Annotated in this window: 54 protein-coding genes (1 of these 54 only partly in view); 36 read left to right on the top strand and 18 right to left on the bottom strand. The window is 70.0% G+C overall.

Translation table 11 applies throughout. From position 1 onward, the window contains the following. Positions 1-165, top strand: partial view of an ADP-ribosylglycohydrolase family protein gene (locus ACWCOV_RS29210; protein WP_449832528.1) — the end only. The gene continues 969 nt to the left of window position 1, outside the view; 165 of the gene's 1134 nt are visible here — the last part of the coding sequence; its start codon lies off the left edge, out of view; the stop codon is at positions 163-165. Between the two features lie 3 nt (positions 166-168). Here ACWCOV_RS29210 and ACWCOV_RS29205 read toward each other — a convergent pair whose 3' ends face one another. Then, positions 169-978 (bottom strand): galactose-binding domain-containing protein, encoded by an 810-nt coding sequence (locus ACWCOV_RS29205; RefSeq protein WP_449832527.1) that lies wholly within the window; start codon positions 976-978, stop codon positions 169-171. A gap of 12 nt (positions 979-990) precedes the next feature. Beyond that, entirely contained in the window at positions 991-2553 is a 1563-nt protein-coding gene (locus ACWCOV_RS29200; RefSeq protein ID WP_449832526.1) for an alkaline phosphatase D family protein, read from the bottom strand. 79 nt (positions 2554-2632) lie between these two features. Here ACWCOV_RS29200 and ACWCOV_RS29195 point away from each other — a divergent pair, with 79 nt between their 5' ends. From ACWCOV_RS29195 to ACWCOV_RS29165, 7 genes are all read left to right on the top strand, one after another. After that, positions 2633-3925, top strand: a complete 1293-nt coding sequence (locus ACWCOV_RS29195; RefSeq protein ID WP_449832525.1) for an ADP-ribosylglycohydrolase family protein — start codon at positions 2633-2635, stop codon at positions 3923-3925. Then, on the top strand, positions 3915-4817 hold the full coding sequence (locus ACWCOV_RS29190; RefSeq protein ID WP_449832524.1) for a ribokinase: 903 nt from the start codon (positions 3915-3917) through the stop codon (positions 4815-4817). The genes ACWCOV_RS29195 and ACWCOV_RS29190 overlap by 11 nt, the downstream gene beginning before the upstream one ends. Beyond that, positions 4814-6802, top strand: coding sequence for an SUMF1/EgtB/PvdO family nonheme iron enzyme (locus ACWCOV_RS29185; protein WP_449832523.1), 1989 nt, complete (start codon positions 4814-4816; stop codon positions 6800-6802). Before ACWCOV_RS29190 ends, ACWCOV_RS29185 begins: the two co-directional genes overlap by 4 nt. Beyond that, positions 6799-7986 carry a CaiB/BaiF CoA transferase family protein gene (locus tag ACWCOV_RS29180; protein ID WP_449832522.1) on the top strand — a complete coding sequence of 396 codons (1188 nt, stop codon included), beginning with the start codon at positions 6799-6801 and terminating at the stop codon, positions 7984-7986. Before ACWCOV_RS29185 ends, ACWCOV_RS29180 begins: the two co-directional genes overlap by 4 nt. Next, positions 7987-8814, top strand: coding sequence for an HpcH/HpaI aldolase/citrate lyase family protein (locus ACWCOV_RS29175; protein ID WP_449832521.1), 828 nt, complete (start codon positions 7987-7989; stop codon positions 8812-8814). It begins immediately after the preceding gene. A gap of 10 nt (positions 8815-8824) precedes the next feature. Further along, entirely contained in the window at positions 8825-10417 is a 1593-nt protein-coding gene (locus ACWCOV_RS29170; RefSeq protein WP_449832520.1) for a phytoene desaturase family protein, read from the top strand. Between the two features lie 138 nt (positions 10418-10555). Further along, complete coding sequence (locus ACWCOV_RS29165; protein WP_449832519.1) at positions 10556-10963, top strand: TIGR03668 family PPOX class F420-dependent oxidoreductase; 408 nt, start codon at positions 10556-10558, stop codon at positions 10961-10963. Here the strand turns inward: ACWCOV_RS29165 and ACWCOV_RS29160 are convergent. Beyond that, a complete protein-coding gene (locus tag ACWCOV_RS29160) occupies positions 10954-12723 on the bottom strand; it encodes an ABC transporter ATP-binding protein (protein ID WP_449832518.1) in 1770 nt (589 codons plus the stop codon). The genes ACWCOV_RS29165 and ACWCOV_RS29160 overlap by 10 nt on opposite strands. Before the next feature lie 50 nt (positions 12724-12773). On the opposite strand from ACWCOV_RS29160, the gene ACWCOV_RS29155 reads away from it, so the two are divergent. Continuing rightward, positions 12774-13382: a TetR/AcrR family transcriptional regulator gene (locus tag ACWCOV_RS29155; protein WP_449832517.1), complete on the top strand. Its 609-nt coding sequence runs from the start codon at positions 12774-12776 to the stop codon at positions 13380-13382. A 1-nt stretch (position 13383) separates the two neighbouring features. Then, entirely contained in the window at positions 13384-14634 is a 1251-nt protein-coding gene (locus ACWCOV_RS29150; RefSeq protein WP_449832516.1) for an RNA polymerase sigma factor, read from the top strand. A gap of 8 nt (positions 14635-14642) precedes the next feature. Here ACWCOV_RS29150 and ACWCOV_RS29145 read toward each other — a convergent pair whose 3' ends face one another. Continuing rightward, the gene (locus ACWCOV_RS29145) at positions 14643-16121 is read right to left on the bottom strand and encodes an MFS transporter (RefSeq protein ID WP_449832515.1); all 1479 of its coding nucleotides are present in this window, start codon (positions 16119-16121) and stop codon (positions 14643-14645) included. Next, a complete protein-coding gene (locus ACWCOV_RS29140) occupies positions 16118-16534 on the bottom strand; it encodes an alpha/beta hydrolase (RefSeq protein WP_449832514.1) in 417 nt (138 codons plus the stop codon). Before ACWCOV_RS29140 ends, ACWCOV_RS29145 begins: the two co-directional genes overlap by 4 nt. Before the next feature lie 110 nt (positions 16535-16644). Here ACWCOV_RS29140 and ACWCOV_RS29135 point away from each other — a divergent pair, with 110 nt between their 5' ends. Beyond that, entirely contained in the window at positions 16645-17886 is a 1242-nt protein-coding gene (locus ACWCOV_RS29135) for an alpha/beta hydrolase fold domain-containing protein (protein ID WP_449832513.1), read from the top strand. On the opposite strand, the gene ACWCOV_RS29130 is transcribed toward ACWCOV_RS29135, so the two are convergent. Beyond that, positions 17822-18895 carry a methyltransferase domain-containing protein gene (locus ACWCOV_RS29130; protein ID WP_449832512.1) on the bottom strand — a complete coding sequence of 358 codons (1074 nt, stop codon included), beginning with the start codon at positions 18893-18895 and terminating at the stop codon, positions 17822-17824. The two genes, ACWCOV_RS29135 and ACWCOV_RS29130, sit on opposite strands and share 65 nt — an antisense overlap. A gap of 63 nt (positions 18896-18958) precedes the next feature. On the opposite strand from ACWCOV_RS29130, the gene ACWCOV_RS29125 reads away from it, so the two are divergent. From ACWCOV_RS29125 to ACWCOV_RS29085, 9 genes are all read left to right on the top strand, one after another. Then, on the top strand, positions 18959-20260 hold the full coding sequence (locus ACWCOV_RS29125) for an acyl-CoA dehydrogenase family protein (protein ID WP_449832511.1): 1302 nt from the start codon (positions 18959-18961) through the stop codon (positions 20258-20260). Further along, the gene (locus ACWCOV_RS29120; protein WP_449832510.1) at positions 20260-21468 is read left to right on the top strand and encodes an acyl-CoA dehydrogenase family protein; all 1209 of its coding nucleotides are present in this window, start codon (positions 20260-20262) and stop codon (positions 21466-21468) included. The genes ACWCOV_RS29125 and ACWCOV_RS29120 overlap by 1 nt, the downstream gene beginning before the upstream one ends. 125 nt (positions 21469-21593) lie before the next feature. Continuing rightward, the gene (locus tag ACWCOV_RS29115) at positions 21594-22328 is read left to right on the top strand and encodes a GAF and ANTAR domain-containing protein (RefSeq protein ID WP_449832509.1); all 735 of its coding nucleotides are present in this window, start codon (positions 21594-21596) and stop codon (positions 22326-22328) included. A gap of 131 nt (positions 22329-22459) precedes the next feature. Continuing rightward, entirely contained in the window at positions 22460-23191 is a 732-nt protein-coding gene (locus tag ACWCOV_RS29110; protein WP_449832508.1) for a GAF and ANTAR domain-containing protein, read from the top strand. 48 nt (positions 23192-23239) lie between these two features. Then, positions 23240-23959, top strand: coding sequence for a GAF and ANTAR domain-containing protein (locus ACWCOV_RS29105; RefSeq protein ID WP_449832507.1), 720 nt, complete (start codon positions 23240-23242; stop codon positions 23957-23959). Positions 23960-24126: 167 nt separating this feature from the next. Continuing rightward, complete coding sequence (locus tag ACWCOV_RS29100) at positions 24127-24405, top strand: hypothetical protein (RefSeq protein ID WP_449832506.1); 279 nt, start codon at positions 24127-24129, stop codon at positions 24403-24405. Between the two features lie 89 nt (positions 24406-24494). Beyond that, positions 24495-24692: a hypothetical protein gene (locus ACWCOV_RS29095; protein ID WP_449832505.1), complete on the top strand. Its 198-nt coding sequence runs from the start codon at positions 24495-24497 to the stop codon at positions 24690-24692. A 76-nt stretch (positions 24693-24768) separates the two neighbouring features. Next, positions 24769-24990: a DUF7218 family protein gene (locus tag ACWCOV_RS29090; RefSeq protein ID WP_449832504.1), complete on the top strand. Its 222-nt coding sequence runs from the start codon at positions 24769-24771 to the stop codon at positions 24988-24990. A 56-nt stretch (positions 24991-25046) separates the two neighbouring features. Further along, positions 25047-26141 (top strand): carboxylate-amine ligase, encoded by a 1095-nt coding sequence (locus ACWCOV_RS29085; protein ID WP_449832503.1) that lies wholly within the window; start codon positions 25047-25049, stop codon positions 26139-26141. On the opposite strand, the gene ACWCOV_RS29080 is transcribed toward ACWCOV_RS29085, so the two are convergent. Further along, positions 26131-26352 carry a CDGSH iron-sulfur domain-containing protein gene (locus ACWCOV_RS29080; RefSeq protein ID WP_449832502.1) on the bottom strand — a complete coding sequence of 74 codons (222 nt, stop codon included), beginning with the start codon at positions 26350-26352 and terminating at the stop codon, positions 26131-26133. The two genes, ACWCOV_RS29085 and ACWCOV_RS29080, sit on opposite strands and share 11 nt — an antisense overlap. Positions 26353-26391: 39 nt before the next feature. Here ACWCOV_RS29080 and ACWCOV_RS29075 point away from each other — a divergent pair, with 39 nt between their 5' ends. Next, on the top strand, positions 26392-27366 hold the full coding sequence (locus ACWCOV_RS29075; RefSeq protein ID WP_449832501.1) for an iron-containing redox enzyme family protein: 975 nt from the start codon (positions 26392-26394) through the stop codon (positions 27364-27366). Positions 27367-27372: 6 nt separating this feature from the next. Here ACWCOV_RS29075 and ACWCOV_RS29070 read toward each other — a convergent pair whose 3' ends face one another. From ACWCOV_RS29070 to ACWCOV_RS29055, 4 genes are all read right to left on the bottom strand, one after another. After that, a complete protein-coding gene (locus tag ACWCOV_RS29070) occupies positions 27373-27555 on the bottom strand; it encodes a hypothetical protein (RefSeq protein ID WP_449832500.1) in 183 nt (60 codons plus the stop codon). Position 27556: 1 nt separating this feature from the next. Then, positions 27557-29242: a glycoside hydrolase family 13 protein gene (locus ACWCOV_RS29065; RefSeq protein WP_449832499.1), complete on the bottom strand. Its 1686-nt coding sequence runs from the start codon at positions 29240-29242 to the stop codon at positions 27557-27559. A gap of 117 nt (positions 29243-29359) precedes the next feature. Further along, complete coding sequence (locus ACWCOV_RS29060) at positions 29360-30010, bottom strand: response regulator (protein ID WP_449832498.1); 651 nt, start codon at positions 30008-30010, stop codon at positions 29360-29362. Further along, positions 30007-30381, bottom strand: a complete 375-nt coding sequence (locus tag ACWCOV_RS29055; protein ID WP_449832497.1) for a response regulator — start codon at positions 30379-30381, stop codon at positions 30007-30009. Before ACWCOV_RS29055 ends, ACWCOV_RS29060 begins: the two co-directional genes overlap by 4 nt. Positions 30382-30535: 154 nt before the next feature. Here ACWCOV_RS29055 and ACWCOV_RS29050 point away from each other — a divergent pair, with 154 nt between their 5' ends. The 3 genes from ACWCOV_RS29050 (at position 30536) to ACWCOV_RS29040 (ending at position 33652) form a co-directional block, all read left to right on the top strand. After that, a complete protein-coding gene (locus ACWCOV_RS29050; RefSeq protein ID WP_449832496.1) occupies positions 30536-31729 on the top strand; it encodes an FIST signal transduction protein in 1194 nt (397 codons plus the stop codon). Between the two features lies 1 nt (position 31730). Then, positions 31731-33293 carry a GAF domain-containing sensor histidine kinase gene (locus ACWCOV_RS29045; RefSeq protein ID WP_449832495.1) on the top strand — a complete coding sequence of 521 codons (1563 nt, stop codon included), beginning with the start codon at positions 31731-31733 and terminating at the stop codon, positions 33291-33293. 119 nt (positions 33294-33412) lie between these two features. Beyond that, complete coding sequence (locus tag ACWCOV_RS29040) at positions 33413-33652, top strand: hypothetical protein (protein WP_449832494.1); 240 nt, start codon at positions 33413-33415, stop codon at positions 33650-33652. Here the strand turns inward: ACWCOV_RS29040 and ACWCOV_RS29035 are convergent. The 3 genes from ACWCOV_RS29035 to ACWCOV_RS29025 all read right to left on the bottom strand — a co-directional run bounded on the left by ACWCOV_RS29035 (position 33642) and on the right by ACWCOV_RS29025 (position 37208). Beyond that, the gene (locus ACWCOV_RS29035; protein WP_449832493.1) at positions 33642-34952 is read right to left on the bottom strand and encodes a glycoside hydrolase family 32 protein; all 1311 of its coding nucleotides are present in this window, start codon (positions 34950-34952) and stop codon (positions 33642-33644) included. The two genes, ACWCOV_RS29040 and ACWCOV_RS29035, sit on opposite strands and share 11 nt — an antisense overlap. Positions 34953-34965: 13 nt before the next feature. Next, positions 34966-36066, bottom strand: coding sequence for a glycoside hydrolase family 172 protein (locus tag ACWCOV_RS29030; protein ID WP_449832492.1), 1101 nt, complete (start codon positions 36064-36066; stop codon positions 34966-34968). Between the two features lie 113 nt (positions 36067-36179). After that, complete coding sequence (locus tag ACWCOV_RS29025; RefSeq protein WP_449832491.1) at positions 36180-37208, bottom strand: LacI family DNA-binding transcriptional regulator; 1029 nt, start codon at positions 37206-37208, stop codon at positions 36180-36182. Positions 37209-37274: 66 nt separating this feature from the next. Between ACWCOV_RS29025 and ACWCOV_RS29020 the strand changes: the two genes are divergently transcribed. Both ACWCOV_RS29020 and ACWCOV_RS29015 read left to right on the top strand, forming a co-directional pair. Then, positions 37275-37520 (top strand): hypothetical protein, encoded by a 246-nt coding sequence (locus ACWCOV_RS29020; RefSeq protein ID WP_449832490.1) that lies wholly within the window; start codon positions 37275-37277, stop codon positions 37518-37520. A 205-nt stretch (positions 37521-37725) separates the two neighbouring features. After that, entirely contained in the window at positions 37726-39402 is a 1677-nt protein-coding gene (locus tag ACWCOV_RS29015) for an ABC-F family ATP-binding cassette domain-containing protein (protein WP_449832489.1), read from the top strand. On the opposite strand, the gene ACWCOV_RS29010 is transcribed toward ACWCOV_RS29015, so the two are convergent. Together ACWCOV_RS29010 and ACWCOV_RS29005 are read right to left on the bottom strand one after the other, a co-directional pair. After that, complete coding sequence (locus tag ACWCOV_RS29010; protein ID WP_449832488.1) at positions 39349-39924, bottom strand: GNAT family N-acetyltransferase; 576 nt, start codon at positions 39922-39924, stop codon at positions 39349-39351. The two genes, ACWCOV_RS29015 and ACWCOV_RS29010, sit on opposite strands and share 54 nt — an antisense overlap. Positions 39925-40042: 118 nt before the next feature. Continuing rightward, entirely contained in the window at positions 40043-41182 is a 1140-nt protein-coding gene (locus tag ACWCOV_RS29005) for a mandelate racemase/muconate lactonizing enzyme family protein (RefSeq protein ID WP_449832487.1), read from the bottom strand. A gap of 170 nt (positions 41183-41352) precedes the next feature. Between ACWCOV_RS29005 and ACWCOV_RS29000 the strand changes: the two genes are divergently transcribed. From ACWCOV_RS29000 to ACWCOV_RS28970, 7 genes are all read left to right on the top strand, one after another. After that, positions 41353-42333: a LacI family DNA-binding transcriptional regulator gene (locus ACWCOV_RS29000; RefSeq protein WP_449832486.1), complete on the top strand. Its 981-nt coding sequence runs from the start codon at positions 41353-41355 to the stop codon at positions 42331-42333. Between the two features lie 137 nt (positions 42334-42470). Beyond that, the gene (locus ACWCOV_RS28995; RefSeq protein ID WP_449832485.1) at positions 42471-43862 is read left to right on the top strand and encodes an ABC transporter substrate-binding protein; all 1392 of its coding nucleotides are present in this window, start codon (positions 42471-42473) and stop codon (positions 43860-43862) included. Further along, positions 43859-44800, top strand: coding sequence for a carbohydrate ABC transporter permease (locus ACWCOV_RS28990; protein WP_449832484.1), 942 nt, complete (start codon positions 43859-43861; stop codon positions 44798-44800). The genes ACWCOV_RS28995 and ACWCOV_RS28990 overlap by 4 nt, the downstream gene beginning before the upstream one ends. Continuing rightward, entirely contained in the window at positions 44797-45663 is an 867-nt protein-coding gene (locus tag ACWCOV_RS28985; protein ID WP_449832483.1) for a carbohydrate ABC transporter permease, read from the top strand. Before ACWCOV_RS28990 ends, ACWCOV_RS28985 begins: the two co-directional genes overlap by 4 nt. A 6-nt stretch (positions 45664-45669) precedes the next feature. Beyond that, a complete protein-coding gene (locus ACWCOV_RS28980; protein ID WP_449832482.1) occupies positions 45670-48021 on the top strand; it encodes a hypothetical protein in 2352 nt (783 codons plus the stop codon). Beyond that, positions 48018-50330 (top strand): hypothetical protein, encoded by a 2313-nt coding sequence (locus ACWCOV_RS28975; protein WP_449832481.1) that lies wholly within the window; start codon positions 48018-48020, stop codon positions 50328-50330. Before ACWCOV_RS28980 ends, ACWCOV_RS28975 begins: the two co-directional genes overlap by 4 nt. Beyond that, complete coding sequence (locus tag ACWCOV_RS28970) at positions 50327-51169, top strand: NAD-dependent epimerase/dehydratase family protein (RefSeq protein ID WP_449832480.1); 843 nt, start codon at positions 50327-50329, stop codon at positions 51167-51169. Before ACWCOV_RS28975 ends, ACWCOV_RS28970 begins: the two co-directional genes overlap by 4 nt. Here the strand turns inward: ACWCOV_RS28970 and ACWCOV_RS28965 are convergent. Beyond that, positions 51138-51374 (bottom strand): hypothetical protein, encoded by a 237-nt coding sequence (locus tag ACWCOV_RS28965; RefSeq protein WP_449832479.1) that lies wholly within the window; start codon positions 51372-51374, stop codon positions 51138-51140. The genes ACWCOV_RS28970 and ACWCOV_RS28965 overlap by 32 nt on opposite strands. A 134-nt stretch (positions 51375-51508) precedes the next feature. Further along, positions 51509-53020, bottom strand: coding sequence for a sulfatase family protein (locus ACWCOV_RS28960; protein WP_449832478.1), 1512 nt, complete (start codon positions 53018-53020; stop codon positions 51509-51511). 60 nt (positions 53021-53080) lie between these two features. Here ACWCOV_RS28960 and ACWCOV_RS28955 point away from each other — a divergent pair, with 60 nt between their 5' ends. The 3 genes from ACWCOV_RS28955 to ACWCOV_RS28945 all read left to right on the top strand — a co-directional run bounded on the left by ACWCOV_RS28955 (position 53081) and on the right by ACWCOV_RS28945 (position 55585). Continuing rightward, the gene (locus ACWCOV_RS28955) at positions 53081-54094 is read left to right on the top strand and encodes an acetylxylan esterase (RefSeq protein ID WP_449832477.1); all 1014 of its coding nucleotides are present in this window, start codon (positions 53081-53083) and stop codon (positions 54092-54094) included. Between the two features lie 100 nt (positions 54095-54194). Beyond that, entirely contained in the window at positions 54195-54620 is a 426-nt protein-coding gene (locus ACWCOV_RS28950; RefSeq protein WP_449832476.1) for a VOC family protein, read from the top strand. After that, positions 54617-55585 carry an RNA polymerase subunit sigma-70 gene (locus ACWCOV_RS28945; RefSeq protein WP_449832475.1) on the top strand — a complete coding sequence of 323 codons (969 nt, stop codon included), beginning with the start codon at positions 54617-54619 and terminating at the stop codon, positions 55583-55585. The genes ACWCOV_RS28950 and ACWCOV_RS28945 overlap by 4 nt, the downstream gene beginning before the upstream one ends. The last annotated feature ends 5 nt before the right edge of the window (positions 55586-55590 follow it).

Below are 55590 nucleotides of genomic sequence, written 5' to 3'. Positions count from 1 at the left end.
GGTCTGGCCGGCGTGCCGGCGGACTGGGCGACCGAGGTCGCCGAGGCGAGCAAGACGGACCTGGAGCGGCCCGGCCGGGTGATGGCTTCGGTGGCGGATGACATCCGCGCGGCCGACGCCAAGCGCTGGGCCCGGCGCACGGCCGTGTTGGACGCACTGGTCTGAATGTCAGTTGGCAGAGGCCTCCAGCTCCACGATCCGCGAGTAGCCGTGGTCGTTGGAGTCGTGGCTGACGAGTTGGACGGCGTCGACCGCTTGCGGCGGAAAGGTCACCGTGACGCGGCCCTGCACGTTGCCGCGCACCTCGCCGACGGTGGTCCAGGCACCTGCAGTGCGGACCCGGATGTCGAAGTCGCGGATGCCCATCGCGGCAGCGGGATAGCGGGTCGAGTCAAGGGTCTGCAGGACGACTCGGCCGACGGTCGCGGGTTGGACGAAGTCGACGCCGTACGTGTCGGGGAAGACGCCCTTGGTGGCGTCGTGCCAGCCGCTGGCGCCCCACTGCTCGGAGTCGGCGTTGCCGTCGACGCCGCCGCACAGCCGCATGTTGCCGTGCGTGGACGAGGCGACTGCCTGCTCACCGAGCAGCAGGTTGTCGCGCGGCGGTACCCCCTGGACGGTGACGGGGACGCGCAGGTGTTCGCGGCCGACGCTGAGATTGACGTCGTACGTCGCGGGCGCGGTGCCGCGCGGGATGGTGATCTCGAGCGGCGCCTTGACCAGTTGGTCGACCGGCAGGTAGCTGGAGAACTGGTGGCGGGACAGCGTCAGCTCCGGATCGCTGCTGATCCGCATGTCGGCGATGGTCGGCTTGCGGCCGGTGTTGGTCATGCCGAGGGTGAGCTTGCCGGACGGGAAGCACGGCAGCGGCACCACCTCGACGGGTTGTGGTGTGGCGCTGATCTCGACGCCGTTGTTGTTGCTGACGGCAACTGCGGCTGCCGGGACCAGGAGAAGGAGCAGGGCGGCGCGGTTCATGACGGGGTCCGTTCAGGCCAGGTGGGTTCCGGGACGGCCGTCCTCGACGACCAGGGTGGCTCGGGTGGACGCGGTGCCGCCGGGGGTGGTGACCCGGTCGACGATGCGGAACTCCGACGTCCACTGGTTGCGGTCCAGCCGGCAGCTCAGGTAGCCGCGCTGGACGTTCTGGAACTTGACGTGCGGGTTCTCGGCGAGCAGCGCGCGGCCGGTGGCGTCGGCGTCGGCACCGTCCTTGCCGGACGAGATCGACGTGGTGACGAACTCACTGCCGACCGCGGGGCTCGCCGGGTCGGCGAAGTTCACGCGGAGGTCGGACGCGACGCTGCGATGCAGGTCTCCGGTCAGGACGACGAAGTTGCGCACCCGCCGGTCGCGGACGCCGGACAGCACCCGGTCGCGGGAGGCGGCGTACCCGCTCCAGGTGTCCATCGGCAGTTCGAGGTCCGGCCCGGTCTTGCGGTCGAGCTGAGCCATCGCGACCTGCTGGGCGACGACGTTCCATCGGCTGCTGGACCGACCGAGCGTGTCGAGCAGCCAGTGTTCCTGCGCGTCGCCGGTGATCGTCCGGGACGGATCCGTGGACACGTCGTCCGGCGGCAGCCAGCCGCCGGTTCCGGTCTGGTCGTCGCGGAACTGCCGCGTGTCCAGGACGCTCAGGTCCGCGGTGCGGCCGTAGCGGAGGTGGCGGTGCAGGCGGATGGACGGTCCGTCGGCGGACTGGTCGAGGCGCAGCGGCATGTGTTCCCAGTACGCGCGGAAGCCGTTGGCGCGCCGTACCAGGAACTCGTCGTGCGGCAGGCCGTCCTCGGAGACGTAGTCGGCCCAGTTGCCCTCGACCTCGTGGTCGTCGAGCGTCACCACCCAGGGCGCCGCGGCGTGCGCGGCCTGCAGGTCGGGGTCGGTGCGGTGCAGCGCGTAGCGCGCCCGGTACTCGTCCAGCGTGAAGATCTCACCGGCGAAGTCGACCGGCACAGCCTGGTTGCGGACGCCGGCCGTCGGGCCGACACCGACCTCGTAGATGTAGTCCCCGAGGAACAGCACCACGTCGTGGTCCCGCCGTACGACGTCCTGGTACGCCGTGTAGTAGCCGTCGTAGAAGGCCTGGCACGACGCGACCGCCATCGTCACCGCGGGCTGGTCCTGCGGCGCGGGCGCGGTCCGGGTACGACCGACCGGACTGAGTTGACCCTTGGCGCGGAAGCGGTAGAAGTAGTGCCGCCACGGACGCAGACCGCGTACGTCGACATGCACGGTGTGGGCGTACTCCGGCCGAGCGTGCGCGGTGCCGCGTCGTACCACTCTGCGGAACGTCTCGTCCTCGGCGACCTCCCAGTCGACGTTCACCGTGCGGTCGTCCATCCCGCCGAACGGCTCCAGCGGGCCCGGTGCGAGGCGTGTCCAGATCACCACGGCGTCCGGCAGCGGGTCGCCCGACGCGACGCCCAGGGTGAACAGCGGGCGATTGTCGGTGCGGTGCGGTATTCCTACTGGACCGAGGCCGGGGAGGTCACCGGTGAGGGCAAGTGCGGCGGCCGCGCCGGTCGCGGTCAGAAAGCTACGGCGGGTGGGCATGTGACGGAGTATCAGGCAGTTCTGAGACGGCGAACCAGTGCGCGTTTCGCCTGCTGCAACAGGGGAAGGAAGTAGCCCGATGAGACTGACCTGGGTGCAGCCCGAAGACCTGCTGCCGCATCAACTGGTCCAATCGCGATCCGAGGGGGTCGACGTCACCGACGTCGAAGAGCGCTGGCTCGCCGCGGGCGGTACGACGCACGCCCCGGCCTCGGGTGCGTCGGACGAACCGGCGTCGCCGGAGCTCCGGTCGCTGGCCCGTGAGCTGATGGACGAGCTCGACCGCCGGTGGACCGGCTGGCCCGAGCCGGACATCCCCGACCTGCCCGTGCTCGGCACGCCGGACGAGTCGCGGGTCCTGAACGCGTGGCTCGGCCGCGCCGCCGGGAACCTGCTCGGCAAGGTGGTGGAGAAGATCCCGCGGGAGGGGATCCGGGAGATCCTCGAGACGTCGGGCCAGTGGCCGCTCACGCAGTACATCACCGCGATCGGCGTGCCGGACGAGGTGCAGCGGCGCTGGCCGTGGAACAAGCGGTCGACGCCGACCAGCCTGCGCGAGAACATCGACGGGATGCCCGAGGACGACGACCTGAACTTCGCCATCCTCGCGCTGCAGCTGCTGGAGCGGCACGGCTCCGCGCTGACCACGGAGGACGTCGCGCTGGCCTGGCTGAACGACCTGCCCGCGGGCCGGGTGTTCACCGCCGAGCGCGTTGCCTACCGCAACCTTCTCGAAGGGGTCGAGCCCGCCCGGGCCGCGGTGGTCGGCAACCCGTTCCGGGAGTGGATCGGCGCCCAGATCCGGACCGACGCCTACGGCTGGGCGCACCCCGGCGACCGGACGGCGGCCGCCCGGCTCGCGCTCGTGGACGCCCGGCTGAGCCACACCGGCGCAGGCGTCGACGGCGCGCTGTGGGTCGCCGCGATGTCGGCCGCCGCGGTGGTCCTGGACGATCCACGCGAGGTGGCCGTCGCCGGCCTCGACGTCGTGGCCAAGGACGGCGCAATCGCACAAGCTGTCCGCTTCGGGCTGGAGCTTGCGGACACGGGCCTGGACGAGGCGCTCGACGCTCTGCACGCCGAGTACGGCGACCTGCACTGGGTGCACGCGGTCAACAACACGGCGCTGACGGCGTACGCCCTGACCGCCGCCGACTTCGGCGACGCGGTCGGTCGCGCGGTGATGGGTGGTTGGGACACCGACTCGGTCGGCGCCACGGTCGGGGCGGTGTTTGGCGCTGTCCGCGGCGTTCCGGCAGAGTGGTCTGCACCACTGGACAACCGGGTGGCCACAAGCCTGCCGGGGATGAACCAGATCGCGATCGACGAGCTGGCTGCGAGGACTGTGGAGGTGGCACGGGGTGGAGCCTGACGTTGTCGTCGTAGGCAGTGCGAACGTGGATCTGGTGCTCCCGGTCCAGCGGATCCCACGCCCCGGTGAAACCGTCCTCGCGGGGGAGATGACCCGTGGCCCGGGCGGCAAGGGGGCGAACCAGGCGGTCGCGTCGGCGCGGGCGGGTGCACGAACTGCAATCGTTGCCTCACTCGGTGTCGATGACTCCGGCGAGCTCCTCCGCGAGGCGCTGTCCGGCGCCGGTGTCGACCTGTCGCTGATCACGCCGTCGAGCACGGCCCCGACCGGGACGGCGATCATCACGGTCGACGACTCCGGGGAGAACTCGATCGTGGTCGCGCCGGGCGCGAACGGCGAGCTGACCCTGTCCGAGGACGCGAGCCGGGCCGTGGGCAGGGCGAAAATCGTGCTTTCCCAACTGGAGATCCCGTTCCCGACCGTCCAGGCGGCGGCCGCGGCGAGCTCGTACTTCATCCTCAACGCCGCCCCGGCGGCCGAGCTGTCCGACGAGCTGCTCGCCGGCGTCGACCTGCTGGTGGTGAACGAGACCGAGGCCGAGCTGATCGCCGGCTCCGACCGGTCCGCGCTGCTCAAGCGGGTGCCGGCCGCGGTGGTCACGCTCGGCGGCGCCGGCGCGCTGATCCTGACCCGCGGCGCCGACGAGATCGCCGTCCCCGGGGTGCCGGTCGACGTGGTCGACACCACGGCCGCGGGGGACACGTTCTGCGGTGTGCTGGCGGCAGCATTGGCTGCCGTGTCAACCACCGAGGCGATCACGGCAAGCGACCTGACGAATGCTGTCCGACGCGCTAACGTTGCTGCTTCACTGAGTGTTCAGGCCGCGGGGGCGATTCCCTCGGTGCCGCACGGGGATGCAATCGACGCGCGTTATGCGGAGGTGTACCTGTGAATCCGCTCGAGCCGCGGCCCATCGATCTGCCCGCCAGGGTCGATCTGGGGCTCCGGGCCGACCTGGCCTACCTCGACGACGCCAAGATCCTCGGCGCGCCGGAGGACCCGGCCGACCTGCCGCGGTGGCGCGGCAAGCTCGCCGAGTGGTTGATCGGCGCGTACGACCGGACGCCGTACGACGGCACCCACTACGAGGTGCCCGGTCGGGAATGGACCCAGACGGCGTACTCGGTGGCGCTCGTCTGGCTCTGGGACGACCAGCTGTACGACGTCCGGACCGGGAGGTTCACCCCGGAGAAGTTCGTCCAGCACGGTGTCGACGACTTCGGCGGGTACGACGCGATCGTGCTGTGGCACGCCTACCCGGTGATCGGGATCGACTCGCGCAACCAGTTCGACTTCTACCGCGACGTGCCGAAGCTGCGCGAGCTGGTCGACGACCTGCACCGGCTCGGGCTGAAGGTGTTCTTCGACTACAACCCGTGGGACGTCGGCACCCGCCGGGCCGCGCGCTCCGACGCCGACGAGTTCGCCGCGCTGGTCACCGAGTACGCCGTCGACGGCGTCTTCCTGGACACGCTGAAGGAGGGCGACCCGACGCTCACCCGCGCGCTGCGCAAGGCGAACCCGTCGATCGCCCTGGAAGGCGAGTCGCGGTTGCCGATGGCAAGGATCGGCGACCACGCGCTGTCCTGGGCGCAGTGGTTCGCCGACACCCGGGCGCCCGGCGTGCTGCGGGCGCACCTGTTCGAGCGCCGGCACATGATGCACCACACCCGCCGCTGGAACCGCGACCACAGCGACGAGCTGCAGTCCGCCTGGGTGAACGGCGTCGGCATGCTGGTCTGGGAGTCGGTGTTCTCGGCCTGGGTCGGCTGGAACGCGCGCGACCGGGCGACCCTGCGCCGGATGGTCGCCGCGCAGCGGGCGTTCGCGCCGGTGCTGCTGAACGGCGACTGGATCCAGCTGACGCCCGAGGTCCCGGACAAGGCGCGTGAACACGGCGTCTACGGTTCCCGCTGGGATCTGGCCGACATCACCTTCTGGACGCTGATCAACCGCGACGAGGAGGACTTCGAGGGCATCGTGCTGCGCTCGGAGGACCAGGTCGGCGACTGGTACGACGTGACCTCCGGGGTCCCGATCACCGCCGACGACGACGGGGTCCACCTGGTTGTGCCGGGGCGTGGTGTCACCGGCATCGTCCGGGTCGGCGCGACCGCGGGACCGAACTGCCGGGCCACGGCCCGACGGCTCGGCACGTTGCCGCGGCCGCACGTCAAGGACTCCGCGTTCCCGATGGCGCCGGCCGTGCGTCAGCCGGTCCCGGAGATCTCCGGCGACGCGGATCTCGGCCCGGTGGTCGTCGTACCGGCGGGGGAGCGGGAGCTTGTCGTCCGGCATCGGCGCCGGGAGACCGGCCTGTACGACCAAGCGCCGTACGTGGAGGAGTGGAAGCCGCTGCCGCCACGGCTGCACGACATCCAGACTGTGAGCCGCTCGGTGTCGCTGAGCGGGATCTCGGTCGCGGTGTCCGAGGTGACCAACGGTGACTTCGCCGAGTTCCTGGCCGCTACCGGCTACCGGCCGCGGATCCCGAACCGCTTCCTGAAGCACTGGGTGGACGGCGCGCCGGCGCCCGGGACCGAGGACCAGCCGGTGACGTACGTCGACCTGCCGGACGCCCGCGCCTACGCGGACTGGCGGGGTGGGCGGTTGCCGACCGAGGACGAGTGGCAGGTCGCCGCCGGGCTGGACGGGTTCACCCGGGCCGAGCCATTGGTGTGGAACCTGACCGAGAGCGAGCACCGGGACGGCCGCAGCCGCTTCTGCATCCTCAAGGGCGGGTCGCACTATGTTGCTGAGGGCTCCGACTGGTACGCCGACGGCGGGCCGCAGGAACCCGAGGTGAGCTTCAAGCTGGTGCTGACCGGTGGTGGTCTCGATCGCTCCGAGACCATCGGTTTCAGGATCGCAGGATGAGGACTGTTCCACTCGACGGTGTGAAGGTGCTGGAGGCGGCGACGCTGTTCGCGGGGCCGCTGGCAGCGACGTTCCTGGGTGACTTCGGGGCCGACGTCACGAAGATCGAGCACCCGGCGCGGCCGGATGCGGCGCGGACGCACGGCGCCTCGAAGGACGGCGTCGGGCTGTGGTTCAAGACGCTCGGCCGGAACAAGCGGCTGGCGACACTCGACCTGTCCCGCGGCCGCGACGTGTTCCTCGACCTGGTGCGGGAGAACGACGTACTGATCGAGAACTTCCGGCCCGGGACGCTGGAGCGCTGGGGGCTGGGCCCTGACGTGCTGTTGGCGGCGAACCCGCGGCTGGTGATCGCGCGGGTGACGGCGTTCGGGCAGGTCGGGCCGTGGTCGACCCGGCCCGGGTTCGGGTCGCTGGCCGAGGCGATGAGCGGGTTCGCGGCGGTGACCGGTGAGCCGGACGGGCCGCCGACGCTGCCGCCGTTCGGGCTCGCGGACGGGATCACCGCGCTGGCGACGGCGTACGCGGTCATGGTTGCGCTGCGCGAGCGGGACCGGTCCGGTCAGGGGCAGGTGATCGACATGGCGATCATCGAGCCGATCCTGATGATGCTCGGCGGCGGGATCACGGCGTACCAGCAGACCGGGTACGTTCAGCCGCGGCTGGGGAACCGGTCGTCGAACAACGCGCCGCGCAACGTCTACCGGACCGCGGACGGCCGGTGGGTCGCGGTGTCGACCAGTTCGCAGAGCATCGCCGAGCGGGTGGTGACGCTGGTCGGGCGGCCGGATCTGGTGGCGCAGCCCTGGTTCGCCACCGGGCGGGAGCGCGCGCAGCACGCGGACGAGCTGGACGAGGCGGTCGGGTCGTGGATCGCCGAGCGGCCGCTGGACGAGGTGATGGCGGAGTTCGAGAAGGCCGAGGCCGCGGTCGGGCCGGTGCACGACATCCGCGGCATCATGACCGATCCGCAGTACGCCGCGTTGCGGACGATCGTGGCCGTGGACGACGAGGAACTGGGGGGACCGGTGCAGATGCAGAACGTGTTGTTCCGGCTGTCGGAGTCGCCGGGGTCGATCAGGTGGGCCGGGCGGCCGCACGGCGCGAACACCGACGAGGTGCTCGCCGAGATCGGCGTGACGCCCGAGCAGCTCGCGGCGCTGCGCGAAGCCGGCGTGGTCTAGGTGCTCACTGCGCTGTACGTCCCGGCAAACCGCCCCGATCGGTTCGCGAAGGCGGTTGCCGCGGGCCCCGATGTGGTGGTGTTCGACCTCGAGGACGCGGTGCCGGTCGACGACAAGGCGGACGCCCGCGGCTGGGCGGTGGCCTGGATCGCCGCGAACGCCTCGGGTCCGGTGGAGGTCCGGGTCAACGCGCCGGGCACGCCGTGGATCGAGGACGACCTGGCCGCGGTGGCCGCCCTACCGCGGATCCGGATCCGGCTGCCGAAGGTGGAGAGCGCGGCCGATGTGCACGCCGTGCTGGAACAGGTGCCGTCGGCAAGGATCACCGCGCTGATCGAGTCACCGCTCGGACTGGAGAAGGCGTTCGAGATCGCGTCGGCCGACTCGCGGGTGGCCGCGATCGCGCTCGGCGAGGCGGATCTGCAGAGCTCGCTCGGCGTGGACGGTCCGGCCGGTCTGGCCTGGGCGCGCGGGCGGCTGGTCGCCGCCTCCCGGGCCGCCGGGCTCGGAGCGCCGATGATGTCGGTGTACCCGCACGTGAACGACCTCGACGGGCTGCGGGAGACGTCGCTGGAAGGCCGGGCGCTCGGGTTCGTCGGGCGTACGGCGATCCACCCGCGGCAGCTCGCGACGATCGTCGAGTGCTTCACGCCCACCGCCGTCCAGGTGGCCGAGGCCGAGGCCCTGCTCGCCGCCGTCGAGAAGGCCGGCGTGTCGGCCGGCGGCGTGATCGTCCTCCCCGACGGCCGGATGGTCGACCCGGCCATGGTGGGGCGCGCCCGCGAAGTGAGCACCCTGATGCGAGAGATCGAGTCGCGGCAGAGCTAAGGTCGTAGGCATGCTGCCGCGCAGTGTTGACGCCGTGGTGATCGGGTCCGGGCCGAATGGGCTGGTGAGCGCGATCGCCCTCGCCGACGCGGGCTGGGACGTGCTCGTGCTGGAGGCCGAGGAGACCTTCGGCGGCGCGGTCCGGTCGACGGAGAGCGACGGCTGGGTCAGTGATCGTTTCAGCTCGAACTACCCACTGGGCGTGGCCTCGCCGGTGCTGCGCGCGCTGGAGCTGGAGAAGCACGGCCTGCGCTGGGCGCACGCGCCGCTGCCCCTCGTGCACCTGCTCGACGAGGAAGGCGCCTCGGTCGCGATCCACCCGGACCCCGAGGACACCGCGAAGTCGATCGGTGCCGACCACCCGGGCGACGGAGACGCGTGGCTGCGGCTCTACCAGCAGTACGTCACCATCCGCGAGCCGCTGCTGAAGTCCCTGCTCACCACCTGGCCGCCGGTCGTGCCGGGAATCAAGCTGGCCCGCAAGCTCGGGTCGGTGGGGGAGTTGCTGCGGTTCGCGCGGTTCATGGCGATGCCGATGCACCGGATGGGCCAGGAACTGTTCGAGGGACCGCGCGGTCCGGCGCTGATCGCGGGCAACTCGCTGCACGCCGACGCACCGCTGTCCGGCGCCGTCAGCGGCACGATGGGCTGGCTGCTCGTCATGCTCGCGCAGGACGTCGGCTACCCGGTCGCGGCCGGCGGATCGAGCTCGCTGTCCGGCGCTCTGGTCCGGCGGGCCGAACGGGCCGGTGCGTTGCTCGTCCGTGGAACGCCGGTTTCGGCGATCGAGGTGTCGTCCGGACGGGTGACCGGCGTACGGACGGCCGCCGGGGAGACCGTGGTCGTCAACCGGGCGGTGATCGCGGACACCTCCGCGCCGACGCTCTACGACTCGTTGTTGCCGAGTGCAACGATCCCGGCCGGGTTGCGGCGGGACCTGGACGAGCGGTTCGAGTGGGACTACCCGACGGTGAAGCTGAACTTCCGGCTGAGCGGGCCGATCCCGTGGCGCTCGCCCGAGGCGCGGTCCGCGGGCGTGGTGCACCTCGGCGGCACCGCCGACGACCTCGTCCACCTGTCCGCCGACCTCGACACCGGCCGGCTGCCGTCGACGCCGTTCCTGCTGATCGGGCAGACCACCAAGTCGGACCCGACCCGGTCGCCGGAGGGCACCGAGGCGGTCTGGGCCTACGCGCACCTGCCGCGCGGGGTGGCCGACGACGAGTCGGCGGCGAAGTTGGCGAACCGGATGGAGCGGGCGATGGAGCGGTTCGCGCCCGGGTTCGGCGAGCTGATCATCGACCGGGACGTGCAGATCCCGAGCGCTCTCGAAGCCGGTAACGCCGCGCTCGGGCTCGGCGCGGTGGGTGGCGGCACCATGCAACTCCAGCAGCAGCTGATCTTCCGTCCCACCATCGGGCTGGGAAGTCCGCGGACGTTCGTCTCCGGGCTCTACCTGGGCAGCTCCGCGGTGCACCCCGGTGGCGGCGTCCACGGCGCCTGCGGTCACCTGGCGGCCCGGACCGCCCTCCGCGACGCCTCCGTGCTCGGCCCGCTCACCCGCACCCTCCCGACGGCCGCGCTCCGCCGACTCCAACGCTGAGCGCGACCACAACCTGCTGCCTCCCACAGTCGGGGGCTTGGACAACAACTGGTGGGCAACCACCTGGTATTTCAGGTGGTAGCCCACTGGATGCTGTTCAAGCCCCCGAGTGCTGACCCAGGTGGTTATGGTCAGGGGGTGCGGTTGGATGAGGCGACGTGCAGGGCCCGGGTCGCGGCGGCGCGGGTCGGGCGGTTGGCGACCGTGGGCGCTGACCTGCGGCCGCACGTCGTACCGGTGACCTATGCGGTGCACGGGGACGAGGTGTACGTCGGGGTCGACCAGAAGCCGAAGACGACGACCGATCTGCGGCGGCTGCGGAACATCGCGGAGAACGACCGGGTCGCGGTCCTCGTCGACGAGTACGACGAGGACTGGACGCATCTGTGGTGGGTGCGGCTCGACGGGGTCGCGCGAGTGCTGCCTTCGCTGCCGGCGGCGGTCGACCTGCTGCAGGCGAAGTACCCGCAGTACGACGCCGATCCGCCGCGCGGGCCGGTGATCGCCGTACAGGTGGAGAACTGGTCGGGCTGGTCCTACACCTGAGTGGCGATCCGGAGGGCGGCGACCAGGTCGCGGTACAGGTCGTCGGTCGCGAGCAACTCCTGGTGGGTGCCGCGGGCGCGGACCCGGCCGGACTCGAGGACGACGATCTGGTCGGCGTCGATGACCGTGGACAGCCGGTGGGCGATCGTGAGGACGGCGCCGGTCCCGGCGATCCGCGCGATCACCTCGTGGACGGCGGCCTCGGTCAGGCCGTCGAGCTGAGCGGTCGCCTCGTCGAGCAGCAGGATCTCGGGGTCGCTGACCAGCGCCCGGGCCAGGGCGATGCGCTGCCGCTCGCCGCCGGAGATCGCCGCAGTGGACAACACCGTGTCGAGGCCGTCCGGCAACTCGCGGACCCGGTCGTCCAGCCGGACTGCCCGTAACGCCTCCCAGAGCGCGGGCTCGCCGGCGTCCTCGTGGGTGTAGAGCAGGTTCTCCCGGAGCGTGCCGGGCACGAGGGGAGTGTCCTGCTCGACGTACACGATCCGGCGGCGCAGATCCTCGAGCGACCACTCCGGCAGCGGTACGCCGTCCAGCACCAGGCGGCCGGAGTCCGGGTTCAGGAAGCGCAGCAGCAGCGAGAACATCGTGGTCTTGCCCGCGCCGGACGGACCGACGATCGCGGTGTGGCCGCGGCGGGGGATGGTGAGGCTGACGTCCTGCAACGCCGGTGCGGCGCCGGGCGCGTAGCGGGCGGTGACGTTCTCGAAGGTGAGTGCCGATGGCACGTTGGCGGTGCGGCCGGGGCTGGTGTCGGCGGGTTCGATCTCGAAGGAGTCGACCTCGCGGATCCGCATCGCAGCGGCGACGCCGGACTGCAGGCCGCTCACGGTCTGGGTCAGGGTCCCGACCGGCTCCATCAGCTGGAATGTGTACAGCAGGAACGCGACCAGGGCGGAGACGGTCAGCAGGTTCTCGCTCACTCGCCAGGCGCCGATCCCGAGGATGAGCAGGGTCGCGGACCCGATCCCGAAGCCGGCCGCGGTCCAGGCGACGGCCTCGTAGCGGACCGCGCGGACGCTCTGCCGGGCCGACTCGGTCGCCTCGGAGATGACCCGCTCGCTCTCTCGTGCCTCGGCCCGGCTGGCCTTGACTGTCCGGATCGCCCGCAGCGCTCCTTCCAGTGCGCCGCCGAGCCGGCCGACCGCACCCTGCGCCTGCTCCTGAGCCTTGGCCATCGGCGGCATCAGCAACGCCACGATGATTCCGACCGCGGCCAGCGCGGCCAGCGTCGTGAGCAGCAGCACGCCGTCCAGCATCGCCATCAGCACCAGCGCGCCGACCAGCGAGATCACGCCGTTGACCAGCTGCACCAGACTCGATGCGGCAGCCTCGCGAAGCAGCACCGTGTCGGACGTGACCCGGGTGACGAGTTCACCGGGGGAGCGGCCCGCGAGCTCACCGACGCGCACCCGGAACAGCCGCCGCACCATCGAGCTCCGCGCGTAGAGCACAACCCGCTCACCCATCTTGCCGAGCAGGATCCACTGCACCAGGCCGAGCCCGGAGCTGATCACGAGCAGTACGACGAGCAGCGTCACGGCCGACGTGATCGGCGTCGACGCGGCCAGGCCGTCCAGGACGGCCTTCGACACCATCGGCGTCGCCAGCGAGGCAGCAGTCGTGCCCAGCCCCAGCACCATCCCGATCGCCAACGTCGATTTGTGCGGCCGGACGAACGACCACAGGGTCCGCACGTTCTCCCAGCGTTGCATTCCTCCCCCTTCGCTCTGGAACGCCAGCGTAGCAGAATCGGACATCAGTGTCCTATTATTAAACCTGAGGGCCCGAGAGGACTACAGTGCAGCCCATGACGGACAGGGTGGAGTCGGGCAGCCGGAGCCGGACGCGGCGGGCGATCCTGGAAGCCGCCGTGGCGGTGTTCGCCAAGCGGCGGACCGCCTCGCTGGGCGACATCGCGACCGAGGCGCAGGTCGCGCGCAGCACCCTGCACCGGTACTTCCCGGACCGTGAGGCGCTGATCCGCGCGCTCGCCGACGACGTCCTTGAACAGACCGAGCGGACCATCCAGGAGGCCCAGCTCGACCAGGGGTCGGCGCGGGAGGCACTGCAGCGGCTGATGACCGGGTGGTTCGACCTCGGCCCGCGGCTGTTCTTCCTGTACAACGAGCCGAGCTTCAACACCACCTATCCGGAAGTCGCGCAGTGGGTGCAGGACTTCTTCGCCCGTCTGGAACAGGTCGGCAAGCCGATCGACCACCTGATCGCCCGCGGGCAGGCCGACGGAGTCTTCGCGCAGTCGCTGCCGCCGGCCTGGATCAGCCGGATGATCTGGTGGCTGGTCTACATCGGCTGGGAAGGCATCACCGAAGGCGACCTGACCCGCTTCACGGGGCCGGCGGTGGTCCTGCAGACGCTCGAGTCCGGCATCCTCGCACCGGCGCCTTCGGAGGGCTGACATGGCTGGTGTCGAGGAGTTGCTGCGGGAGCTGGCTCCGCAGGTGCTGGGGTTCCTGGCTCGGCGGCACGGGCAGTTCGACCTGTGCGAGGACGCCGTACAGGAGGCTTTGCTGGCGGCTGCGACGCAGTGGCCGGTCGATGGGGTGCCGGCCAATCCGCGCGGTTGGCTGATCACGGTCGCCACCCGGCGGCTGACCGACCAGTTCCGCAGCGAGAACGCTCGGCGGCGCCGGGAGGACACCGTCGCGGCGATGGCCGGGCCGGAGGAGCTCGTTGCCCCAGGCGCCGATGTGGACGCGCCGCCGGACGCCGACGACACGCTCACGCTGCTCTTCCTGTGTTGTCATCCGGCTGTCACGCCGGCCTCGCAGGTCGCGCTGACGCTGCGTGCGGTCGGTGGTCTGACGACAGCCGAGATCGCCCGCGCGTTCATGGTGCCGGAGGCAACGATGGCGCCGCGGATCAGCCGGGCGAAGAAGAGCATCAAGGCGGCCGGCAGCCGGTTCGCGATGCCGCCGGAGGAGGAGCGGGCCGACCGGCTGCGCGTCGTCCTGCAGGTGCTGTACCTGATCTTCAACGAGGGCTACACGGCCAGCTCGGGGGAGGCGTTGCAGCGGGTCGAGCTGACCGCCGAGGCGATTCGGCTGACCCGGATGCTGCACGACTCGCTGCCCGGCGACGGCGAGGTGGCGGGCCTGCTGGCGTTGATGCTGCTGACGGACTCCCGCCGTACGGCGCGGACGACGGCCGACGGCGGTCTGATCCCGATCGACGAGCAGGACCGGAGCCGCTGGGACCGCAAGCAGATCGAGGAGGGTGTCGCGCTGATCCTGGAGACGCTGGCCCGGGGTGAGGTCGGTCCTTACCAGGTGCAGGCGGCGATCGCGGCGGTGCATGCCGAGGCGCCGAGCGCCGAGGAGACCGACTGGCGGGAGATCCTCGGGCTCTACGTGCTGCTGGAGAGGCTCGCGCCGAACCCGATGGTCACGCTGAACCGCGCGATCGCCCTGGCTCAGGTCGAGGGCCCGCAAGCTGGTCTCGACCTGCTGGCCACCCTGGACGACGACAAGAACGTCACCGAGACCCACCGGTTGGACGCCGTCCGGGCGCACCTCTACGAACGGGCAGGGTCGCCGGCGAAGGCGCGAGAGCACTACCTGGCCGCCGCCCGCCGTACCACCAGCCTCCCCGAACAGCGCTACCTGAACGCGAAGGCCGCCGGCATCTCGTCCGAGACGACCGGCGGCTGACGCGGAGGTCACACTGACTCGGTGACCTTGTCCTCGGCGGGAGCCGCCTTCAGGGCGACCGCGGCCAGTAGTGCGCAGGCGAGGAAGGCGACGGCGCCGACGACAGCGACGACGTTCAGGCCACTGACGAACGCCGTCTTCGCGGCCACCGCCAGGTCGGAACCGAGTTGATGGGCGGCGCCGACACTCTCCGTTGCCTGCCGGGCGATGTCGTCAGGCAGCGTGGCCGGCAGGTCGAGTTGCCTGCGGTAGACCACCGTCCCCAGGCTGCCGAGCAGCGCGACTCCCAGGGCGACACCGCCTTCGCCGCTGGTCTCGGCCAGTGAGGCCACCGACCCGGCCCGCTCCGGCGGAGCCGCGGCCAGCATGAGGTTCATCGTGAGAGCCATCGGCATCCCGATGCCGAACGAGGTCAGGGTCAGGCCGGTGACCAGGAGGGCCAGTCCACCGCCGGTGACCACCACGAGGCCGGCCGCGGAGATCGCCAGGCCGATCGCGGCCGTCGTCGACGTCGGCAGCCGTTGCGCGATCCGCGGCGCCAGCGACAGGCCGAGGATCATCGCCACGCTCTGCGGCAGCAACCAGAGCCCGGCCTGGAACGGAGTCAGTTCCTCGACGACCTGAAGGAAGAGCGCGGCCTGGAGCGAGATCCCCGCCATCACCACACCGGCAGCGACGGAGATCCCGAGGGCGGCGCTGAACCTCGCCGTCCGGAACAGCTGCAGGTCGAGCAACGGATGCTCCAGCTGTTGCTGGCGCCGGATGAAGCCGATGCCGATCAGCAGGCCGGCCAGGACGGCAGCGACCGGAGCGGTTGCCCAGCCGTGGCGGGCCAGTTCCTTGAGTCCCCAGATCACCGGCAGGATCGTTGCCAGCGACAACCCCACACTGAGCGGATCGAGTTTGCCGGCCGCCGTGTCCCGGTACTCCGGGAGCAGCAGCGGACCCGCGATCAGAAGCAGCAGCATCACCGGTACGCCGAGCAGGAACGCCGAACCCCACCAGAACCGCTCGAGCAGCAACCCGCCGACCACCGGGCCGATCAGCATGCCGACCATGAAGCAGCTGAACCACAGGCCGATCGCCTGGGCGAGCTGGGCGGGGTCGTGGAACATGTTGCGGATCAACGCCATCGTCGACGGCATCAAGGTCGCCCCGGCGACGCCGAGCAGCGCCCGGCTGGCGATCAGCATCTCGGGGCTGGTCGAGTACGCCGCGAGGACCGACGCCACCGTGAACGCGGCGCCGCCGATCAGCAGCAGCTTCCGCCGCCCGATCCGGTCGCCGAGTGTTCCCATCGTGACCAGGAACCCGGCCAGCAGGAACGAGTAGATGTCCAGGATCCACAGCTGCTCGGTGCTGTCCGCACCGAGATCGGCGCTCAGACTGGGCAGGGCCAGGTAGAGCACGCTCACGTCGAGCGACAGCAACAGCGTCGGGAGGGCGAGGACCGCCAGGCCCGTCCACTCTCGTTTGGTCGCCTTCATCGGTTCGTCCCTTCAAGAGTCGTGATCAGGTCGGGCATCAGCACCAGGTCGGGCCAGCCCTCGTCGGCCGCGAGCTGGGTCACCGCGGCCGCGACCCGGGCGCCGTCGCCGGCGCCGGTGACCAGCAGGCGGGCGGGATCGGCCTGCAGCTCGACGGCATGGTCCGCGGCCCAGCCGACGATCGCCTTGGCGTCGGCGACGGCGTCGTCGTACTGCGGGCTGGTCGGGCCGGCGAGGATCACCAGTCCGCCTCGCCGGCACAGCTGCCGGCACGCGGTGTCCGGATCGCCGGCGCCGGGGAAGAACACCAGCAGCGGCGGGCTCGTGCCGCTCGCCGGCGGCCAGTAGACCCGGGCCCAGATCGGCCCGCTGCTTCCGCGGAGCTGAACCGCGGCACTTCGTACGGTCGTCATGGCTCACACGCTGGCACCGCCGGCGCATCGGAGGGAAAGGCCGATCGCGCATGACGGTGGTGCGTCATCGGCATCACCATCGGATGCCGATCCGGGCCAGAATGAACGGCATGAGTGACAGCGGGCGTGGCGAGGGCACAGCCGACGTACTGGCGATGCCGCAGACTCCGGATGCGATCGAGCTCCGGCACCTGCGGGCATTCGTCGCGGTCGCCGAGGAGCTCAACTTCGGCCGGGCGGCCACCCGGCTGTACCTGTCACAGCCCGCGTTGAGCCGGCAGATCCGCGCGCTCGAGCGGCTCCTCGGTTGCGAGCTGCTCCGGCGCTCGACCCACCGGGTGGAGCTCACCCTCGCCGGGGAGGCGTTTCTCGACCGCGCCCGGACCCTGCTCGGCGACCTGGACAGCGCGATCGCGACCACCCGCTCGGTGGGCGGCGAGCTGAGCAACCGGGTGAACCGGATGTGGGCGCCGCTGGCCGAGGAGGGTTTCGAAGGGGAGCTCGGCCGGATGCGGGCGGCGTACGAGGGGCTGCTCGCGCAGGTGGAGCCGCCGGCCGACGTCCCGGTCGTGCCGGTGACCGCCGGAGGTGTTCCGTCCTTGCAGGTGGGTGGTGCGCCGTCGGTGCTGCTGCTCCACGGAGGCGGGTTCGTGCTCGGATCGGCGTACGGCTACCGGGCGCTGGCCGGGGCACTGGCGGTCAGCACGAGTTCCGGCGTACTGGTGCCGGACTACCGGCTGGCCCCTGAGCATCCCTTCCCGGCAGCTGTGGACGACGCCCGCAGCGCGTATCTCTGGATGCTGGACCAAGGAGTCGCTCCGGACGAGCTGGTCGTCGCCGGGGACTCGTCGGGTGGCGGCCTGGTGATGTCGCTCCTGCTTCTGCTGCGCGAGCAGGGCCTGCCGCTGCCGGCCGGCGCCGTACTGCTCTGCCCGGGGCTGAACGTGGCCGCGATCCTGGACGGCAGCTCACCGCTCGCCACGCAGGATCAGTTCCAGACGATGGCTCGCGTCACGTCCTGGTACGTCGGTGGGCATCCGCTGGACGATCCGCTGCTGAGCCCGTTGAACGCCGACCTGCACGGCCTGCCGCCGTTGCTGGTCCAGTCGGCCACCGGCGATCCGGTCGGGGACGACATGCGCCGGCTGGTCGAGCAGGCGGAGAAGTGTGGTGTCGAGGTGGTGGCCGAGCTGTACCCGGCCGACACGCACGTGTTCCAGCTGTTCTGGTCGTTCCTGCCCGAGGCGCAGCAGGCGATGACCCGGATCGGCGAGTTCGCCGCGTCGATCAGGGGATCAGCAGGTAGAAGCGCAGGTAGTCGTCCTGGATCGGAAGGGTCTGGACGTCGCTGAAGCCCGCTTCGGTGGTGTAGCGGCGGAGGGTCGACGGGCGCATGACCGCTCCCGTTGCCGCGGTCTCCGGGTCGCCCATTGCGTCGGGGAGGCAAGACAGGACGCTCCAGCTGTAGTGGTAGCGCTCGACTTCGGAGGCGGGGGCGGTGAACTCGTCCTCGACGAGTTCGTCGACGATCAGGGCGGTCCCGTCGGCGGCCAGCATCTCGCGGACGCCCTGCAGCGCCTCGACCGGGCGCGACATGTCGTGCACGGCCTCGATGATCGTGACCAGGTCGTAGCCGGGTGTCTGCTTCAGTTCGGCGGCGTCCACGACGGAGAAGGTGACCCGGTCGGCGACACCGGCTTCCTCCGCGTGCTCGCGCGCGGCGGCGACGGCGTCCTCGTCGAGGTCGTACCCGTCGACGGTGACTCGGGGATAGGCCTGAGCGATGGCGATCGCCGCCCAGCCCGTGCCACAGGCCACGTCGGCCAGCCGGGCCGGCGGATCGGACCGCAGCCTTTGGTCGAGCTGCGGGATCGCGGGTAGCCAGGACTTGGCCAGCAGGTTGAGAAACAGCGGCCGGTTCCATTCCGCTCGGCCTTCCGGCTCCCAGGGGAGGGGAGGTGGCGCGTCACCGGTCCGGAAGGCCTCGACCAGCTCGGGCAGCCGTCGTCCGGCGCGGGCGATCTCCACACCCTGGTGAGCCTGGTAGCGAACGTCGTCCGGATCCGCCAGGACTGGTACGAACGCGGGCGGCAGGCTGAACCGTCGTACGGCGGCTTCCGCAGTCGTGTCGTCGACGTCGAGCAGTCCGCTGGCGGCCTGGTGCTCGAGCCACTCGCGGATGTAGCGCTCCGCGGTGCCGGTCCGCTCGGCCAGCTCGGTCGAGTTCGCGGGTCCGTGCTCGGCGAGTGCCCGGTACAGGCCGAGGCGTTCGCCGAGGTAGACCGTGTAGATCTCCAGGGCCGCGCCGGCGTTCCGGAGCAGCCGATCGGCCAGTGCTTGGGCGTCGTCCGTCGTACCCATGAGGGGATCGTAGTGGCCTGAGTCACGTGACCTCAGTTGTAACTTCGGTTTACAGTGGCGGGTATGAGTGTTCTGGTGAAGAGCCGGCGCGACGCCATCGGAGTCGGGGTGGCGCTGCTGAACCGGCTGGCCAACTCGCGGGCCATCGACCGGCTCGGGTTGCGGAAGCCGGCCGAGCGGGCGGTGTTCGAGGCAACCAAAACCGGTTTCCGGACGGCCGGCGCACTGTCCCGCCGGTTCACCGCCGTGTCGAAGCAGGCCAAGTCGTCCCGGCTGCCGGCCGCTCGCGGCACCGGGCGGTTCGACCTGACACCGACCGAGGACCAGCAGATGGTCGTCGAGGTTGTGCGTGAGTTCGCGGCCGAGGTGCTGCGTCCGGCGGCCGCCGCCGCGGACACGGCCTGCGCGACCGATCCTCAGGTGCTCTCGTCGTCCGCGGACCTCGGCTTGAGTCTCATCGAAGTGCCCGAGGAGCTCGGTGGCATCGTCACCGAGCGGTCCGCGATGACCGGCGTACTGGTGGCCGAGGCGATGGCCCACGGCGACCTGGGTCAGGCGGTTGCGTGCCTGGCGCCGGCGGCGGTGAGTACGGCGATCTCGCTGTGGGGTGACGAGACGCAGCAGGCGACGTACCTGCCTGCGTTCACCGGGCCGTCGGCGCCGGCGGCCGCGCTGGCGATTCTCGAACCACGGCCGTTGTTCGATCCGTTCGCGTTGCAGACGACGTTCTCTGGTGGGCGGCTGAACGGGGTGAAGTCGTTGGTGCCGCGGGGCGCCGAGGCAGAGCTGTTCGTGATCGCGGCTGCGTTGGAGTCCGGTCGGCCCGGGTTGTTCCTGGTGGAGTCGGATCATCCTGGGGTGACGATCGAGGCCGAGCCGTCGATGGGATTGCGGGCGGCGTCGCTCAGCCGGGTGATTCTGCAGGACGTTCCGGCTGTGCAGCTGGGGACTGTCGACGACTATGCCGAGTGCGTGCGGCTGTCGCGACTTGGGTGGTGCGCGTTGTCGCTCGGTACGGCGCGGGCGGTGCTCGACTACGTCACGCCGTACGTGAACTCGCGCGTTGCCTTCGGTGAGCCGATCAGCCATCGGCAGTCGGTGGCGTTCATGGTCGCGAACATCGGGATCGAGCTGGAGGGCATGCGGCTGGTGACGTATCGGGCCGGATCGCGTGCGGAACAAGGGCTTCCGTTCGCGCGCGAGGTCGCGCTCGCGCGGCGGTTGTGCACCGACAAGGGCATGCAGATCGGGACGGACGGCGTGCAGCTGCTCGGCGGGCACGGGTTCGTCAAGGAGCATCCGGTGGAGCGGTGGTACCGCGACCTCCGGGCCATCGGTGTCATGGAAGGCGCGGTGCTGGTCTGATGATCAACCTCGAGATTCCCCGCAAGTTCCGGACCTTCGTCAACCAGGCGCACCAGGTCGCGGCGGAGATGCTGCGGCCGAACTCGCGCAAGTACGACCTGGCCGAGCACGCCTACCCAGTCGAGCTGGACATGCTGGCCGCGATGGTCGACGGACTGGGTGCCTCGGGCACCGGTTCGGGGGCCGGCGCTTCCGGCGTACGGCGGGCTGCTGAGGCGGCCGACGGTGTCGTGAACGGGTCGAACCTGTCGTCGGTGCTGTCGATCATGGAGATGTGCTGGGGTGACGTCGGACTGCTGCTGTCGATGCCGCGGCAGGGACTCGGCAACTCGGCGATCGCCTCGGTCGCGTCGGACGAGCAGCTCCGGCGCTTCGAGGGTGTCTGGGCCGGGATGGCGATCACCGAGCCCGAGTGCGGCTCCGACTCGGCCGGCATCCGCACGACGGCCCGGCTCGACGGCGACTCCTACGTCCTGAACGGCGAGAAGATCTTCGTCACCGCCGGCGGTCGCTGCGACGCGGTCGTGGTGTGGGCGACGCTGGACAAGTCCCTCGGCCGCGCTGCGATCAAGTCGTTCGTCGTACCGAAGGACACCCCCGGGATGACGGTCGAACGCCTCGAGCACAAGCTCGGCATCCGCGCCTCCGACACCGCGACCATTCGCTTCGAGGACTGCCGGGTGCCTGCGGCCAACCTGCTCGGCTCACCCGACATCGACACCGGCAAGGGCTTCGCCGGCGTCATGCAGACCTTCGACAACACCCGCCCGCTGGTCGCCGCGATGGCCGTCGGGGTGGCCCGGGCGTCGCTGGAGCTCACCCGTTCGATGCTGTCCGAGGCCGGTGTCGAGGTCGACTACGACCGCCCTGTCCACCTGCAGCCGGCCGCGGCAGCGACGTACCTGACCCTGGAAGCCGACTGGGAAGCCGCCTACCTGCTCACCCTCCAGGCGGCCTGGATGGCCGACAACGCCCAGCCCAACTCCCTCCAAGCCTCCATGGCCAAAGCCAAGGCCGGTCGCACCGCCAACGACATCACCCTCCGCTGTGTCGAACTGACCGGCACCCTCGGCTACTCCGAACACCACCTCCTGGAAAAGTGGTCCCGAGACTCCAAGATTCTGGACATCTTCGAAGGAACGCAGCAGATCCAGCAGCTGATCGTGGCCCGGAGGTTGCTCCGGAAGACGTCCGCGGAGCTGAAATAGTGGTCTGTTTGTTCGGGGCGCAGCGGTTGTGTCCGGAGCGGAGTAGAGTCGTAGCAAGTTTCAGATTGGTTTGATTTGCTGCCCCAGACCCGGTGGCCGTCACTGTGAAGTCGGGGTGGTGCGCAATGTCTGTTCTCTTCGCTCCGAAGGACGCCGGCCGGGCGGCGATGCTGGCCACCTTGGCCGGGGAACTGTACGCTGCCCCGGATCTCGGCACGCTGCTGGAACGGGCCGTCGAGTTCGCGGCTCCTGCCGTCGGCTGTGATTGCGCCGGCGTCATCCTGTGGCCGGGGCACGGCCTGGAAGAGCGCCACTCGGCCGGGTCGGACTGGCGGGCCGTGCAGGCCGACCAGCTGCAGCAGTGGGTCGACGACGGACCGGGTACGTCGCCCCTGACTGCCGACATCGTGACAGCCGACGACACCGCTTCCGATGCCCAGTGGCCGCGGTGGGGGCCGCTGGTCGCGGCGGAGCTCGGTCTGCACAGCGTGCTGAGCGTCGCGCTACCAGGCCATCAGCATCGGCTCGGAGTGCTCAACCTCTACGCCACCCGGCCCGCTGTCTTCACGATCGCGGATCACGCGCTGGTCAGGCCGCTGGCCGTCCATATCGCGCTCGCGGTGACCGTGACGACGACCGCCGGCACCCTCGAGCGGGCGATTGCGTCGCGCACCCGGATCGGGCAGGCCACCGGAGTCCTGATGGAGCGGTTCGGCCTCGACGAGGCTGATGCCTTCGCGATGCTCAAACGTCGTTCCCAGGACCAGAACATCGCGCTGCGAAGCGTCGCGGCGAGCCTGCTGGCAGAGCGGCAACTGCCCCAGTCGCGCCGCCCTCCCCTCGAGTGCCGGCAGCAGTGACTCGGCTGGAGCAACGGTGCGCCGTGTGGACAACCTGGTTGGGCAGTGGGCACAGTGGGATCGCGACGTCAGGCCGGAGCATCCGCGCCAAGCTTGCAAGGCGCGCGAGCGACGTCTGAGGTGACCTGACAGTGGCATCCCCACGAGTGCGTCAGATCCTCTACGAGGTCGTCACCAGTCCTCCTGGCGACACCAGCAGCACCGATCAGGTACTGAGCAGACTCTGCGCGGCCTCGACCGCGGCACTGGCGGTCGACGGTGCAGCCGTGGCGCTGATAACTGCGGACGGCCACGCCGGGCTGCTGGCTGCCAGCGACGCCCCGGCCGCCGCGATGGAGGACCTGCAGCACACGGTCGGCGAGGGTCCGTGCCTGGATGCTTCCCGCAGTGGCTCGCCGGTTCTGCAGCCCGACCTGGCCCGGACCGGGATGGCGCGCTGGCCCGGTTTCACCCCATCCGCCGCCGATGCCGGGATCGCCGCGGTGTTCGCCTTCCCGCTGAACGTCGGCGCGATTCAGCTCGGCGTTCTCGATCTCTACCGCACCACCGTGGGACCGTTGGACGCCCTGGACCTCGCCGAGGCCCTCGACTTCGCGGCGGCCGCCACCATCATCCTGCTCGACCTCCAGCAGGAGGCCCCGGCCGGTCAGTTGCATCCGCTCCTGGCCGAAGCGACCGAAGGCCACCGCGAAATCCATCAGGCCACCGGCATGATCTCGGTGCAGGCCGCCGTCGGACTCACCGAGGCGCTGCTCCTGCTGCGAGCCCATGCGTACGCCGCCGAACGGCCGCTGATCGACATCGCACGAGATGTCGTCCGCAGGCACCTGACCTTCCAGCCCCAAGGTGATCATGATGAGTAGAGACGGCTGTGCGGAGTCCCAGCAAGCAGTCCGGAGAGGAGCCAGGTCATGACCAGGGAAGAACGCCTCGCGCGAGTGTTCGTCGAGCTAGCCGACACACTGGTCGACGACTTCGATGTCGTGGACCTCCTGCACCGGCTGTGTGACCGCAGCGTCGAGCTGTTGCAGGCCGACGCCGCCGGACTCATCCTGGCCGATCAACGTGGCCGGTTGCACGTGATGGCCTCCACCACGGAGGAAGCCCGGCTGCTAGAACTGTTCGTGTTGCAGAACGACGAGGGCCCGTGCCTCGACTGCTACCACACCGGGAAGCAGGTCGTGAACATCGACCTCGACGAGGTCGAGGAGCGGTGGCCCCGGTTCCACCACGTCACCACCACGGCGGGCTACCGGTCGACCCATGCCCTGCCGTTGCGGTTGCGGGGCCGGACCCTCGGCGTACTGAACCTGTTCTGTGTCAACCGCACCACCCTGAGCCAGGACGACCTCAGCTTGGGCCAGGCGCTGTGCGACATCGCCACCGTGGGGCTCTTGCACGAACGCGCCATCCGCGAGAACGAGATGCTGGCCGAGCAGCTCCAGAGCGCCCTCAACACTCGCGTCCTGATCGAACAGGCCAAAGGTGTCCTCGCCGCGAGAGCAGGTATCGGCCTGGAGGAAGCCTTCGCCCGGATGCGCGATCACGCGCGCAACAGTCACCAGCACCTGCGCGCCATCGCGACTGGAGTCATCGATGGCACGGTGTCCCCAAGCGATCTCAAGCCGTAGCAGCCGACCCGCCGCAGCGACGGCGGCGGGCCGCGAATGCAGCCCAGCCCATCGGGGTACCAAATTGCCAGCGGTGCTCGACCGCAGTAGCAACCCGATCGACCACGCCACGTTGCCCCGGACCCGGCAACCTGCTACTAGGTGACGACGGCTCCAGAGGTGATTTCATGGCCACAGCGACAACCTCCGTACGACTGCCGAGAGCGCGAGCGAAGACCGCAACGTCGGGTCGCGCCTATGGTGGCCCGGCCCACGGGTACTGCTGGCCCATCGACGACGAGATGCCACCAGAAGCGCTCGACATCGCTCCCGGTCACCCGCCGTACCGGCTGATCCACCACCCGTGGACCCACCAGCCGGCCAAAGACCACCTCGGCAACTACCTGTACATGCCCGTCGGCGCCTGCGCCGCCGGCCACCCACCCCCCAACGGCCGCTGCAACTGACCCAGCACGGTAGGCGGGGGCGGATTACGGCGGCGGCGGTGGGGTACCGGCCGGTGCCCGTGGCAACCTCATCGGCGAAGGAGCACGTGATGACCGAGACGACGTCGAGCCGCCACAGTGGGCGGGAGTGGACTGCCGAGGATCTGGAGCAGTTGCGTGAGCTGGCCGGGGGACACACCCCGGTGGGCGTGATGAGTGTCCGGCTCAGCCGGACCGAGGACGCGATCAGGTCGAAGGCGGAGACGGAGGGCATCACGCTGGCCCCGCCGAACCGAGCCGTGAGCTGACGCGACCTCCGGACGCATGACGCCGGGTTTCTCCTGGGTACCGGGCGCGCGTCAGCGTTCCTGTGAGGAGGTAGACATGCCCGGGAAGTCGGCGAACGTCAAGAACGAGAAGCAGTACGAGGCTCTGAAGGACAAAGGGATGTCCAAGGAGCGCGCCGCGAAGATCTCCAACGCCTCGAAGTCGAGCAAGCACGGCGGCCAGCAGAGCGGCAAGGGCGGCGACAGCAAGCAAGGCGGCACCACGGCTCAGAAGAAGAAGGCCGGCCGCAAGGGCGGAAAGGCAGCAAGCCGGAGCTGACGCCGTTCTGGAGCAGGGTGGGGTTCGGGAAGGCAGGTGCCGGACAGGAGGCCCGGGTGGCCAATGCCGAGTCGATCGATGCCGGTCAGCTTCGGTCGTTGTTCGCCGGCACCGTGGCCGGGACCGTCGGGTTCGAAGAGGAGCTGCTGCTGGTACGCCGGGGGACCTGGCTGCCGGCGGAGGTCGCGGATGTCGTCGACCGCATCGGCGATCCTCGGGTGAAGCCGGAGTTGCCGGCCTGCCAGCTCGAGATCGCGACGTCAGTCCACCGGGACGTAGCGGATGCGATCGAGGAGCTGCGGTCGTGCCGAAAGCTCATCGCCGGTGCCTGTGGCGAGGATCTCGCCGCGATCGCAGCGCCCGTGCACCCGCTCCTCGACGGGCCGGCCACACTGGCCCCGACGACGCGGGCGGCCGGGCTGGGAGCTCGCTACCGCGAGGTCATCGGTCGGCAGCTGGTCTCCTCGTTGCAAGTGCACTTGGCCTTCGGTGACGCCGACTGCACGCTAGGCGTCTACCACGCGCTGCGGAACCGCCTCCCGGAGCTGGCCGCGTTGGCCGGCGCCGCACCATTCGCAGCCGGACGCGACACCGGTCTCTGCTCGGTGCGTCCGGTGGTTGCCGCCCAGCTGCCCCGCCAGGGCGTGCCGCCGATCATCAGCTCCTGGGAGCAATTCGCCGACGACCTCGCCTGGGCGGTGCGGGGTGGTGCCATGTCCGGCGCGTCGGAATGGTGGTGGGAGCTCCGGCCGCATGTCCGCTACGGCACGCTCGAGCTGCGGGTTCTCGACGTACAGGCGACCGTCGCCAGGAGCAGTGCGGTCGCCCGGCTGGTGCACGCGCTGGCTGCCCGCCTCGCCGAGCTGCACTACGCCGGCGAGCTCGAACCGCCGGCGCCGTCGTGGCGGATCGCGGAGAACCGGTGGATGGCCCTCCGCGACGGTGTCCGGGGCGAGCTCCTCGACCTCCGCACCGGCGAGACCCGATCCACCCGCCGCTGCCTGCACGACCTCGTCGAGGCGGCCGAGCCCTACGCGCCGGGAGACCTGGACGACGTACGGGCGATGGTCGCGGACCCGCCGGTGGAGCACCTCCGGGCGCTCGGTCCCGAGCGCGTGGTCCCGTGGCTCGCGGACGTCTTCACCGCTTGAGGAACGCGTGCGTGCCATCGCAGAACGGCGCGATCGCGGTGCGTCCGCAGCGGCACAGGGCGATGGTACGGCGCTGGGCCGGCATCGGCTCGCCGTCCTCGTCCAGCAGCAGAAAGTCACCGCGGACCAGGATCGGGCCGTCCGGATAGGCGCGGATCTCGGTCGCGCTGTCGTTCTTCGGCGTCATGAACAGGCGGTACCCACCACTCATGCGATTCAGGACCGTTATCCACCGGGTACCGGGGCGCGCATGCAGCTACCACCACCGCGTGGGCCGCTCAGCGCCTGGCTGAACGACCGGCTCACCGGAGAAGACAATGCAACGCCTGCGGTCGCGACGTCCGGTCAGCCGTTCGACGACGATCTCCAGCTCGCCCTTTGGGTCGCTTACGAACTGCAGTACCGCGGTTTCGACGGCGTACGCCCCGATCACCAGTGGGATCCGGTCGTCATCGCGTTCCGTACCCGGCTGGAGCGGCCGTGGATCGACTGGCTGGAAGCCAACTGCCGGATCCTGCCGACCGATGCACCGGTCGCACAGCAGTTGCGCGCCGTGCTCGACGCCGATGACGGTCCGCGACTGGCGCCGTACCTGCGTCGGCACGCCACGAAGGAGCAGTTCCGCCAGTTCGTCCTGAACCGGTCGGTCTACCAGCTCAAGGAGGCCGACCCGCACAGCTTCGGCATCCCGCGCCTGGACGGCGCTGCCAAGGCGGCGCTGGTCGAGATCCAGTCCGACGAGTACGGCGGCGGTCGCCCGGAACGGATGCATTCCGAGCTGTTCCGTACGACGATGCGCTGGCTCGACCTCGACGACAGCTACGGCCACTACGTCCCGGAGGTGCCGGCGACCACCTTGGCGGTGTCGAACGTGATGTCGCTGTTCGCCGTCCACCACCGCTGGACGGCCGCGCTCCTCGGGCACCTGGCAGCGCTCGAGATGACCTCCACGCTTCCCAATCGCCAGTACGCCGCTGGAGCCGCAAGACTCGGCGCCTCCGCGGAACAGGCGCGCTACTTCACGGAGCATGTCGAAGCCGACGCTGTCCACGAGCAGATCGCCGCCCACGATCTCTGCGGCAGCTACGTGCAACAACATCCCGACGCGATCGCCGACGTACTGTTCGGCGCCCGCTGCTCGCTGGTGGTGGACAACCTTTGGGCAGAACAGCTGCTGACCGACTGGCAGGCGTACGCACGAGCCGCCGAACCAACCGCGGGTTGAGTTCGCTTAGTCGGTACCGTCGCCGGCGACCCCGCCATCCACGCCGCTCCGCGTGTCCTCACCGGGTAGAGGATCGCGAGCGGCGGCCTGTTTGGCGCGGAGGATGTCGGGGTCGCGGGGGTCGAGGGGGAGCTCGTCGTAGTGGCGGCGCCTGACTCGGGTGGGCTTGGTGATCCGGATCTGGCGCATGTCAGGCCTCCTGTGGAGCGGCAGGCCTGGCGCCGAGCTGCGGAGGAGGGGACTCAAGACGCCAGGCCCGCCGGTCTGGTGGGGTCGACGGCGCCAGCAGGTACCACGCGGCGCTGTTCGGCGGGAGTTTGTCGCCGGCTTCCTGGTGGCTGGCGAGCAGTAGCTCGCCGTCGGCCGGAAGCGCGACGACGCGGGAGGAGCAGTTGACGACGCAGCAGAAGCCGTCACCGCGGGTGAAGGCGAGGACGCCGGGCTCGGTCGGCAGCCAACTGAAGTGGCCGGCGGCCAGGGTGGGGAGCCGCCGGCGCAGGGCAAGGGCCTCGCGGTAGAGGTGCAGCATCGACTCGCCGGAGCTCAGCTGCCGGTCCACGGCGTGATCAGCGAACCAGTCCGGCTGCGGCAACCAGGAAGGTGCAGAAGAGAAGCCGAGGCCGGGCTGGTCCGCGCTCCAGGGCAGCGGGACGCGGCAACCGTCCCGTCCACGCCGTACGCCGTTGCTGCGGTGGAACATCGGGTCGACCAGGACCTCCACCGGCAGGTCGGTGACCTCGGGCAGGCCGAGCTCCTCGCCTTGGTAGAGGTACGCCGATCCCGGCAGCGCGAGCATCAGCAAGGCGCTCGCCCGCGCCCGGCTCGTCCCGAGGTCGACGTCGCCGGTGTCGAGTCCGGGAGCGCCGCCGCCGTACCGGGTGACCGAGCGGGGCATGTCGTGGTTGTTCAGCACCCAGGCGACCGCGGAGCCGGAGTCGTGGATCGTGCCCAGTCCGCGGTCCACGACGTCGTACAGGACCTGGTCGTTCCAGTACGCACGGAGGAACTCGAAGTAGAAGGTCTGGTGGAGTTCGCCGGGGCGTTGATAGCGGGCGAGCTGCTGCGGGTCGAGTACGCCGACCTCGCCGATCAGCACGCGTTCGCGGCCGGTCCGGGCGGAGTACTCGTCGGTGATCGCGCGCCAGCGGCGCCACACGTCGTGCACCTCGGGCTGGTTCCACGCGTGCGGGTTGACCGGGTCGCCGGTGAGCTCGTCGTCGGCGGCGTACTCGTGGTCAGGCAGGCTGTCGGCCTTGTGCAGGCCATGCGCGACGTCGATCCGGATGCCGTCCACGCCCCGGTCGAGCCAGAACCGCAGGACCTGGTCGAAGTACGCCGGCACGTCCGGGTGCCGCCAGTCGAAGTCGGCCTGCTCGGGGGCGAAGCTGTGCAGGTACCACTGGCCGTCGGCGACCTGCTCCCACGCGGGTCCGCCGAAGATCGACCGCCAGTTGTTCGGCTGGTCGGCGAAGTGGAACCGGGCGCGCTCCGGACTGCCCGGACCGGCCTGGAGAGCGGCCTTGAACCAGGGGTGCTCGGTCGAGCAGTGGTTCGGGACGATGTCGGTGAGAACCTTGAGGCCGAGCCGGTGCGCGTCCCGGACCAGCCGGTCGAAGCTCTCGAGCGTGCCGTAGTCCGGGTCCACGGTGAAGTAGTCGACGACGTCGTACCCGTGGTCGTGCTGGGGTGAGGGGTAGAACGGGTTGAGCCACAGCCCGTCGACGCCGAGGCTGCGCAGGTAGGGGAGCCGGGCCCGGACGCCTTCCAGGTCGCCGATGCCGTCACCGTCGGAGTCGGCGAAGCTGCGCAGGTATACCTGGTAGATGACCGCGCTGCGCCACCAGTCGGCTCCCTGCTGGGTGCTTGCGGTGAACATGGCGATCGGTCCCTTGGCTGCCGGTGATCCTGCAGCAACCATCCCGCTCCGGACCGCCTCGGTCTGCACCGCCAGCGCCCAAGCCGGATACCGGCTAGCCGGAATCTCTACGGCGGGCTAGCGGGTCTCGAGGTAGGTGATCACGGCAAGCACCCGGCGGTGGTCGTCACCGGTCTCGGGCAGCGCGAGCTTGGCGAGGATGTGCCGGACGTGCTTTTCCACTGTTGCCTCGGTCACCCACAGGCGCCGGGCGATGCCGGCGTTCGACCGGCCCTCCGCCATCAGCGCGAGCACCTCGTGCTCCCGCGGGCTGAGCTCGGCGAGCGGGTCGTTCTGCCGGCGGGCACTCACCAGCTCCTGCACCAGCGCCGGGTCCATCACCGAGCCACCGCGGACGATCCGCCCCAGCGTCTCGAGGAAGTCGCCGACGTCGGTCACGCGGCTCTTCAGCAGGTACCCGATCCGCTGGCCGGACGCGAGCAGCTCCATCGCGTGCTCGACCTCCGCGTGCGCCGACAGCACCAGGATCCCGGTCGCCGGGAACTCGCGGCGGATCTCCCGTGCGGCGTCGAGCCCTTCGGTGCTGTTCGTCGGCGGCATCCGGATGTCCAGCACGACCAGGTCTGGCGTCACGTCCCGCACCAGCGGCAGGATCCACGCGCTGTCGCCGGTCTGCCCGACGACCTCGAACCCGGACCGCTCGAGCAGGCTGGCCAGCCCCTCCCGCAGCAGGACGTCGTCCTCGGCCAGCAGCACCCGGGTGGTCATCCCTCCACGGTAGCGTCGAGGATCCGCCGTACGGCGGCAGCGGACAGACCCGACTTGGGCAGGTACGCCGCGACCGGGACCCCCCGGATCAGCTCCGCGACGTCGTCCTCGGCATCAGCCGAGATCAGGATCACCCGCGCGTGGTCGACGCTCGTCTCGCGCTGCATCCGCCGGGCCAGCTCCAGGCCGCTCTCGCTGCCGAGGTTCACGTCGACCAGTACGACGTCCGGCGCGGCGTCGTCCACCTCCCGCAAGGCCTGCTCGATGGTCGAGGCGACACCGACGACGGAGACCCCGTCACGTTCGAGGAGGGTCTGGGCAGCATCGAGGAAGTGGATGCTGTCGTCAACAATGTAGCAGCGCAACGCCATGCCCCCAGCATCACGCGATCGGCTTAGTCACGCATTCCGGCTACCCGGACCTTTCGGCGCTGCCGGCTACAGCGAGTGGCGGTCCGACGGCGGCGCGAGACGGACTATCCACGTCATTGAGCAGTGCGTGACCCTCTTGTAGCGTCAGTTTCAAGTGGCGCTGCTCCTCGAGGTGGTGACCGGCATGGAGCCTGCGCGGTGGCTGGCAGTGGGGTACGCCCAGGGGCTCGACAAGCGGGCCGGGGCGCGTGCGGTGGACGACGCCCTGGTCCGGGACGACGCCAAGCTGCTGATCGTCTTCTGCTCCCAGTCGCTCGACCTGCACGGCCTGCTCGCGGACATCAGGCAGCGGGCGCCCGGCGTACCGCTGATCGGGTGCACGACGGCGGGCGAGATCGCGGCGTCCGGGCCGAGCGAGGCCAGCATCGTCGTGACGGCCTTCGGCGGCGACGGGTTCGCGGTCGAGACCGCGGCCGCCACCGAGGTTTCGCGCGACTTACGCGAGGCGGGCGCGACGGTGGCTCGCTGCCTGCCCGTGCGCGAGGACCTCCCGCACAAGATCCTGATCCTGCTCAGCGACGGCCTGGCCGGTGACCAGCAGGAGATCGTCCGCGGCGCGTACGGCGTACTCGGCGCAGCAGTTCCCCTGGTGGGCGGCTGCGCGGGCGACGACCTGCGGATGACGCAGACCCATCAGTTGTACGACGACCGCGTGCTGACCGACTCGGTCGTCGCGGCCGGCCTCGCCTCGGATGCGCCTTTCGGTATCGGCGTACGGCATGGTTGGCGCCGGGTCGGCGAGCCGATGCTGGTGACCGCGAGTTCCGCCAACCGGGTCTACACGCTCGACGATCTCCCGGCGCTGGACGTGTATCTGAAGCACCTGGGCCTCGATCCGTCGACCAGCAGCGACCAGAGCTGGCTGGCGCGGCTCGCGCTGACCCATCCGCTGGGCCTCGGGCGGCCGAGCGGGGAGGACGAGGTGCGGTTGATCAGCGGCGGCGACTTCGTCGAGCGGTCGCTGTCCTGCATGGCAGAGGTTCCGCAGGGCGCGCTGGTCTGGATCATGGAGGGTGACGAGACATCGGTGCTGGAGGCAACCGATGCGGCGTGCGGCGATTCACTGGCCGCGCTCGACGGACGCCGGCCGCTCGGCGTGATCGCGTTCGACTGCATCGCCCGGCGCGGGGTGCTGGGCGACGCCGGGATCCGGGCCGAGATCGACCGGCTCGCCACGGTGACGGCGGGGGCGCCGGTCGCGGGGTTCTACACGTACGGCGAGATCGCCCGGACGCGCGGCCTGCGCGGGTTCCACAACCAGACGCTGGTCGTTCTCTCAGTCGGCTGAGATGGACGCCTCGGCCTGGTCGACACAGCAGCTCGCCGAGTTCGTCGCGGTGGTCTCGACCGCGCGCAGCGAGGCCGAGGCCGTGCAGGTCGCCGTCGAGCGCGCGGCGGAGGCGCTGGACGCCGAGGTGGCGGCGATCGTGTCCGGCGACGGGTTGGTCGCCGCCGTCGGGTATCCGGAGGGCGCGGTCCCGGTGGGCGACATCGAAGCTGTCCGGCCGGGGAGCTCGCGGCAGCTCGACGTACCGGGTGCGGGGATGTGCCAGGCTTCGTCGGCGTTCCTCGAGCATCCGCCGGGATCGACGTTGGTGGTGGCGCGGCACGAGGACCTCACCCGCGAGGAGACCGGGCTCATGCGTGGCATGGCCCGGGTCACCGCGATCACGATGCGGATGCTGCGCGTCCTGGACGACGAGCGCGCTGCCCGGGCGGAGGTCGAGCGGCTCGCCCGCGAACAGGCTGCGCTGCGGCACGTGGCCACGTTGGTCGCGACCGGTGCGTCTCCGGGTGAAATCTTCGCTGCGGTCACCGCGGAGGTCGGGCAGTTGCTGGGTGCGGACTTCACCGAGCTGACTCGGTTCGTGCCGAACGAGGCGAAGACGGTGGTCGCCGCGTGGAGTGCGAACGGCCGGCCGGTCCCGCTGGTCGGACCGAAGCAGCTCGGCGGACGCAACCTGTCGACGCTGATCCATCGGACACATCGGCCGGAGCGGCTCGAGTACGACGAGCGCAGTACGCCGGCACCGGCTATCACCGGCATGGTTCGGATCCGGTCCGCGGTCGGCGTACCGATCATCGTGCAAGGGGAGCTGTGGGGAGTGATCGCGGTCGGGTCGGCGGGTGACAAGCCGGCGCCGTCCGACACCGAGTCCCGGCTCGCCGACTTCACCGAGCTGGTGGCGACCGCGATCGCCAACGCCGGGGCGCAGACCGAGCTGAAGGCGTCCCGCGCGCGGATCGTCGCCAGCGCCGACGAGGCCCGGCGCCGGATCGAGCGCGATCTGCACGACGGCGCCCAGCAGCGGCTCGTCACTCTGGCACTGCGACTCCAAGCTGCTCAGGAAGCTGTGCCGGTCGAGCTCGAGCAGGTGTCCGAGCACCTGAACCGGGTGGCCGCGGACCTGTCGACGGCTCTCGACGAGCTGCGCGAGATCGCCCGCGGCATTCACCCGACGATCCTTGCCGAGGGCGGACTCGCTCCCGCGCTGCGGACGCTGGCCCGGCGATCGCCGGTTCCGGTCGACCTCGCCGTACGGACGAACGGGCGGTTGCCCGCGCGGATCGAGGTGACCGCGTACTACGTGGTGTCGGAAGCGCTGACGAATGCGGCCAAGCATGCGAACGCCGCCGCGGTCACCGTCCAGGTCGATGCCGAGGACGGCATCGTCCGGCTCACGATCAGCGACGACGGCATCGGGGGAGCGGATCCCAGCCGCGGCACTGGCCTCGTCGGTCTGAAGGACAGGGTCGAAGCCGCCGACGGCAAGCTGAACATCACCAGCCGACCTGACCAAGGAACTCACCTCGTCGCCGATCTTCCGCTGAACCCGGCTCTTGGCATCTGATGGGCTGACAAGGAGGTGAGTGCGGTGCCGGTTGCGGAGAAGCTGGTGCTGCCCGACGGGTACGGGCGGACCACGAAGAAGCTGAGCTGGGAGAGCGTGCGGTGCGGGCCGATCCGCACGTGACGATCCACTTGCCGGATCCGTGGCAGGTCGTGGTGGTGGAGGGCGTCGTCCGCGTCACCAGTGCGTCGCCGGAGCTGGCTCAGCGCCTCGCCGATGTCGCGAACGTGAAGTACGCCGAGTACGGGATGAAACAGGATGCCAGCGCGTACTCCGAGCCGGCCGCCGTCCATCCGCGGCGGGTGATCTCCTGGTCGACGTTCCCGAAGGACGCGACCAGGTCCACGTTCACTGACTGACGAGGGGCCAGATCGACGCCAGGTGGTGGATTTCGAGGGTCTGCAGCTTCAGTTCGCCGTCGGTGGTGAGGCGGAGGGCGTCGCCGGGTTCGACGTTGTGGCAGGCGTAGTAGGCGCCGTCGGCGGCGAAGACGGCCAGTTGGCCGCGATCGATGAGGAGGCGGAGCTTCAGTGTGCCGTCGGTGGTCAGTGGTACGCCGTCCAGCTGGCTCGACGCGATGTCATAGGTCAGGTCGACGCCGGGGCGGATGTGGAAGGTGAAGGTGGTCGCGGTCGTCTCGGTGAGGTCGAAGGTCGCTTCCACGTCGACGGTTTCGGCGGGTTCGTCGATGGGCGTCGTCGGCGTGACCAGGGTGGGTCCTAGCGTCGTCGTCGTACGGCGGAGGACCTTGATCTCCTCGACCGGTTCGCTGTGGATGCGTGGGCCTTCGGGAGTGGCGACCAGGCGTTGCTCGACCGGGAAGCTGGCGTTGCCGGTCCAGGTCGAGCCGCGGTTCTCGCCCTGCCAGGCCATCGTGACCACGCGGCCGCCGGGCAGGTTGTCGAAGGACTGCGCCGCGTAGTACGGGCCGGCGGCTCCTCCGGGGTTGGCCGTGACCGTCTGTGGGGTTGTTGATGATGCGATGAAGCGCTGACCGTCGAAGTCGCCGACGAGGTAGGAGCCGCGGCCGTCCCGCAGTACCCAGATGACTTCGCCGTCCAGGGTCATCGGCGTGAAGTCCGGGCACTCGAAGAACCAGTCGGCGGCCAACCGGCTGGTCCGTTCCCAGTCGCGCAGGTTCGGCGAGACGAAGAAGTCGACGCCGTAGCCCTCGTTGTCGGACCAGACCGCCATCACCCAGCGCTCGCTCGGCGGGTGCCAGACCACCTTCGGGTCGCGGCTCTCGTGACCGCTCGGCTGAGCGATCACGCGGCCTTCGTCGTACGGCGTGAACGTCATGCCGCCGTCGAGGCTGTAGAACACGCGGACGCCCTGGGTGCCGGTGAACACCAGGATCGGGTCGTTGTCGCCGTCCTGGAGACCAGAGGTGTTGTGTACGTCGACCACGCCGCCGCCCGACCACAGCTCGCCAGGGTGGACAGCGGGATCGAGTGCGTTGGGCTGTTGTGTCCAGTGGACCAGGTCGGGGCTGGTCGCGTGGCCCCAATGCATGGTGTCCCAGACCAGGCTGTTCGGGGCGTGCTGGAAGTAGAAGTGGTACGTGCCGCGGTAGTGGAGCAGTCCGTTCGGGTCGTTCATCCACCCGCGCCGCGGGCTGAAGTGGAACTGGCCGCGGTTGCTCTCCTGGTAGTCGGTCAAGGTTGCTCTTCCGTTAGCGGGGACGGCGGTACTCGCGGGCCGGCAGGGGCGGGAGGTCGTTCGATCCGCCGGGCAGCTGATACCAGTACGCGACGGTGGTGATGTCGTCGGATCGCTCGAAGTGCCCGTGGTCCCAGGCGCCGATCTGCTGGAGGGTGACGCGCACCCGCTCGTGGAAGATCACCGGATCAGGCAGGTGCCAGCGGTACATGCCGTGCGACTGCAGTGTGCTGGTGACGAACGGCGAGGCGCGGGTGGTGTCCTCGGCCGAGTAGAACGGATAGCCGCAGTACGGCGCACTGAAGGTCAGCGGGACCGGGGGCGGATCGTGCCGGAGTGCATCCTGGAATGCCCAGGCACCACCGGCGTAGTCCTCGAGCCCGGTGCTGCACTGGGTCGGGTAGGCATCGTCGTCGTCGATGTAGAACTTCATCTCGCCCTCGCCCCACCAGTAGCGCTCCAGTGCGGTGAGGCCGACGTACGTGCCGACATAGTTGCCGCTGCCAACGACGCCGTCGAGGACGACGTGGTCTTCGGCCGGTGCGGTGGAGCCGTTGCTCCTGCGCCAGTGCACGTGGAAGTGCGCGGTGTCGGCGTCCAGTACGTCGTCCACGGTGTAGTCGATCTGGTAGTAGATGCCGTCGACCGGGCCGGGGTGCTCGCTGGTGAGCTCGATCCTGGCGTGCTGCTGGAACGGCATCGGGAAGTAGCTGTTCATCCCACCGGTCGGCGCGACCACGATCGGGACCGAGGTGACGAGCGCCCGCTGCCCGAACCCGTTGCAGAAGAAGTCGCCGAGCGGTACTTCGACCGCAGGACGCTCGGCGCCGTCCCACCACATCCGCAGCACGAGATCCCGCAGCACCCAGGGCCCTGCGGACGTCTTGTCCGGCACGGTCACCCAGATGTGCCGAATCACGCCCGGCCCGGCGATGTCAGCCAGCGTGACAGTCTCGCTGGGTGCGGCGGAGATGGCCGGACGGCCTTTGCGGGACGGGCCGAGCGCTGAGGCGGTCATCGCCGCCTGGCCCGGTGCGCCGGTCGGATTCTCCGCGTTGATCGAACGGCTTCGCCGCCGCCCAGGAGCGCGAGTGAGGGCGGTCCAGTCGGTCATGCGAAACCTCCGGGGCGGCGGACCTGACACGTGTTAGGTCCAGCCACCTAACCGGTGTCAGCTCAAGCGTGTCAAGGGCCGTTCCGACCTCTGGCACCAAGGCTCCGGAGGCGTCAGGGGTGGGGTGGCGAGGCGACGGTTTCGCGGATGACTGGGAGGCACGGGAGTTTCTTGGTGCCGACTTCGGCGGAGGGCTGGCCGGCGATGCGGGCGAGGAGTTCGGTGGCGGCCTGTCGGCCCATTTCGTGGTGGGGGAGGGCGATGGTGGTGAGGCCTGGCGGGACCTCGGCGGCCAGGAACTGCTCGTCGTCGTACCCGACCACCGACAGGTCGCGGGGGACGGAGAGGCCGAGGGAGGCGGCGGCCAGGAGGACGCCGATGGCGCCGCGGTCGTTGGCGGCCAGGATCGCGGTGGGGCCGCCGGGGCGCTGGAGGAGTTCGAGCGCGGCCGCGTGGTTGGAGCTGAGGTTGTAGCGGGCCTGGACGATCGCGTCCGCGACCGGCAGCCCGGCGGCCTTCATCGCCGCGGTGAAGCCCTGGATCCGCGCCGTCGTGGCGGGAGAGTCCGCGTTGCCCGTGATGAAGGCGATCCGGCGGTGGCCGGCCTCCAGCACGATCTCCGCGGCCGAACGCTCGCCGCCTTCATCGTCCGGGATGAACGCCGGGAGCGAATGGTCGGGGAGGAACGCATTGGCCATCACCACCGGCAGGCCAGGCGGTACGTCGAGGCGGTCCACCTGCCCCAGCCCGGCGTCGGCGTAGATCAGGCCGTCCACGTCCCGGGCCCGAAGCGTTGCCATCGCGCCGTCGACGTACGCCGGATGCTGCCAGGTGTCGATGGTCAGGATCATGTACCCCGCCTCGAGCGCCACCTCACTCGCGCCCGACAACAGCGGTCCGGCGAACGGCGCACTCGCGATCGCGTCGGTGACGAGGCCGATGGTCGCGGTCCGCTGCCGGCGCAGGTTCACCGCCGACGCGTTGGGCACGTACCCCAGTTCCCGGGCCACAGCGCGGATCCGCTCCTGCTTCTCCGCGTCCACCATCCCGTCGCCACGCCCGTTCAGCACCAACGACACCGAAGCCCGCGACACCCCCGACGCCTTGGCGATATCCGCCGAAGTCACCCGCCGCTGCCCCATCACTCCACCTCACTAGACCCAACCGCCCCAGCATCTCACGCACCCCCGCCCGATGCGCCGGTCCTGATGCCGGACGACGGCGTCCGGACTGCGATCGCGGCCCGCGTCGCCGACACCCGCTTCGTCCTGGACGTTCTCCAGGAGATTGCCGACGGCAACAACCCGGACGCCGGCCGGCGCCCGCTCCCGGACGGACTCCGGGCGCAGCGGGCCTACCTCGGCGCGTTCTTCGACCGCTTCCTGCGCGGGATTCCGCAGCCGCTGCTGCAGCGGCCGTCGCCCCGGTACCCCGAGGTGGTCTTCCAGCGTTGACGAAACTCACAGGCGCGGTGGTCCTGCGGTTGTTACAGTTGTCGCATGCAATATCTGTTCTTCCTCTGACAGCCAGGACCCCGCGGTCACTGTGCACGGTTCGACGTGCCGGCCGCGGTTCTTCGTGTCCGCTGTCCATTGCATGTCATCGAATCCCGCGCCGGCCTGTGCTGAGCCACGCCCCGGAATTCGTCTCGGAGGAAGTATGTCCACCACTGTTGTCCGTTCCCGTGCCCATCTGACCGCCACCGACGTGAGCGTCGCGCGCGGCGGCAAGCCCGTCCTGACCGGTGTCGACCTGACTGTCTCGGCCGGTGACCGGCTCGGCGTGGTCGGCGAGAACGGCCGGGGCAAGACCACCTTGCTGCAGATCCTGGCCGGGCGGCTCGCGCCCGACTCGGGTCAGGTCCATCGCGCCGGCGCCCTGGGGATCGCCGACCAGGAGATGCCGATCGCTGACGACCGCACGGTCGGCGATCTCATCGACGTCGAACTGGCCGACGTCCGCGCGGCGCTCGGCGTACTCGATGCGGCCACGGCAGCCCTCGCCGAGGGCTTGCCGGGCGCTGACGAGGAGTACGCCGACGCCCTCAGCGCAGTCGAGGCCCTCGACGCCTGGGATGCGGATCGCCGGGTCGAGATCTCGCTCGCCGCTCTTGGCGCGATCGACGATCGGAGCCGGCTGCTGGCCGACTTGTCGGTCGGGCAGCGCTACCGGATCCGGCTCGCGTGCCTGCTCGGCGCCGGGCACGATCTGCTGCTGCTCGACGAGCCGACCAACCACCTTGACGCCGACGGCTTGGCGTACCTCACGTCCGAGCTGCGGGCGCATCAGGGAGGCGTCGTCCTGGTCACCCACGACCGTGCGCTGCTGGCGGACGTCGCCACGACAGTGCTCGATCTGGACCCGACCAGCGACGGCCGCCCACGGGTGTACGGCGGCGGCTACCAGGGCTACCAGGAAGGGCGCGAAGCCGAACGCGAACGGTGGGAGAGTGCCCATCGTGCCCACGTGACCGAGCGGCAACGACTGGCCGACGACCTCTCGGCAGCGCAGAACCGCCTGTCCACCGGATGGCGGCCCGACAAGGGCACGGGCAAGCACGCTCGAGCCACCCGGGCGCCGGGCCTGGTCCGAGCGGTCCACCGGCGTCAGGAGGACCTGGAAGCGCACGTCATGGACGTCCCGCGTCCGCCGCTGCGATTCCACCTTCCCGAGCTGCCCGCCCGCCCGGGATCGACACTCGTGTACGCCGCGGACATAGCAGTCCCGGGACGGCTCGAACGGGTCGACCCGATCCTGCTGCGGTCCGGCGACCGGCTCCTGATCACCGGCGGCAACGGTTCGGGGAAGTCCACCCTGCTGTCGGTCCTGGCCGGCACGCTCACTCCGACGGATGGCGCCGTACAGACCGGACCGGGCGCTCGGATCGGCCTGCTCGCACAGGAGTCACCAGCCCCGTCGCGACGCCGTGCGATCGACGCGTACGACGCCGCACTCGGCCGCATGGTGAGCGCCGGGACGCTGGCGGAGGCTGATCGGGTCTCGCTGGGTTCGTTGGGGTTGTTCGGGTCCCGGGACGCGTCCCGGCCGGTGGCCGAGCTGTCGATCGGGCAGCAACGCCGCCTGGACCTGGCCATCCTGCTGGCGTCGCGCCCGCACGCCGTACTCCTGGACGAGCCGACCAACCACCTGTCGATCAGCCTGGTCGACGAGCTGACCGAGGCCTTGAAGGCGACGCCCGCGGCGGTGGTGATCGCCACGCACGACCGGCAACTGCTGCGCGACACCGCCGACTGGCCACGCCTCATGCTCGGGCGAGGACCGCTACCGGCGGAGGTCGAGGCGCATCAGGATTCGGGGGTGACCGGCCAGCACTGACGTGGTGTCGGCGGCTTTGGTGAAGCCGGCGCGTTCGAAGTTCTTGCGGATTCCGGCGTACGCCATGGTGAGGTCGACCTTGGCGTCGCCGTTGTCCAGCGGGTACGCCTCGACCGCCGGTGCGCCGTGCTCGCGCGCGAAGTCGACCGCGCCGGCGATCAGCGAGTGCGTGATGCCCTGCTTGCGGTGACCGGGACGGACCCGGATGCACCACAGCGACCACACCGGCAGGTCGTCGACGTGCGGGATCTTGCGGTTCCGGGCGAACGACGTCTCCGAGCGCGGTGCGACCGCAGCCCAGCCGACCGGCTCGTCGCCGTCGTACGCGAGAACACCGGGCGCGAGCTCGGCGCGGCACAGCTCGGCGACGTACTCACCGCGGGCCGGCCCGCGCAGCTCGTTGTTGAGCTTGGACGGGATCCGGTAGCTCAGGCACCAGCACACGTTGGAGTTCGGCGACTTCGGACCGAGCACGGCCCGAACATCCTCGAACACCGACGCCGGACGAACCTCGATGGCCATAGCACCACCATGTCAGAGGTGCCGCCGGAGGCCGCCGTGGGACCCGCTGGACGGCCAGCCGTTGCGCGCGAGCGCGAAGTCCTGATCCCGGAGACGCTATCCACCGGGTGGGTCAGCTCTACCAGTTCGTGAAGGATCCGTCGGGCTTGCGCAACTGCGGGAGCTCCCGGGACTCGGCGCGGTAGGCGCGGGCGCGTTCGCGGTCGATGTCGACGCCAAGACCAGGTAGGTCCGACAGCAGCACCCGGCCCGGAACGACGGTCGGACGAGCCGTGAACAACGCGGCCAATTCGGGCGCGGGCTCCGACTGGTGCTCCTGGATCGCCGCGCTGGGGCTGGCGAGGTTGAGCTGCAGCGACGAGGCCGCGGTGACTGGGCCGAGCGGGTTGTGAGTCGCCAGCTTCACGTAGTGGGTCTCGCAGCCGGCCGCGATCTTCCACGCCTCGGTCAGACCGCCCGCGATCGCCACATCGACCCGCGCGTAGTCGATCAGCTCGGCCTCGACCAACCGGGCGAACTCCCACTTCGACGCGAACTGCTCACCAGCCGCCAGCGGTACGCCGGTCCGCGCCCGCAGCATCCGATACGTCTCCGGATGCTCCGCCCGGATCGCGTCCTCGACGAAGTACGGCCGGGCCGACTCGATCTCACGGCACAACGTCAGCGCCTCCGGCGGGTCGAGCCGGGTGTGCACGTCGAGGATGAGCTCGACGTCGTCACCGACCACCTCACGCACCTGATGGAACAGCTCGATCCCAAGCCGGAGCGTACGGCGTTCGTCGAGCACGTCATCGTCGTGCGGCACCGAGAACCGCAGGTGCCGCCAGCCCTCGGCGACGAGCGCGCGGCAGCGTTCGAGGAAGCGGGGACGGTCGTTCATCCCGTCGCCGACGTGGACGTAGCACGGGACGTAGTCGCGCACCGGTCCGCCGAGCAGCTGGTGAACAGGGACGCCGAGCGCCTTGCCACGGATGTCCCACAACGCGACGTCGAGGGCGGCGATCGCGGACGTGAGGATGCGGTCGGCGGGGTAGAAGCCGCTGCGGAACATCACCTGCCACAGATGCTCGGTCCGCAGCGGGTCCTCGCCGGTGATCAGCTCGCCCAGGTGGTCGAGACCGCCGGCGACCGCGCGCTGCCGGGAGCGGACGCCGACCTCGCCGATGCCGTGGATGCCCTCGTCGGTGTCGACGACGACGAGCATCATCGCGTCGCCGCGGTCGGGGAGGGTGAGAACTTCCCAGCCGGTGATCTTCATCGAGCCTCATCCATGTTTCAGAAACGTTGCGGGACGCCATCATCATTCATCCCAGCGTGCCGCAAGCGCAAGGGGACAGACCGCCGCAAAATAGGGCGAATCGAGCTGTTGACATGTTTCGGGATCGATTGCAAACATGTTGCAACCGAGTGACAGGAGAGGTGGTCCGGATGGCAGTGACGGTCAGGGACGTGGCGAAGGCGGCCGGGGTGTCGCCGTCGACCGTCTCGCGGGTGTTCACCGCCCCGGAGCAGGTCCAGGAGGCGACCCGGGACAAGGTGCTGGAGGCGGCCGGCCGGCTCGGCTACCGGCCCGACCCGGCGGCCCGGACGCTGCGCAGCGGGCGGACGGAGTCGCTGGGACTGGTGATCCCGGACATCGCGAACCCGTTCTTCCCGCCGATCGTCAAGGCGGTGCAGACCCGGGCGCGCACCCACGGCCACACGCTGCTGGTCGCGGACTGCGACGAGCGCGAGGCCGACGAGCTCGAGACCATCGAGGCGATCGTCAAGAAGGTCGACGGTTTGGTGCTCTGGGCATCGACCTTGTCCGACGGCAGGTTGCGGGAGCTGGCGGAGGAGATCCCGCTCGTGCTGGTGAACCGGCACGTGCCCGGCATCCCGGAGCTCCACGTCTCACTGACACCCGGGGTCACGCAGGCCGCGGAGCACCTGCGGGCGCTCGGCCACACCAGCTGCGTCTTCGTCAACTGCTCGCGGCCGGAACACCTGCGGGGCAAGTCGATAAGAGAAACCTTCGACGCGCAGGGCCTGGCGCTGGTCGAGCTCGGGCCGTACGAACCACGCTTCGAGACCGGCCTGCACGCGGCCACCCTGGCGATCGCGAACGGCGCCACCGCGATCCTCGCGCACAACGACCTCGTCGCGGTCGGCGTCCTGCACGGCCTGGCCGGCGCCGGCGTCGACGTGCCGGGGGAGGTGAGCGTGATCGGGATCGACGACACGCTGCTCGCCGGCCTGTCGATCCCCGCGCTGACGACGATCCGGATCTCACCGCAGACCGTGGCCACCCATGCCACCGACCTGATCGTCGAGGCCATCACCGGCACGGCCACCGGCGAGCAGCTGGTGGAGGTCGGTTCCCGCCTCATCCCCCGCGCGTCGACAGGCCCCGCTCCACGACGCGCCTGACCACTCACCACATCCCACACCACATCCCACACCGCGCGGCACCGCGCGGCTGACCGCGCCGGCTCGCCCCACGGCGCGCAACTCATCCACGGCGACGGGCCGGCGGCTCGTCGTACGCACTCCCCTGGAGAACAGACATGGCTACATCGACGCGTGCCCGATACCTGGTGGTGGGCGCGGCGGCCGCCGTCGCGCTGACCGGCTGCTCGGGGCTCGCTCCCAGCAAGAGCGACGACGGCGGGGGGACCGGATCCGCGATCGTACTGCGGGTCCAGGGCATGCCGGCCGCCACCGACAAGGCAGCGCTGGAGCAGTTCAACCGGCTGGCCGACGACTTCGAGGCGAAGAACCCGGGCATCACGATCGAGGGCACCGAGAACCGCTGGGACCCGCTGACGTTCTCCGCGAAGCTGGCCGGCAAGACCATCGAGGACGTCATCCAGGTCCCGCTCACCGAGCCGCAGGGCCTGATCGCGCGTAAGCACGTGCAGCCGATCACCGCTTCGTTGAAGGCCTGGAACCACTACACCGAGTTCAACCCGCAGGTCCTGCAGCCGCTGAGTGACAGCGCGGGGGAGGTGTACGGCGTCCCGCAGGCGCCGTTCGCGCAAGGACTGGTCTACAACCGGGCGCTGTTCAGCAAGGCCGGCCTGGACCCGGACAAGCCGCCGGCCAGCTGGGACGAGGTCCGCGCCTACGCCAAGCAGATCAGCGCGAAGACCGGGAAGGCCGGTTTCGTGCACGAGGCGAAGGGCAACACCGGCGGCTGGCAGCTGACCATGCTGACCTACACGCACGGCGGCGCGATGGAGACCGAGCAGGGCGGCAAGTTCGTTGCCGGGTTCAACAGTGAGCCGACGAGGAAGTCGCTCGAGCTGCTCAAGGCGATGCGCTGGACCGACAACTCGATGGGCCAGAACCAGCTGATGGACCAGGACGACGTGGTCAAACAGTTCGCCGCCGGACAGATCGGCATGTTCATGGGCACCCCGGGCACCTACCGGCTGGCCAAGATGAAGTTCGGCATGAAGAACACCGCGGACTACGGCATCACCGCACTCCCGCAGGCGGGTGGGAACGCGACGCTCGGCGGGGCCGAGGTGTTCATGGTCCCGGCGTCGGTGTCGAAGGAGAAGGCCGAGGCCGCGGCGAAGTGGCTGCTGTTCGCCAACGCCGAGCCGCAGTACGACCCGGCGGTCGCGGCTGAGCGGGCGAAGGCGCTCGCCAAGGACCCGGAGGCCGCGGTCGGCGTGCCGACCTTGCCGATGTTCAGCGTCGAGCAGCAGCAGAAGATCGACGCCGCGATCAAGCCGCACGTCAACGTGGAGCTCGAGCACTTCAAGCCGTGGCTCGACGGCACGCCGAAGCTCGAGCTGCGCCCTGAGCCGCCAGTGGCGGCGCAGAAGCTCTACACGATCCTCGACCCGGTGGTGCAGTCCGTGCTGACGAAGCAGGACGCCGACATCGCGGCGCTGCTGGCGAAGGCTGAGGCGGACGCGAACAAGATGCTCGCCACGGAGCAGAAGTGACTGCAGTCCTGGCGCCACCGCCGCAGCGGGACACCGTCGCCGTCCGACCGGCGCCGGCGTCCCGCAGGCGGGCCACGCTTCGCCGCGAGCTCCTCGGCCTGGTCTTCCTGGCACCGGCTCTGCTGGTCTTCGGGCTGTTCTCCTGGTGGCCGATCCTGCGTGGACTGCTGATCTCGTTCCAGCGCACCAACCTGGTCGATCCGGCCGTGTGGGTCGGCCTGGAGAACTTCCGCGCCGTCCTGACGGACCCGCTGGTCGGTACGGCGGTCTGGAACACGCTGCTGTTCGTCGCGCTGGGCCTGGTCATCGGCTTCCCGGCGCCGATCCTGCTGGCAGCCTTGATGTCCACGGTACGGCGTGGGGCGGCGGCGTACCGGGTCCTGGTCTACCTCCCGGTCGTGGTGCCGCCGGTCGTGGCGATCTTGTTGTGGAAGTGGTTCTACGACCCGGGCAGCGGCCTGTTCAACCAGGCGCTCGGCCTGATCGGGCTCGGCCCGTACCCGTGGCTGCAGTCACCGCAGTCGGCGATGCTGAGTTTGGTGCTGGAGGCAACCTGGGCCGGGATGGGCGGCGCCGCGTTGATCTACCTGGCCGCGCTGACCGGCATCCCGGCCGAGCTGTACGAAGCGGCCGAGAGCGACGGCGCCGGGATCTGGCGGCGGATCTGGCACGTGATGCTGCCGCAGCTGCGACCGGTGATCGGGCTGCTGCTGCTCCTGCAGCTGATCGGCACGATCCAGGTGTTCACCGAACCGTACATCTTCACCCAGGGCGGGCCGGACAACGCGACGCTGACCGTCCTGCTGCTGATCTTCCGCTACGGCTTCCAGGACGGTGCGTACGGGCAGGCCGCCGCGCTGTCCGTCGTCCTCGCGATCGTCCTGGCGGCGCTGTCCGCGGTCTACCTGCGGCTGACGAGAAGCTGGAGCACGAAGTGAGCGAGCAACCGACGACATTTGCCTCCAGCAACGACTTGCGCCGGCCGCCGGTGGCGTTCGCGCTCCGGTCCGCGCAGGTGCTCACGCTGATCCTGCTCCTGGTGATCGGCATCGGGCCGCTGTACTGGACGATCAAGGGCGCGATCTCGCCGCCGGCCGAGCTGGTCGCGCACCCGCTGCGGTTGTGGCCGGCCGAGCCGGACTTCGGCAACTTCGCCACCGCGTTCACCGAGCTCAGGGTCGGACGGTACCTGTGGAACACGGTGCAGGTGGTGTTCGGTTCGTGGTTCGTCCAGCTGTTCGTGGCGATGACCGCGGGGTTCGCGTTCGCGGTGATCCGGCCACGGATCGGTCGCTACGTCTACGCGGCGATCCTGGCCACGATGTTCGTTCCGTACACGGTGTCGCTGGTGAGCTTGTTCCTCACGGTTCTCGAGGTGAACCTGCTCGACACCTACTGGGCGATCTGGCTGCCGGCCGGGGCGAACGCGTTCAACGTGCTGCTCGCGACCCGCTTCTTCGAGGCGCTGCCCCAGGAGTTGTACGACGCCGCGAAGGTCGACGGCGCGAGCACCTGGCAACTGCTCACCCGGATCGTGCTGCCGATGAGCCGGCCGGTGATCGCGGTGATCAGCCTGCTGGCGATCATGCACTCCTGGAAGGAGTTCATCTGGCCGCTGGTGGTGATCTCCGACCCGACCCTGCAGCCGATCAGCGTCGCGCTGGTGAACCTCGTCGACGCCGCTCCGCTCGACGAGCTGATCGCCGCCATGGCGATGGCGCTCGCGCCTCCTGTCCTCGTCTTCCTCGTCCTGCAGCGCTACGTCGTCGCGGGCCTCGGCTTCACCGGTGTGAAGGGGTGATCGGCAATGGACACACCCATCAGCAGGCGGGTCGTGCTCGGCGGCACGGTGGCCGCGACAGTTGCTGGTGCGACCACGATTCCGGCGTACGGCGCCGACGTACAGATCACCGACTCGGCGGGGACAGTCAGCCTGGTCGCCGTACCTGATGGCGCCGGTGCGCCGAGCTACGTGAAGGTGCTCGACGGTGGTGGCGTCCACCGGTTCGACCTGACGACGTTCGAGTACGCGTACATGTCCGGCGAGACGAAGGTCGTTCAGCGGACGACCGGGATCGCGTCGATCACCCCGGACGGACCGCAGCAGTTCACGATCAGGTACACCGCGCCCGTCGGCGAGGTCGTCGGGACGTTCGCGGTGGGGCTGCGCAAGTCGCGGGTGCGCTGGGACGTCACCGGCGTCGCGAATCTGCGCGCGGACAGCTTCCGCTTTGCCCGGACCGTGATCGGATCCGGCGTGGTCGAGGCGTACGACCCGGTCGCGTTGTGGAATCGCGACCGGGACCCGGTCACCGGTGCACTGCGTGGCGGTGTTCCGTTCGAGACCACGAACGGCGTCGGCTACTCCTACACGTGGTCGGACAACCGGGCCTTCATCCGAGTCCCGCAGAGCACCAAGGGATTCAGCAACGGCGGCTACCTGCACGCGGCCGGGACGGCGGTCACCAGCTCCAGCGGGTACGTCGAGAGCAACCTCGTGCTCGGGGTGATGCGACCGCACTCGGCCGGGGTGATCGCCCGCGACGGCGACCTCGGCATCGACCTCTGGACCGACCAGCCCTTCAACCTGTGGACGACCGGCGGGGCCAAGACCGTCAACCTCCAAGTGGTCAACGCCGGCCTGACCGCACGGACGGTCCGGGTCGACTGGGTGGTCCGGGACTGGAACAACACCAGCACGACCGGGACGGCCAATGGCACGGTCGGCGCCCGCGCGGTCTGGAACACGTCCTTCCAGATCACCCTCGGCGGTCGTGACGTCCGCTTCGTCGAGGCCGTGGTGTACGACGCGGCCGCGCCGACCACCGAGATCGCGTTCGCCCGCACCAACCTTGCGGTGTTGTCGGCGTTCACCTACGGGGATGGGGACGCCGGCATGTTCGGGATGGCGAACTTCGCGTATCTCGAGCGGCCGTCGACTGCCGCCGTACTCGACCTGATGCAGCTGATCGGGATGCGCTGGGTGCGGACGGCGTACCGGAACTACAACAACTTCGGCGCTTCACCCGGTCCGACCGTCGACGCCCTGGACGCGGAAGGTTTCGCGCACAACCTGCAGTTGGCCGGCGAGCTTCCGTGGGACGGTGGCAGCGCGACCTGGGCCGATGACATGGTCGGTCGTGCGATGTACTCGGGCGCCCAGTACTACGAGTGCGGCAACGAACTGAACCTCACCGCCTCGGGCCGGACGCCGGCCGAGTACGTCGACAACGTCCTGGTGCCGTTGCGCGCGGCAATGACCGCGAAGGGCGCCACCTTCAAGGTGATGCACTGCGGGCTGGCCGGCTTTCCCGACCAGTGGATCGCCGACTTCGGCGCCGCCGGCGGTTGGGAGCACGTCGACGTACTGGCGTACCACCCGGGACGCGGCAACTACGTGGCGGACTACGACCCGCCGCTGCCGTGGTCGAACGAGACCCGCTGGAACTTCCTCGGCAGCCTCCGCAAGGCCAAGGCCACCGCCGTTGCCCATGCCGACAAGGAGCTCTGGCTCACCGAGGCGTACGCCGTGACGCGGCCGAACCGGTGGTGGTCCGACACCTACCGGCACGCGGCCGAGAACGTGCTCCTGCAGCTCGCCCTGGCCAAGGTGTACGGCGTGCGCGGGGTGACCTGGTACACGCTGAACGACTCGATCCAGTTCCAGCCGATGGAGGCCGACCCGGACAACCCGGAGTACCACTACGGCCTGCTGAACCGCGACCTCAGCCCGAAGCCGTCGCTGCTCGCGTTCGCGACCGTCGCGCGCTGGCTCGACCAGTCCACCTGGCTCGGCTGGGCCGCGCTGGCCGATCCACAGCTGTTCGGCCTCGTCTTCGACGGCCCGGGCGGCAAGGTGAACATCCTGTGGTCCCGCAAGGACGGCTACCTGCTCAACACCGACCCGGACCGCCGAATCCCCAGCAGCACCGAGTACTACCGCACTCCCGAACCGTGGGAGGACCAGTGGCCGACGAAGACCAGCACGACGCTGCCGACGCCGGCCGCGACCACCACCGTGCGCGAGCTGAACTGCCTCGGCATGGACGTCGCCACACACCAGGCGAGCAACTCGCAGGTGACCGTCACGCTCGACGGCGCCCCGCGGATCTTCATCGGCCTCGCCCTTCCCCTGCAGACCACCGGAGGAACGCCATGACAGACCACGTATCGAAGCCGTCCCGCCGTACCTTCGTGGCCGGATCGCTCGCCGCCGCCGGGGTGGCCGGCGGGCTGCTGCCGACCGGGACCGCCCGAGCGGCGACGGCGTACACCCTCAGCGCGGACGGGATCTCGGTCGTCGCCCAGACCGACGGGACCGTGGTGGTCAGCGACGGCGCCGGCGTCGAGCGGATCCGGATCGCGCACTTCCAGGTGAAGGACACCGTGCTCGGCGGCCAGCGGACGTTCGGCGGCACGCCGTCGCTGGTCACGCTCGCGGACGGCCGGCAGGCGATCCGGGTCAACTACCGGATGGGCGCGGCGGCCAACGGGATCACCGTCACCGGGACCTTCGACGTCACCGCCCATCGCCTGCACCTGCGCTGGGACGCGACCAGCTCGAACACGATGTACCTCAACTCGCAGTTCAGCCGGGTCGTGGTGAACGCGAGCGGGCCGGAGCTCCCGACCGCGATGACCCGGTGGAACCGCGACGCGGGCGGCGGCGTTCCGTACGAGACCAACGACGGCATCGTCTACGCCTCGACCTGGCCGGACCTCACCGCCTACCTCAGGCTCGAGTCGAGCCGCCCGGCCTGGACGACGCCGTCCTGGATGCACATCGTCGGCACGTACGACGCGTTCGGCGTGCTCGTGCACGAAGCCGACCTGGTGCTGGGCCAGATGCGACCGGCCGCCGCAAACGCCGCCGCTGTCGCCCGGCCGGTCGGCGTCGACATCTGGACCGACCAGCCGTTCAACCTGTACGACGTCGGCGCTGTGATGCCCGTCCACGCCCAGGTGGTCAACGGCGGCACGACGGCTGCGTCGATTCAGCTGACCTGGTTCGCCCGCGACTTCGACGGCCGGAAGCTCGCGGGCGGGTCCACCACGCTCGCGTTGGCGGCGGGAGAGAGCACCGACCGCACGCTCGACGTGCCCGCTCTCCAGCAGCAGGGCATCGCCTTCGTCGAGGTGAAGGCGTCGACCGGGGGCAACGAGGCCTTCGCGCGGACGACGCTGTCCACACTGCCGCCGTACGAGTATCAGGGCGGTGGCATCTTCGGCATCGCGAACTACCCCTGGCTGCTGGAGCCGAGCAAGGAGGACGTCGCCGCGCTGATGCGGCGGATCGGAGTCGCCTCGGTGCGGATCGCCTACAACGGCGCGCCCGGGATCGCGCCGGACGAGCTGCGGGCGATGGGCATCATGACCAACATCCAGCACGGTGACGTGGTCTTCGACTCGACGCCGGAGCAGGCGAAGGCGTGGGCGGCCGAGCTGGTCGACGTGGTCGTGGACGCCGGCGCGCGCTACTTCGAGGTGGACAACGAGCGCAACCAGCCGTGGATGTCCGGGCTGTACGCCGACAAGTACATCCGCGACGGCCTGCGGCCGGTGGTCGAGCGGCTGGCCGAGGTCGGGTACGACGTGAAGGTGATGAACAACGGCCTCGGCGGGATGGACGTCAACTGGACGGACAACTTCCACGCCGCCGGCGGCTGGGACCTGATCGACGTGTTCGCGTTCCACCCCGGCCGCGGCAACTTCACCCCGGACTACGCGCCCACACCGGACGAATGGGTGACCGGCGACAACGGCAGCTACTGGAACTTCCTCGGCTCGGTCCGCGAGGCCAAGCGCCGGATCACCGAGTACGGCGGCGGCAAGGAACTGTGGCTGACCGAGGCCTACGCCTGCACGCGACCCAACTACTGGTGGAACGACACCATGCGCCAGGCCGCGGAGAACGTGCTGCTGACGATGGCGCTCAGCAAGGCCGAAGGTGTCGACGGCGTGAACTGGTACCAGCTGCACGACAGCACCATCCACCACCCGCAGGAGGCGGTGCCGACCAACACCGAGTACCACTTCGGCCTGATGAACCGCGATCTGTCGGCCAAGCCGTCGCTGCTCGCGTTCGCCACCGGGACCCGGCTGCTCGAGGAGGCCGATTTCGTCCGCTGGCTGGACTTCTCCCGGGTCGACCGGAACCTCAAGGGCCTGCTGTTCGACACCCCGGACGGCCCGGTGTCGATCCTGTGGAGCCGCAAGGACGGCTACCTGCTGAACGTCGACCACGCGCCGAACCAGCCGTACTACCCGCACCCGGAGGCCTGGCAGGACGACTGGCCGAGCAAGACCACGCTGGTCGTGCCGCGCGACCGGATCACCGAGACCGACTGCATCGGCCGGCGCCGAGTGCTGGACGGCAAGCACGGGCAGGTGACCTTCCGGGTCGACGGCGCGCCCCGGATCTACCACGGTCTGTCGGCACGCCCGGAGCAGTTGGTGCGCTGCGGATGAAGCGAGTGCTCGTCACCGGGGCAGCCGGCCGGATCGGGAGCGCGGTGGTCGCGGAGCTGCTTGGCCGCGGCATCGAGGTGACAGCTCTGGTGCTCCCGGGTACGGCGGCTCCGGTGCCGGGACTGCGGTTGGTCGAGGGCGATGCGTGCGATCCGGTGAGCTGCCGGGAGGCGCTGGCCGGTGCGGATGGCGTCGTACATCTTGCTGCTCGGCCGGCGCCGCACCGGGGGACGCCGTACGAGGTGTTCGGGGGGAACACGTTGGCGACGTTCACCTTGCTCGAGGAGGCTGGGGTCGCCGGGGTGCGGAACGCTGTGCTGGCGAGCAGTTACGCCGCGAACGGGTTGCCGTTCGCCACGCAGCCGCGGAGTCCGGGGTATGTGCCGGTCGACGAGCACCTGCCGAGTCACGCCGAGGACCCGTACGCGTTGTCCAAGCAGACCGATGAGCTGACGGCGGCGATGATGGCGCGACGGCATGGCATGAGCGTGATCGCGCTGCGGTACCCGTTCGTGGGCGGACTCGAGGATCGGCTGCTGCCTCGGGCCCAGCAGATCGCGGCGGACCCGGCCGCCGGGGCAGCCGACCTGTGGTCCTATCTGGACACGCGGGATGCTGCGCGGGCCGCCGTACTAGCGCTGCAGGCCGACGGGACGCATGTCTTCCACGTCGCGGCTCCACGGACACTGGCGCCGTACCCCACGCTGGAGTTGCTTCGCCGCTTTCACCCGACGGCCGAGATCCGCGCTGAGCTTCCCGGCCGGACGACACCGCTCGACCTGACCGCGGCCGAACGGGTGCTGGGTTTCACCGCAGAATATGAGCTAGCGCTGGAGTGACGTAGTTGTTGACCTCGGCGATGGTGCCGTCGGTGTGCCGGATGATGTGCGGCAACGCGTTCCACCGGGCCACCTCGAACCCGACCGTGATCAGGTGCTCACGGGCAGGGCCCGACGCGAACGGGTCCGGGCAGTCAGCCCGGCGCGTGTGCCACGCCCCGTCGCGGTAGTACGTCTCGACAGCCGGCTCAGTATGTCTGGGCATCCACAACTCCACGTCACAGGAACAGATCCCCCCGCCCCCAGACCCACCCCGCACCCCGCCGACGTGTCGAGTCCCACTATGGAAACATCCCCCGGCCGGTGCGAACAGGGCCGAAAGTCCCGTCCGTCGCGGCCTCAGGCGTCCGATCGAAGCGTCTTCGTGTAAGCCGCGACTGCTTGAAGTGACTTCTCGTCGGCCCAGGACCAGTTGGGGGCCGGGGTCGTGGTGCCTTGGTAGGGCTCGTCTGCGTAGTGGTGCTGGAGTTCGGCGAGGCGGTCGGTCAGGGTGGTGCGGATGCCCGCGTACGCCGGGTCGTCGGCGACGTTGACGAGTTCCTCCGGGTCGGTGCGGAGGTCGTAGAGCTCCCACTCGGGGTCGAACAGGCGGTCCGACGACCCGGGGACGCCGAGGCCGGCGCCGTAGTAGTGGATGAGCTTGAAGTCCTTCGTCCGTACGCCGTAGTGCGCCGGCGCGTGGTGGATCGGGTCGTCGTGCTCCCAGTACCGGTAGTAGACGGCGTCCGGCCAGTCGTCGACCGCGTCGCCGCGCAGCACCGGCAGGAAGCTGCGGCCCTGCGAGGTGGGGAGCACCTCAGCGGCATCCAGGCCGGCCATGTCGAGGAAGGTGGCGGCGAAGTCGACGTTGGTGACCATCGCGTCGCACGGGCTGCCCGCGGGGATCGCGGACGGCCAGCGGATCAGCATCGGCATCTGCAACGACTCGTCGAACATCAGCCGTTTGTCGAACCACCCGTGGTCGCCGAGGAAGAACCCCTGGTCCGACGTGTAGACGACCACGGTGTCGTCAGCGAGGCCCTCGGCCTCCAGCGAGTCGAGCAACCGGCCGACGTTGTCGTCGATCGACTGCACGCACTGCAGGTAGTCCCGCAGGTAGCGCTGGTACTTCCACCGCATCCGCGAGACCCGGTTCTCCGGACCCCGCAGCTCGTCCGGCAACTCCTCACCGAGCTCGTCCGCGCCGAGGTCGTCGGCCACGGACATCCGGACGCCACGCACGGCCCGGCTCCGGGTGCCGTGGTCGTCGAACAGCGTGCTCGGCTCCGCGATCGAGCCGATCGGGTAGAGCTCCTTGTGCTTCTCGTCCGGCACCCACGGCCGGTGCGGCGCCTTGTGGTGCACGAGCAGCAGGAACGGCCGCTCCGGGTCACGCTCCCGGATCCAGTCGATGCTCTGGTCGGTGACGATGTCGGTCGCGTATCCGGGCACGGTCTCGGGCCCGTCCGGCCCGATCATCAGCGGGTCGACGTAGTCGCCCTGGCCGGGGAACACCTTCCACGCGTCGAAGTGCCGCGGCGCCGACTCGGGCCGCTCACCGAGGTGCCACTTCCCGAACAGCGCGGTCTGGTACCCGGCGTCGTGCAGCACCTCGGCGAACGTCGGAACCCGGTAGTCGATCTCGGTGAAGATCGAGGCGACCCCGTTCACGTGGCTGTAGGTGCCGGTCAGGATCGACGCCCGCGACGGCGAGCAGATCGAGTTGGTGCAGTACGTCGCATCCATCCGCACCCCCTCGGCGGCGAGCCGGTCCAGCTGCGGGGTCCGGTTCACCTTGCTCCCGTACGCCGAGATGGCGTGCGCGGCATGGTCGTCGGACATGACGAAGACGAGGTTGGGCGATGAGGTCATGGTGTCCAGCATCGGACATCGCGACGCGAGCCGGTCGGACCTGGGTTAGGTTTGTTGCTCATGGCCATGTTCGACCTTTCCCTCGACAAGCTCCGTGCGTACCGGCCCGAGGTGGCCGCTCCTGCCGACCTTGCCGACTTCTGGCGCCGATCCATCGAGAAGGCGCGCACCGACGACCTGTCCGCCACGTTCACCGCCGTCGACAACAAGCTCAGCGTCATCGACACCTACGACGTGACCTTCGCCGGCTTCGGCGGGTCTCCGATCAAGGGCTGGCTGCACGTCCCGGCCGGCGCGACCGGGCCGCTGCCGACCGTCGTGCAGTACTTCGGCTACTCCGGTGGCCGCGGCTTCCCGCACACCACGAACCTGTGGGCGCAGGCCGGGTACGCGCACTTCGTGATGGACACCCGCGGCCAGGGCTACAGCGGCGGGAACCCGGGCGCCACCCCCGACGACAGCGCGTACGCCGGTCTCAACCACACCCCGGGGTTCATGACCGCGGGCATCAGCGACCCGGAGACCTACTACTACCGCCGCGTCTTCGTCGACGCCGTTCGCGCGCTCGAGGCGGTCCGGACGTCGGAGTTCGTCGACCCGGACAAGATCATCGTCACCGGCGGCAGCCAGGGCGGCGGGATCTCGATCGCGGCCGCCGGGCTCGCGGGCCTGGCCGGGATCGAGCTGCTCGGCTGCGCGCCCGACGTACCGTTCCTGTGTCACTTCGAGCGGGCGCTGCAGATCACCGACAAGGACCCGTACGGCGAGATCACCCGGTACCTGAAGGGGTTCCGGGACCAGGTCGAGACGGCGTACCGGACGCTGAGCTACTTCGACGGCGTCAACCTCGGCCGGCTGGCCACGGCGCCGACGCTGTTCTCGGTCGCGCTGATGGACCCGGTCTGCCCGCCGTCGACGGTGTTCGCGGCCTACAACGCCTACGGCACCGCGTCGGGCGGCGAGCCGGCCAAGGAGATCAAGGTCTACTCCCACAACGAGCACGAGGGCGGCCAGACCTACCAGCAGGACGCCCAGCTCGACTGGTTCGCCGAGGTCTTCGGTACGGCGTCCTGAGAAAAGTCATCGCTGGACCGATGAGTTCTTCCCGGCGTTGTCGTTTCACCTGACAACAGCGTCGGTCAGACTGTGACCGACCCGATCGTGGGAGGCCGCAATGGACTGGAAACTCGAACTCGTCGTCGTGCCGGTGTCGGACGTGGACCGGGCCAAGAAGTTCTACACCGAGCAGCTCGGCTTCCGGGAGGACGTCGACCACAGCGCCGGCGACTCGTTCCGGGTGGTGCAGCTGACGCCGCCGGGGTCGGCCTGCTCGATCACCATCGGCACCGGCCTGACCTCGGCGAAGCCGGGCACCTACCAGGCCACCCACCTGGTGGTCCGCGACATCGAGGCGGCCCGGGCCGAGCTGGTCGAGCGGGGTGTCGAGGTGAGCGAGCCGTTCCACTTCGGCGCGGCCGGCCAGCAGCCCGGGCTGGACCCGAACCGCACGGACTACAACACGTTCGCGACCTTCCAGGACCCGGACGGCAACGGCTGGATCATCCAGGAGGTCCGCCAGACCAACCCCGCCCGGCGGTGAGAACTCTCGAAGAGGCGGCGTTCGCGGGTGACGAGTCCGCGTTCGCCGACCTGGCCGGGCGGCACCGGCGTGAGCTGCACGTGCACTGCTACCGGATGCTGGCGTCCTTCGACGATGCGGAGGACGCCGTACAGGAGACGTTGCTGCGGGCGTGGCGTGGCCGGGACGGGTACGACGGCCGGACGTACTTCCGGGCGTGGCTCTACCGGATCGCCACCAACGTCTGCCTGGACGTGGCCCGGCGACACGCCCGGCGGCAAGCCGCGTCACCGGGCGAGATGGTCTGGCTGCAGCCGTACCCGGACCAGTTGCTCGACGAGATCGCCCCGCCCGATGACCAACCCGACGCAGTGGCCGTGGACCGCGAGACCATCGAGCTCGCTTTCCTGGTCGCGCTGCAGTCGCTGCCGGCCCGGCAGCGGGCCGCGTTGATCGCGCGGGACGTCCTCGGCTGGTCGGCCAACGACACGGCCGAGCTGCTCGAGACCAGCGTGGCGGCGGCGAACAGCGCCCTGCAACGCGCCCGGTCGACGATGCAGCAACGCTTGCCGGCTCGCCGTACCGACTGGAGTGCGCCGCGGCCGACCGCCGAGGAGCGGGACGTGCTGGCGCGGTTCATCGACGCGCACGAGCGGTGCGACGCGGCCGGGGCGATCGCGATCGCGGCCGAGGACATCCGGATCTCGATGCCGCCGGACCAGCTGTCGTTCGCGGGCCTGGACGGGCTGCGGCCGGTGCTCGAGCGCGCGTTCGGGCCGGACCGGGACGGCGACTGGCGACTGGTGCCGACGTCGGCCAACCGGCTGCCCGCCGCGGCGTCGTACCTGCGCCGCCCGGGCGACACCGTGTTCCGGGCGTTCAAGCTCGACGTACTGCGGATCACCGACGGGGAGATCGCGGAGATCACGACATTCGGGTACTCGCGGTTCCCCGCCTTCGGGCTTCCGGACCGGCTGTCTGACTAGTCTGG

This window comes from Kribbella sp. NPDC002412, from assembly GCF_053592935.1.
The sequence above is the reverse complement of the archived record's forward strand: the minus strand, read 5'-3'. Positions and strand labels throughout refer to the sequence as shown.

What these genes read in the sequence shown, in the direction of transcription:
- ACWCOV_RS29060 (WP_449832498.1), bottom strand. Translation starts at nt 30,010, where the DNA reads ATGACCACCCGGGTGCTGCTGGCCGAGGACGACGTCCTGCTGCGGGAG.
- ACWCOV_RS29135 (WP_449832513.1), top strand. Translation starts at nt 16,645, where the DNA reads ATGAGTGACAGCGGGCGTGGCGAGGGCACAGCCGACGTACTGGCGATG.
- ACWCOV_RS29030 (WP_449832492.1), bottom strand. Translation starts at nt 36,066, where the DNA reads ATGACCGACTGGACCGCCCTCACTCGCGCTCCTGGGCGGCGGCGAAGC.
- ACWCOV_RS29090 (WP_449832504.1), top strand. Translation starts at nt 24,769, where the DNA reads ATGCCCGGGAAGTCGGCGAACGTCAAGAACGAGAAGCAGTACGAGGCT.
- ACWCOV_RS29200 (WP_449832526.1), bottom strand. Translation starts at nt 2,553, where the DNA reads ATGCCCACCCGCCGTAGCTTTCTGACCGCGACCGGCGCGGCCGCCGCA.
- ACWCOV_RS29080 (WP_449832502.1), bottom strand. Translation starts at nt 26,352, where the DNA reads ATGAGTGGTGGGTACCGCCTGTTCATGACGCCGAAGAACGACAGCGCG.
- ACWCOV_RS29005 (WP_449832487.1), bottom strand. Translation starts at nt 41,182, where the DNA reads ATGAAGATCACCGGCTGGGAAGTTCTCACCCTCCCCGACCGCGGCGAC.
- ACWCOV_RS28970 (WP_449832480.1), top strand. Translation starts at nt 50,327, where the DNA reads ATGAAGCGAGTGCTCGTCACCGGGGCAGCCGGCCGGATCGGGAGCGCG.
- ACWCOV_RS29105 (WP_449832507.1), top strand. Translation starts at nt 23,240, where the DNA reads ATGACCAGGGAAGAACGCCTCGCGCGAGTGTTCGTCGAGCTAGCCGAC.
- ACWCOV_RS29065 (WP_449832499.1), bottom strand. Translation starts at nt 29,242, where the DNA reads ATGTTCACCGCAAGCACCCAGCAGGGAGCCGACTGGTGGCGCAGCGCG.
- ACWCOV_RS29140 (WP_449832514.1), bottom strand. Translation starts at nt 16,534, where the DNA reads ATGACGACCGTACGAAGTGCCGCGGTTCAGCTCCGCGGAAGCAGCGGG.
- ACWCOV_RS28980 (WP_449832482.1), top strand. Translation starts at nt 45,670, where the DNA reads ATGGACACACCCATCAGCAGGCGGGTCGTGCTCGGCGGCACGGTGGCC.
- ACWCOV_RS28960 (WP_449832478.1), bottom strand. Translation starts at nt 53,020, where the DNA reads ATGACCTCATCGCCCAACCTCGTCTTCGTCATGTCCGACGACCATGCC.
- ACWCOV_RS29070 (WP_449832500.1), bottom strand. Translation starts at nt 27,555, where the DNA reads ATGCGCCAGATCCGGATCACCAAGCCCACCCGAGTCAGGCGCCGCCAC.
- ACWCOV_RS29045 (WP_449832495.1), top strand. Translation starts at nt 31,731, where the DNA reads ATGGACGCCTCGGCCTGGTCGACACAGCAGCTCGCCGAGTTCGTCGCG.
- ACWCOV_RS29170 (WP_449832520.1), top strand. Translation starts at nt 8,825, where the DNA reads ATGCTGCCGCGCAGTGTTGACGCCGTGGTGATCGGGTCCGGGCCGAAT.
- ACWCOV_RS29020 (WP_449832490.1), top strand. Translation starts at nt 37,275, where the DNA reads ATGCCGGACGACGGCGTCCGGACTGCGATCGCGGCCCGCGTCGCCGAC.
- ACWCOV_RS29195 (WP_449832525.1), top strand. Translation starts at nt 2,633, where the DNA reads ATGAGACTGACCTGGGTGCAGCCCGAAGACCTGCTGCCGCATCAACTG.
- ACWCOV_RS29205 (WP_449832527.1), bottom strand. Translation starts at nt 978, where the DNA reads ATGAACCGCGCCGCCCTGCTCCTTCTCCTGGTCCCGGCAGCCGCAGTT.
- ACWCOV_RS29095 (WP_449832505.1), top strand. Translation starts at nt 24,495, where the DNA reads ATGACCGAGACGACGTCGAGCCGCCACAGTGGGCGGGAGTGGACTGCC.
- ACWCOV_RS29125 (WP_449832511.1), top strand. Translation starts at nt 18,959, where the DNA reads ATGAGTGTTCTGGTGAAGAGCCGGCGCGACGCCATCGGAGTCGGGGTG.
- ACWCOV_RS28965 (WP_449832479.1), bottom strand. Translation starts at nt 51,374, where the DNA reads ATGCCCAGACATACTGAGCCGGCTGTCGAGACGTACTACCGCGACGGG.
- ACWCOV_RS29130 (WP_449832512.1), bottom strand. Translation starts at nt 18,895, where the DNA reads ATGGGTACGACGGACGACGCCCAAGCACTGGCCGATCGGCTGCTCCGG.
- ACWCOV_RS29100 (WP_449832506.1), top strand. Translation starts at nt 24,127, where the DNA reads ATGGCCACAGCGACAACCTCCGTACGACTGCCGAGAGCGCGAGCGAAG.
- ACWCOV_RS28995 (WP_449832485.1), top strand. Translation starts at nt 42,471, where the DNA reads ATGGCTACATCGACGCGTGCCCGATACCTGGTGGTGGGCGCGGCGGCC.
- ACWCOV_RS29145 (WP_449832515.1), bottom strand. Translation starts at nt 16,121, where the DNA reads ATGAAGGCGACCAAACGAGAGTGGACGGGCCTGGCGGTCCTCGCCCTC.
- ACWCOV_RS29010 (WP_449832488.1), bottom strand. Translation starts at nt 39,924, where the DNA reads ATGGCCATCGAGGTTCGTCCGGCGTCGGTGTTCGAGGATGTTCGGGCC.
- ACWCOV_RS29055 (WP_449832497.1), bottom strand. Translation starts at nt 30,381, where the DNA reads ATGGCGTTGCGCTGCTACATTGTTGACGACAGCATCCACTTCCTCGAT.
- ACWCOV_RS29180 (WP_449832522.1), top strand. Translation starts at nt 6,799, where the DNA reads ATGAGGACTGTTCCACTCGACGGTGTGAAGGTGCTGGAGGCGGCGACG.
- ACWCOV_RS29075 (WP_449832501.1), top strand. Translation starts at nt 26,392, where the DNA reads ATGCAGCTACCACCACCGCGTGGGCCGCTCAGCGCCTGGCTGAACGAC.
- ACWCOV_RS28950 (WP_449832476.1), top strand. Translation starts at nt 54,195, where the DNA reads ATGGACTGGAAACTCGAACTCGTCGTCGTGCCGGTGTCGGACGTGGAC.
- ACWCOV_RS29025 (WP_449832491.1), bottom strand. Translation starts at nt 37,208, where the DNA reads ATGGGGCAGCGGCGGGTGACTTCGGCGGATATCGCCAAGGCGTCGGGG.
- ACWCOV_RS28975 (WP_449832481.1), top strand. Translation starts at nt 48,018, where the DNA reads ATGACAGACCACGTATCGAAGCCGTCCCGCCGTACCTTCGTGGCCGGA.
- ACWCOV_RS29015 (WP_449832489.1), top strand. Translation starts at nt 37,726, where the DNA reads ATGTCCACCACTGTTGTCCGTTCCCGTGCCCATCTGACCGCCACCGAC.
- ACWCOV_RS29155 (WP_449832517.1), top strand. Translation starts at nt 12,774, where the DNA reads ATGACGGACAGGGTGGAGTCGGGCAGCCGGAGCCGGACGCGGCGGGCG.
- ACWCOV_RS29115 (WP_449832509.1), top strand. Translation starts at nt 21,594, where the DNA reads ATGTCTGTTCTCTTCGCTCCGAAGGACGCCGGCCGGGCGGCGATGCTG.
- ACWCOV_RS28955 (WP_449832477.1), top strand. Translation starts at nt 53,081, where the DNA reads ATGGCCATGTTCGACCTTTCCCTCGACAAGCTCCGTGCGTACCGGCCC.
- ACWCOV_RS29000 (WP_449832486.1), top strand. Translation starts at nt 41,353, where the DNA reads ATGGCAGTGACGGTCAGGGACGTGGCGAAGGCGGCCGGGGTGTCGCCG.
- ACWCOV_RS29120 (WP_449832510.1), top strand. Translation starts at nt 20,260, where the DNA reads ATGATCAACCTCGAGATTCCCCGCAAGTTCCGGACCTTCGTCAACCAG.
- ACWCOV_RS29160 (WP_449832518.1), bottom strand. Translation starts at nt 12,723, where the DNA reads ATGTCCGATTCTGCTACGCTGGCGTTCCAGAGCGAAGGGGGAGGAATG.
- ACWCOV_RS29150 (WP_449832516.1), top strand. Translation starts at nt 13,384, where the DNA reads ATGGCTGGTGTCGAGGAGTTGCTGCGGGAGCTGGCTCCGCAGGTGCTG.